Here is a 54,687-nt window from a genome sequence, read left to right as displayed (position 1 = left end):
TCGGCGGGCAAGGTCGTGGGGGACTCGACGCTGCCGGCCACGACGCAGGAACTGGTGAAGATCCGCGCCAGCCAGATCAACGGCTGCGGCGTCTGCCTGGACATGCACACCAAGGACGCCGCGCACGCCGGGGAGACCTCGCTGCGCCTCAACCTGATCGCGGCCTGGAGGGAGGCCAAGGTCTTCACCGAGGCCGAGCGCGCCGCCCTGGAACTGACCGAGCAGGGCACCCGCATCGCCGACGCGGCCGGTGGCGTCACCGACGAGGCCTGGGCGAACGCCGCCAAGCACTACGACGAGGAGCAGCTCACCGCCCTCGTGTCCCTGATCGCCCTGATCAACGCCTACAACCGCATGAACCTCATCACCCAGCAGCCCGCCGGCGACTACCAGCCCGGCCAGTGGGGATGACCGGCCGTCGGCCCGACCCGGCCTTCCCTCGCGGGGCCGGGCCGGGTCGACCCACGGCCGGCGCTTGACCTTCGAGTCGACTCGAATGTCTACCGTCGGTCCCGTGCTCCTGGCCGGTGCCGGGCGGGAGCCCATCGACGAGGGCGTACGGCTCACGCTGCCCGCCGGCCTCGCGGGCGAATTGGCCGCGCTCGCCGCCGAAGAACAGCGGTGCTGCCCGTTCTTCGACTTCCGTCTCGACCTGGACGGCCCCGTGGCACACCTGGAGGTCCGCGCCCCCGCCGACGGCGCTAGCCTGCTCGCTGACCTGTTCGGCCAGGCCACCTGACCGACGTCGTCCTGCGGTCCGAAGGCCGGGCCGCCGCGCAGAAAGATCCGTGCCGTCATGCTCGCCGCCCGCTCGGTCGCCCTGTTCCTCCTCGCCGCGCTGTTCGAGATCGGCGGTGCCTGGCTGGTCTGGCAGGGCGTACGCGAGCACCGTGGCTGGGTCTGGATCGGGGCCGGCATCGTCGCGCTGGGTGTCTACGGCTTCGTCGCCTGCGGTCAGCCCGACACGCACTTCGGCCGGATCCTGGCCGCCTACGGTGGCGTCTTCGTCGCCGGATCACTCGCCTGGGGCATGGCCTTCGACGGATTCCGCCCCGACCGCTGGGACGTGATCGGCGCACTGATCTGCCTCGCCGGGGTGGCCGTCATCATGTACGCCCCACGCACCCACTGAAGCGCACCGGATACGCGTGATCTCGTAAGCGCCCTGATCACTGGCGTATGCCGTCCCTAGAACGCAGTGATCGCCAGTGATCACCGTAAAGTCCCTCGTTTGCAGCGATTTGCTTGAGTGAGCTAGATTTTGCTTATGCGAGCAAGAACGTTCACCGAGTCGGGCCGGCGCGCCCAGATCGTGGCGGCGGCGATCGAGGTGATCGCCGAGGTCGGCTACGCCAAGGCGTCGTTCAGCCGGATCGCCAAGCAGGCGGGCCTGTCGAGCACCGGCATGATCAGCTACCACTTCGCCGGCAAGGATGACCTGCTCGCGGCGTGCGTCGCCGAGATCGAGCAGGTGACCGAGGCATTCATGCAGCCGCGCATCGACGCCGCCGAGGGCCATGTCGCGCAGCTGCGCGCCTACGTCGAGGCGAACGTCGCGATGGTCGGCGAGCACCCCGCCGCCGTCCGCGCGCTGATCGACATCGTGAAGAACTCCGCCGCACAGAGCGCCGGCGTCAACGGACGTCTCGCCCTGTTCGAGGAGCACTTCCGCACCGGGCAGGCCGCAGGCGTCTTCCACTCCTTCGACACCCGCACCGTGGCGATCGCCCTCACCGCCGGCCTGGACGCCGTCGTCGTCACCGCGGCCGCCGCCGTACCCGACCCCACCGAGCTCGCCCGCCTGGGCCGCGAGCTCGCCGACCTGTACGTGCGGGCGACCGCGGCCGATCCCGAAGGGCAGACCGCATGATGATCGACCAGAAGGCCGCGCCCGACGCGGGCCTGCGCCGGGTGATCCGCGCGAACGTGATGACCGTCGTGTTCGAGGTGGTCGTGCCGATGGTGCTGTTCTACGGTCTGCGCGCCGCAGGAGTGAGCCAGTGGTGGGCGCTGATGGCCGGCGTCCTGGTCGCCGCGCCGTACGCGGTGTGGACCATCGCACGCGACCGCCGGATCGACCTGCTCGCCCTGGTCACGTTGAGCATCCTGGTGCTGTCCGTCGTGCTCGGCCTGCTGTCGGACGACCCGCGCAGCCTCGCGATCCGGGAGGGCTGGACCGCGGCGCTGGGCGGCCTGTTCGGCGCGTGGATGCTGGTCTCGGTGTTCATCGGCAAGCCCGCCCAGCTGACGCTGGGCCGCGCGATCGCCGAGATCAAGCGCGGCGCCGAAGGCGCGGCCGCATGGGCGGCCCGCTGGGACACCGACGCCCGCTTCCGGCGCGGGATGCGCGTCGACACCGCCGTCTGGGGCGCCGTCCTGCTGGCCAACGCGGTGATCCACATCGTCCTCGTCTACACCCTGCCGATCGACCTGATCTCCCTGGTCACCACCGTGGCCTGGTTCGGTGTGATGGCCTGCCTGGTCGCCTGGCACGTCTGGTACCTCCGCAAGGAGAACCTCGAGGCCTGACGTCCTTGCCCCGGGCCGCCACCTGCCCGGCCCGCCGACGCTCCGGACAGGTGAGAAGCGGCTCCGCTGGAGCCGCTTCTCTGTTCGAGCACCCGCCCTGAGTGAGGGAGTGCCGGCTCTCCTGATCCGCCACGACCACGACGTAGCCGAGGGCCGCCAGGCCCTCGGCTACGAGCACGGCGTCGCAGAACACGGGCATGATGGCCACCATCAGGATCCCGCGCGGCGTACGGGTCACCGCGACCAACTGCGCCGGCGAGATCAGCGTCAGTGGCCCGCTGACCGACTCCCAACCGCACACCAGCGGCGGCGGCATCTGGCTCGACAAGGCGGAGGGAACCACCGTGGTCGCGGCCAGCAGCGGCGGTATCGCCGTCCGCAACAGCAGCGGGAGCCTCCACGCGACGACCTCGGGAGGCACCATCGCCGTCATAGGGATCTCCGGCATGGCCGTCCTCCACACCTCGGGCGGGTGCATCCTCGCTCGCGGCAACGGCCCGACGACGCTGAACGCCGTCGCCTTCGGCGGCGACATCCAGATCTCTGGCCGCTACGACCGAAAGGTCGTGACCGCCAGCGCGTTCGGCGGATGCGTCCGCTACCTGAAGTAGCGATCGACGATCGCCCGACCGCAGGGCCCGGCGTCACCGCCGAACCCTGTTGTGTTCGCGGGGACCCTAGCGTCTGGGTGCCAGCGGCCCGAGGGGCCGTCCCCTGGGCCGGCAGACTCGATGGCACTTACGGCGCAGAAACTCTGTCCGCCACCTCACGCAGCGTCCGTGCCTCTGCCGAATACAACGTCGACGGGGCGCGGGGCATACCGTGTGACACTCTTCGAGCGGCGCGTTCATGGCACTGGTGGTCACAGGGTCGCCATGACTGGATCCAGTCGATGACGAAGCGACGGCCACAGGCACCTCGACCACCGCGCCTTCCGCGAGGGCAGCGCCGAGCACGGCGGATACCAAGCAAAGTCTGATCTTCACGAGATCACCTCTCGGGCGGTCGGCTCCCGCGTAGATCCGCACACATGGGACCACGCCACTCGTCCGGCCCTACTTCGGGCCTCGTTGGTGGTGGCCGATACGCGGTTTAAGAGGCCGCCGCTTAGGTGGGCAAACGCGGTGACATGAGATCCGCACCCAGTGCGGGCAACGCTCACGAGGACGACATCTCGGGCGTATGGTGCGGCATACCTTCCGACACCCGTCGAACGGCACGTACAAAGCAGTGGTCGGCACGTGCTCTTGAAAGAAAAAGCTCGCTCGTGTGGCGGCGGCTACGGGAGCCTCGGATACCGCTCCTCCAACGACCGCCAGGCCGAGCGTGGCGGATATCAAGCAATGTTTGATCTTCGCCGGAATCACCCCCACAAGCATTCGGCGAACTCGCTCAGTCGGCTCGGTGGGTACCGCAACGCGCCATCGATCTTTCGATTCGAGCCTCTTGGCCATCATCGACGGTGGCCGGGACGCGTCTTAACGGGATGCGGCTTAATACCGCATCGCGTATGGCGGCAGACGCGGACCCGCTGGTATCTCCACCTCACGCACCGCGACTTCCCCGCGAGGAAACGACGCGACGCACAGGCTCGCTTGGTCTGGTAGCGGCAGACTGTACCGCATCTTTGAAACGGCACCTGAAGAGCGCCGACAATCGCAGGCTTACCATCCATTGAACTGGCGGGCGTCGTGGCGACTGCCACGGATATCTCGGGCAGTGCGCCTCCCATGACCGCCACACCGAGCGCGGCGGATATCAAGCAAAGTCTGATCTTCACACAGATTACCTCCCCCGGGGATGCGGCTTCCGTAGAGGTGGGACTACGCCACTTGTTCCGCCCATGCCCAGATCGGGCTCGATAAGAAACGACTTATCAGGCAAATTTCCTGCGAGTTGAGCGCAAGGTTACGGAATGTGGATTCAATCGCTGAGCCGCGCCGCGGCGCCACCTCCAGGCGACGGCGCGCTCCCGGGCCATCCCTCCCGTGTCCGCGCAGGGCCATCGGAGCGGGATCGCGTCCTCATACCAGCGGGACCATCGCTCGGCCTTGTCACCGACGACCAGGAAGATCGCTGCGCGATCCGGATCGAAGAGGAACGGAATTCGCATCTCCGACCGACAGAACCGGGCCGCATCTCTACGCATCTTGCTGTGCTCTGGCATTCCGGCGGGTTGCCGCCCCGGCTTCGGTTCGAAGATACCGAGCGATGTCTTCCACCAACGCGGCGGGGCGTCTGACCAAAGGAGAGAATCATGGAACCGGTGTTCGTCTGCCTGCTCCTCGTGGGATGCATGTCCTTCATCGCCGGCGTGGTGCTGGGTGTCGAGGAACTGATCAACTACGTCGACCCGGACGAGGACGTCCACTGGTACAGCGTCGCCGCGTCGATCCTGTTCGTCGGCTTCTCGATCGGCAACGTGATCGTGGTCGCCATGCACTGACCGGGATCGGCGATACTCACAGGTCCCCGACATGGCCCTGCAATTGCCCCTGGTCCGCCGAGGACCGGGGGTTTCGCCGTAAGCCAGGAGAGCCCTCGCCGTCACTGGTCTGCCGTCAGCCGCACCCGTGTTGTCCCGGCTCTAGTTGGGCGGTGCCAGGGTACGCAGAACGTCGAACTCATTGCCCTCCGGATCGGCCATCACCACCCAGCTCCGGCCAGGGCCCTGGCCCACGTCCACCCTGGCGGCGCCAAGGCCGAGCAGCCTGGCCACCTCGTCGTCGGTACTGCCGTCGATCGGGCTGACGTCCAGGTGGAGCCGGTTCTTCACGGCCTTGCCCTCCGGCACCCGTATGAACACCATGGTGGGCGGCATCTGGCGGGCCCGGACTTCCTCGACGGTCGGCTCCCAGGAGCCGATCTCGACCTTGCCCTCGCTCCGGTCGATCACCTCGAAGTCCAGGACCGCGCACCAGAAGGCCGCGAGGCGCTCCGGATCGTGGCAGTCGACGACCAACTCGGTGAACCTACTTGTCATGGACTCCCCCAGACAGCGCGGGCGGGGGCTCAGCCTAAGGGGTCCCGCCACCCGTCAGGCGACTCTCACGGAGTGCGGGCCGACACTGACGGTGATGTCGACGTGTCCCCCAAAAGCAGTCGCCCGCGACCAGGAAGATCGCTGCGCGATCCGGATCGAAGACGAACAGCAGGCCGATCGCACGACCGTCCGCTCGCGACTTCCACCGTTGCTGTCAGAGCAGCCCTGGCCGATCAGCCTCTCAACGGCTCTCACATGGGGGAACGAGAGCCTCCGGCCGGATTCGAACCGGCGACCTGTCGCTTACAAGGAATACGGACACCCCTGCTCGCGCGGCATCCGCCAAGGTAGATGGGGTCCGACGTACGGGCACGGGTGTCGGTGGTGGCTGTCGTTGCTGTCACCGTTGCTGTCACGGACGCCGGTGGCCTCAAGCGACCCTTACGGAGTGCGGGCCGACGCTGACGGTGATGTCAACGTGTCCGCCCAAGGCCGTCGCATAGGCACGGAGCGTCTCGAGTTCCATGGCTTCGATCTTGCCGTTCTCGATCTGCGAGATTCGGGACTGAGACACGCCTAGGGCCCGCGCCAACTCCACTTGAGTCTTGCCAACGGCCTTGCGCAACTCCTTGAGGTGGTGACCGGCCACATACGCGTCCAACTCGGCCCGCGCCCTGGCCTGACGCTCGGGATCGGCCAGCTCGGGATGCCGTCGATGGGCCTCAGCCTTGACGTCCCGCCAGTTACGTCCGGTGCTCATCGGCCGCCCTCCTCATCCTTCTCCGCCCGATATTCGGCGTACCTGGCCTCGGCGAGCGGAATCGCGTCCTCGTACCAGCGGGACCATCGCCCGCTCTTGTCGCCCGCAACCAGGAAGATCGCTGCGCGATCCGGATCGAAGACGAACAGCATGCGTATCTCCGACCGACCGCGAGAGCCCGGCCTCAGCTCCTTCAAGTTACGCAGCTTGCTGTGCTCCAGCGTGTCGACGAGCGGCCGGCCAAGGGTCGGCCCGACAGCGGCAAGCCGGTCGATGGCCTGCTCGATCAAGGCCGCCGAGTGCGGCTCAGACTCGCAGAGCTTCAGGAACCACGTCTCGACAGGCTCTAAGAGGATGACTTCCCATGTCACCCCACCAATATAACCTCTAGCTCATTTTTTCGGCTAGGGCAGACCTGTCACACGACCGTCCGCGCGCGACTCTCATCGTTGCTGTCAGGGCAGCCCTGGCCGATCAGCCTCTCAACGGCTCTCACCTTGGGGAACGAGAGCCTCCGGCCGGATTCGAACCGGCGACCTGCCGCTTACAAGGCGGACGCTCTGCCAGCTGAGCTACGGAGGCGCGCTGCTTTCGCAGCCTCACCACGATAGCGCGTATACGCCGCGAGTCAGACTCCGTTCCGGGCGCGTTCCCCTCGCCGTCGCACCGGCCGCAGGGCGCCTGGCATCAGTTAGTGAACCGTGGTTCAATAATCGGCGTGGCACGGCCGAGGAAGTTCACCGATGAGCGTCTGCTGACCGCCGCCGGGGTGGCGATCAGCCGGCTCGGGCCGGGGTTCACGCTGGCGGACGTCGCGCGGGAGGCGGGGGTCGCCGTCGGGACGGTGGCCCAGCGCTTCGGGTCCAGGCACGGGCTCTTGGCCGCGATGACCAGGGCGGCGGTGCGCACGACCCGGGAGGGCATGAGCGCGGCCGCGGCGGCGGGCGGCGATCCGGTGGCCGTGGTGGTCGAGGTGCTGGTGGCGGCGTTCGGACCGCTGGACGATCCCGCCCGGGCGGCGAACAACCTGGCTCAGCTGGCCGTCGACCTGGCCGACGAGGAGTTGCGCGGCCTGCTGGCCGAGCTGCACACCGCCTTGGAGGAGGGGCTGGTCCCCCTCCTCGACCGGGCGGTGCGGGAGGGCCGGCTGCCCGGGGCTCCGCCCGCGCCGGTGGCCGCGCGGATTCTGGCCGCGGTCACCGACGGTACGACGCTGCACTGGTCGGCGCGGCCCGCGGGTGGCCTCCGTGACCGGCTGCGCGCCGATCTGGGCGCCGTGCTGGCCGGCTGGAGCCACGGTTCAGACGCAGGAACGATCGAGGAGAGCATGTGACCGGTCCGTTGAAGGAACACGTCGCGCTGGTCACCGGGGGCACCCGGGGGGCCGGCCGCGGCATGGCGGTGGAGCTGGGCGCGGCCGGCGCGACGGTGTACGTCACCGGCCGCACGACGCGGGAGTCGCGCAGTCCGCTGGACCGCCCGGAGACGATCGAGGAGACCGCCGAGCTGGTCACTGAGGCGGGCGGCCGGGGCATTCCGGTGCGCTGCGACCACATGGTCCCCGCCGACGTACGGGCGCTGGTCCGGCGGATCGAGGACGAGCAGGTCGGCCGCCTGGACGTCCTCGTCGACGACACGTGGGGCGGCGACCAGTGGGTCGAGTGGAAACCCCTCTGGGAGCACGACCTGGAGAACGGCCTGCGGGCGCTCCGGAACGGCCTGGAGACCCACCTGATCACGCTGCACACCGTCCTTCCCCTGCTCGTACGGCGGGGACGCGGGCTGGTCGTCGAGATCACCGACGGGGACGACATGTTCAACGACCGCTACCGGGGGTCGATGTTCTTCGACATGGTGAAGGTGGCGATCACGCGGCTCGGCAAGATGCTGCACGACGAACTGTCCCCGCACGGGGTCACGTCGCTGTCGCTGACACCGGGGTTCCTGCGCTCGGAGGAGGTCCTGGAGCACTTCGGCGTCACCGAGGAGAGCTGGCGAGACGGGATCGCCAAGGACAAGTGGTTCGCGATCTCGGAGACGCCGCGCTACATCGGGCGGGCGGTCGCCGCGCTGGCCGCCGACCCGGAGGTGGCGCGCTGGTCCGGCAAGGCGCTGTCGGCCGGGGTGCTGGCGAAGCACTACGGCTTCACCGACCTCGACGGCTCGCAGCCGGAGGCGAGCCGGTTCTTCGAAGAGGTCTACTTCGGCGACAAGAAGGACGCCCCGGTCGAGGACTACCGCTGATCTGCGCCCCGTTTCTCCGTCGCCATGGCGACGGAGAAACGGGGCGTTCTTTCAGGAGCGACGGCGGCGGCTCGAGATCTCGTACATCGCGATGCCCGCCGCTACGCCGGCGTTCAGCGACTCGGCGTTCGGTCCCATCGGGATGTTGATGAGCAGGTCGCAGGTCTCGGCGACCAGCCGTGACAGACCCTTGCCCTCCGAGCCGACGACGAGCACGAGCGGGCCGCTCGCGGCCTCCAGGTCGCCGACGCCCACCGCACCCCGCGCGTCGAGCCCGGCGACGAACAGACCGGCGCTCTGGTACGCCTTCAGGGTCCGTACGAGGTTGGTGGCGCGGGCCACCGGGACCGAGGCGAGGGTCCCCGCGGAGGTCTTCCACGCCCCGGCGGTCACGCCCGCCGCCCGGCGCTCGGGGACGAGCACGCCGTTCGCGCCGAACGCGGCGGCCGAGCGGACGATCGCCCCCAGGTTGCGCGGGTCGGTCACGCCGTCGAGGGCCACGACGAGCTCCGGGGTGCCACGCTGCAGCAGGTCGTCGGGGTGCGCGTAGCGGTACTCGGGGACCTGCAGGACGATGCCCTGATGCACGGCCCGGTCGGTCATCCGGTCGAGCTCGGCCCGGCCCGCCTCGAGCAGCGGCACGCCGGCGTCCGTGGCCAGCTTGATGGACTCGCGGACACGGTCGTCGGAGGCGCCGGTCATGACGTACAGGGCGCTCGCCGGGATGCCCGCGCGCAGCGCCTCGACGACCGGGTTACGGCCGGTGACCAGCTCCGGGCCGTCGGGCGCGGACCGTCGGCCGGTGCGCTCCGCGGGCGCGGACGAGGAGGGCGTACGGCGGGTGCCGGCAGTGGTGGGTGTGCCGGTCCGCGTCGCCGACTTGGCGGCACGGGCGGTCTGCCGCTTGCCGTACCAGTGCCGGTCCTCCGCCTTCGGGGTGTGACTCGGCCCCTTCTTGCGACGCTTCGCCATGGTTGCCCTTCGCTGGTGCACAGGGCGCTGTCCCGCCCTCCGAAAACGAGGCGATCTCTCGCCCGCCAAAAGGCGATCTCTCGCCACTCACCAGACTCTACGCGGATCCGGGACCCGGCCCGTCCCGTAGGAGCCGCTCGATGCGCTCCAGCCGGCCTTCGACGGCGCTCAGCCGCCGCTCGATCGCCGACTCCGGGGTGGACGGGCCCTCCGCCGCCGGAGGCTCGGTCACCGGACGCCGCGGCGCCTCCGTCACCGGCTCCTCGGGAGGCGGTTCGGGGCTGCGCAGAGCGGAGATGACGTCGCGGCGGAGGTCGGAGGTGTCGACGCCGCACCGCTGGAGGACCCGGGCGCCGGCCCCTTCGGTCTCTCTGATCAGGCCGAGGAGGATGTGCTCGCTGCGGATGTAGTCGTGGCCGAAGTACAACGCCTCGCGCAGCGACAGTTCGAGGACCTTCTTGGCGCGGGCCGTGAACAGCACGTCGGTGTCGGGTGGCGTCGTTCCCCGCCCGACGAGCTCCTCGACGTCCCCGCGGGCGGTGTCGAGGGTGAGGCCGGCCGCGTCGAGGGCGCGCACCGCGCCGTCGGTGTCGCCGCGCAGCAGACCGAGGAGAAGATGCTCGGTGCCGATGTGCCCGTGCTCGAAGGCGCGGGCCTCTTCCTGGGCGTGGACGACGACTCGGCGGGCGGTGTCGGTGAACCGCTCCAACACGTGCACCACCTCGGTAGGGGAGGTACGGCCCGGCCGGGGCGGCCGGTGGGACCCAATCTCCTCGAACGGTACGTCCCCACCGGAACGGCCCGGTTAACCGGATCGGACGCCGCCGTGTCGCGGCGTCCGGTCCTGCGACGCGTCCGTGCCGGTCAGGAGCGCTTGAGCTCCCAGCGCGGGCCGCGCGGGGTGTCCTCGATGACGATGCCGGCGGCGGTCAGGCCGTCGCGGATGGCGTCCGCCGCGGCGTAGTCCTTGCGGGCGCGGGCCGCCTGCCGCTGCTCCAGGGCCACCGACACGAGCGCGTCGACGACGTCGCGAAGGTCGCCGGCCGCGCCCTCCCACTGTGCCGACAGCGGGTCGAGGCCGAGGGCGCCGAGCATCGCGCGCACCTCGCCGAGGACGCGGATCACGGTGTCCTTGTCGCCCGCGGCGAGCGCGGTGTTGCCCTCGCGCACCGCCTCGTGCACGACGGCCAGCGCCTGCGGCACGCCCAAGTCGTCGTTCATCGCGTCGACGAACGACGTCGGCAGCGCGCCGGGCTCGACCCGGCCGGCCAGCTCGACGGCGCGCGTCACGAACCCCTCGACGCGCTGGTACGCCACCGCGGCCTCGCGCAGCGCCTCGTCGGAGTAGTCGATGATCGACCGGTAGTGCGCGGCGGCGAGGTAGTAGCGGACCTCCACCGGCCGGGCCCGGTCCAGCAGGTCGGTCAGCAGCACGACGTTGCCGACGGACTTGCTCATCTTCTCGCCGTTCACCGTGAGCAGGCCGTTGTGCAGCCAGTAGCGGGCGAACCCGTCACCGGCCGCGGTCGACTGCGCCAGCTCGTTCTCGTGGTGCGGGAAGATCAGATCGACGCCGCCGCCGTGGATGTCGAACGTCGCGCCGAGGTACTTGGTCGACATCGCCGAGCACTCGAGGTGCCAGCCGGGACGGCCGGGACCCCACGGCGTCTCCCAGCTCGGCTCGCCCGGCTTGGCGCCCTTCCAGAGCGCGAAGTCGCGCGGGTCGCGCTTGGCCGCCTCGTTGGGCGTGTCGCCGGCGGGCCGCATGCTGTCGAGCCGCTGGTTGGACAGCGCGCCGTAGCGGTCGGCCCAGGACGCCACGTCGAAGTAGACGTCGCCCTCGACCGTGTAGGCGTGGCCGGCCTCGATGAGGCGGCGCATCAGCACGATCATCTCGGGGACGTGCCCGGTCGCCCGCGGCTCGATCGTCGGGGGCAGGCAGCCGAGCGCGTCGTAGCCGCGGCCGAAGACGCGCTGGTTGGCCTCGGCCACCGCGAACCACGGCACGCCCGTCTCCGCCGACACTCGGATGATCTTGTCGTCGATGTCGGTGATGTTCCGGACGAACGTCACGTCGTACCCGGAGGCGAGCAGCCAGCGGTAGACGAGGTCGTAGATGACGCCGGAGCGCATGTGCCCGATGTGCGGGGCGGCCTGCGGGGTGGCACCACACACGTAGATCCCCGCCCGGCCCGCCTGCAGCGGGACGAATTCGCGGATGCCACGGGTACCGGTGTCGTAAAGGCGCAGGCTCACGCGTAAGAGGCTATTCGATGCCGGTCCGGTCCCGTCACTGAAATCGCGCCCCTCACCCATTCATGACCTCACTGATCGGCCGGATTCGCCGTCCGCCCGCGCCCCGTCGTCCAGGCCGCGCAGCCGCCGGGTCAGCTCGCCGAACGCCACGACGTTCGGGACCTCCGCGGCGATCGCCGTCAGCCCGGCCGGGCGGTCGGCGCGGTCGACGTGGACCATGCCGCCCTCGATCTTCACCCGGTCCACGTTCTCCCACGGCACGTACTCACCGTCTTTGGCGATGCCCTGACGGGTGACGCCGAACGGTCCGAGCCGCACCTTGCCGCCGGTCTCGACACGGGACAGGTACTTGGGCAGCATCCGTTCGGTCACCGCGCGGGACACGGTCTCGACCAGTTCGCGGCCGCCGGGGACGCTCCCGTCGATCAGGGCCTCGGCCTCGATCCCCGCCCGGCCGGTCAGGATCAGCCGCCACGTGACCGTCCCGGTCGCGGCCAGGCGTACGCCGGAGACGCGCACTTCGGTGACGGCGTCCCAGGCGAGGGGCGTGACCGTGCGCCAGGAGGACAGCACGACGCCGTTCTCGAACAGGTGGGCCGTCGAACCCCGCGCCGGCAGGACCTCGCGTACGAGGACGCGGCCGGCCGCGCCGAGGTACGCGGCGGTGAGCAGCAGGGCGAGACCGGAGGCCCAGCCCAAGCCGTCGAACAGGAACGCGACGGTGAAGGGCAGCAGCACGAGCCCCGGCAGGCCCAGCAGCACCAGCCAGGCGCGGGACCGTCGGTCGACGGGCCGGGGATCGTGCCCGGCCCGGAACTCGCCGAGCCGCTCATCCTCGGCGACTCGGCGGACACGAGGCGGGAGATCGGCCGCGGTCCCCGCTTTCGCCGCAAAGAGGGGGAAATTGGACATCGACCGGCCGCATACCCACGAGCGGCCCCTTTGAAGCCCGGCCGCCGGATCCGGCCACCCCCCGCGCCCCGGCCCGCCCCGCGCCCCGCCTCCGGCGCGGCACGCATCGCACCCCGATCCCGGCGCGGCACACATCCGCCGCCCCACCGACGCCGCGCGGCGCACCCCGCGCCCGCCGGCGACACGCGGCGCGCGGTGAGAGCGGGAACACGTTGATCCGGTCAAGATAAGGGAACCCTCCGAGACGATGGTTGGCTTCCCTGCTATGAGTGACTCCCCCGCTCCGTACTCCCCGGCGCAGCGGCGACTGCTGACGGCGGCCGGCGGCCTCGGCGTCGCGGCGCTGGCCGGCGCGACGTTCGTGCTGTCCTACGACGACCTCCGGGCGCTCGCCCTCCGGGGCGGCGCCGCCCGCGACCGGGCGTTCCTGTACCCCGGCATGGTCGACGGCCTGGTCGTCGTCGTGATCCTTTCGATCCTGATCGCCCGCCGGGCGCCCTGGTGGGCACGCGCGGTCCGCTGGCTGCTGCTCCTGGCGCTGATCGTCGGCGCCGGCGCGGCCGGGGTCGAGCGCGCGGTCCGCGGCTACGGCGGCCTGTCGCACGCGTGGCTGTCCGGAGGGGTCGCGGCGGCCCCCTGGGTGATCCTCGCCGTCGCCGTCTGGCTGTGGCTTTCCATGATCAAGCAGCTCGTACGGACCCGGCGGCGGGACCCCGCGGCACCGGCGGCCCCGGAGCCCTCGCCGGACACACCGGACGACGACCGGGCGTTCATCCCCGGCCTTTCCGACGAGGCGTATGCCGAAACCCGGCCGCTCCCGCGCCCCGCCCCGCCCCGCGCCTTGGAGCCCGGCCCCGACGCCGTACGAGACCGGCCGCGTGACAGCGCCTCCCCCGCCGTGTCCGGCCGTCCGGCGGCCGAGCCCGTACCGGACCGGGAACGGTTGCCGGACCTGCCGCCGGCCGAGCATGTACGGGACCAGGGACCATCGCCGAGCCTCCCATCGGCCGAGCGCGTACGGGACCAGGGACCATCGCCGAGCCTCCCGTCGGCCGAGCGCGTACGGGACCGGGAGCTCTTGCCGGACCTCCCGCCGGCCGAGGTCGGCGACGACGACGCCCGTCCCAACTCGGGACGACCGCTCGAGGCCGCGCCCGACCGGACGCCGGAGACCGCGCCGGACCGGACCCGTGAGGACCGGCTCTCCCCACTCCTCCCGGCGGCCGACACCGATGCGGAGCCGGAACCGGCGCTCCCGCCCGAGTTGGAGCGGCAGGCGGATCGCGCGTGGCAGCCCGGCCCGGCGCTGCCCCCCGGCGTGGCGCCCATGGCCGATCACGACACCGACCAGGATTCCCGGCCCGTGGGACACGCGGAGCCGGACAGTGACCTCGTACCGGATACGGACCCGGAGGTGGTGGCGCCCATGCAGAACACGCCCGTGGACCCGGAAGAGGAAGAGCCTACGCCGCGCTGGGTGGCCCGGACCTCGCTGCCGACGGACGTGCGGCTGGTCGGGCCGCCGCAGACCAGGCAGCGGCTCGGCGACACGCAGCCCGACGGCATCAGGCTGCCCGACACCGACCCGGACGGCATCCCGATGCCCGGTGTGGCCGACGAGACGCCCGCCGGCGAGGAGGAGGACGCGTACGCCGACGACCGGGCCGCGGACCCGGAGGTCGGTGCCGAGGCCGATGACGCCCGTCCGTGGAGCCCGCCGGAGGGCGGGGGTCCGTGGGCCTCCGGCTCTGGAGGGTCCGGCGGCGGGGAGGAGCCGACGCCGCCGTCGAGCAAGTTCCGCAGCTCGCCCACTCCGCCGCGCGGCTGAAACGAGCGCGCGGACGTGGTCCGTATTGGATCCGAGAGCACGCCTGGGAAGGTAGGGATCGTGGAGACGTGGGTCGACGTGCCCGAGGGCAGCGGTTTCGGGGTGGAGAACCTGCCGTACGGCGTGTTCTCCCGGCGCGGCGAGCTGCCGCGGGTGGGGGTGGCGATCGGCGATCACGTGCTGGACCTGGCCGAGCTCGCGGCGGCGGGACTGCTGGCCGATCGGCGCTGGTTCGCCGCCGGAACGCTGAACTCCTTCATGGCCGCCGGACGCCCCGTCTGGCAGGCGACCCGGGACCGCCTGATCACGCTGCTCACCGACCCGGGGCATCGCGGATCGGTCGAGCCGCACCTGGTCCCGCTGGGCGAGATCGAGCTGCACCTGCCGTTCGACGTCGCCGACTACGTCGACTTCTACTCATCCCGCGACCACGCGGCGAACGTCGGTCAGATCTTCCGGCCGGGCGCGGGGGCGCTGCCGCCCAACTGGCTGCACCTGCCGATCGGCTACCACGGCCGGTCCGGCACCGTCGTGCCGTCCGGGACGCCGATCGTACGGCCCTGCGGCCAGCGCCGGAGCGATGACGGGCCGGTGTTCGGGCCCTCGGTCAAGCTGGACGTCGAGGCGGAGGTCGGCTTCGTCGTGGGCGTGCCCTCGGCGCTCGGCCGGCCGGTGCCGACGGCCGGGTTCCGGGATCACGTGTTCGGTTTCGTCCTGGTCAACGACTGGAGCGCGCGGGACATCCAGGCGTGGGAGTACCAGCCGCTCGGGCCGTTCCTCGGCAAGTCGTTCGCGACGTCGATCTCGCCGTGGGTGGTGCCCGTCGCGGCGCTCGAGAGCGCCCGTACGGCCCCGCCGGCCCAGGCGCCGGAGCCGCTGCCGTACCTGCGCTGCGACGAGCCCTGGGGGCTCGACCTGACGCTGCGGATCGAGCTCAACGGGCACGTGGTCAGCCGCCCGCCGTTCGCGACGATGTACTGGACCGCGCCGCAGCAGCTCGCGCACGCGACCGTGGGCGGCGCGGCGCTGCGCACCGGCGACCTGATGGCCTCCGGAACGGTGTCCGGGCCGGACCGGAACCAGCGCGGCAGTCTCATCGAGCTCACGTGGGACGGCCGGGATCCCCTGGTGCTGCCCGACGGGCGGCGCCGGGGCTACCTGGAGGACGGCGACACCGTACGGATCCAGGCGACCGCGGCCGGGCCCGGCGGCGCGCCGATCGGGTTCGGCGAGGTGACGGGGACCGTCATGCCGGCGCTCCGCTGACCCGCCGGAGACGCTTCAGACGAGCCCGGAGACGTTTCAGACGAGCACGGGCGTGCCGAACGCGATCAGACGTCAGACGAGCACGGGCGTGCCGAACGCGGTCGGACGTCAGACGAGGACGAGGGCCGTGGCGATCGCCGCCAGGCCCTCGCCGCGGCCCGTGAGGCCCAGCCCGTCCGTCGTGGTGCCGGCCACGCTGACCGGGACGCCGCCGAGCGCCTCGCTCAGCGTCTTCTCCGCCTCCGCCCGCCGCTTGCCGATCCGCGGGCGCACGCCGATGACCTGGATCGAGACGTTGCCGATCGCGTGGCCCGCCGCCGTGATGCGGCGCTCGACCTCGCGCAGGAGGTCGACGCCGGAGGCTCCCGCCCAGCGCGGGTCGGAGGTGCCGAAGACGGCGCCCAGGTCGCCGAGACCGGCGGCCGACAGGAGCGCGTCACAGGCCGCGTGCGCCGCGACGTCGCCGTCGGAGTGGCCCGCGAGGCCGTCGCCCTCGTCGGACCAGTCGAGGCCGGCCACCCGGAGCGGGCGGCCCGAAGCGAACGGGTGGACGTCGACTCCGACGCCCACCCGTGGAAACCGTGTCGCCAAGACGCTAGTTGGCCAGGACCTCGTCGAGGAGGGCCTCGGCCTTGTCCTCGTTGGTCTTCTCGGCCAGCGCCAGCTCGCTGACCAGTATCTGCCGCGCCTTGGCCAGCATCCGCTTCTCGCCGGCCGACAGGCCGCGCTCCTTGTCACGCCGCCACAGGTCTCGGACGACCTCGGCGACCTTGTTGACGTCGCCGGATGCGAGCTTCTCGAGGTTCGCCTTGTAACGCCTCGACCAGTTCGTGGGCTCTTCGGTGTAGGGTGCGCGGAGCACCTCGAACACCTTCTCAAGCCCCTCCTGGCCCACGACGTCACGAACACCGACCAGCTCGGCGTTCTCCGCCGGAACGCGAACGGTGAGATCGCCCTTATCGACCTTCAGGACCAGGTAGGTCTTGTCCTGACCTTTGATGGCACGAGTCTCGATGGCTTCGATCCGAGCAGCCCCATGGTGGGGGTAGACGACAGTGTCGCCGACCTTGAAAGTCATGTGACAAGTACCCCTTCCGCTATGGATAAGGGTAGCACGCTGCAGGGACCTGCTGAACCGACCATCCGGACATATACGCAGGTCAGCGCGGTAATTAGGGTATTGACAAAGCGCGAATTCGGTGTAACACCCGGCCATGGCGATTGGATTGGGCCACACCGCTCACACGGCGACGGAAGCGGCTCATACTGGAGATGGACGAGCCGACACGGGCCCGTGATCTCTCTGTGGACGAGGCATGGGACCGGGTGGGGCCGGCAGCGGTCCGAGAAGGTAGGTGTGGCGTGGGGCTTCACGGCGACCCTGACGACTACGGGCTTCCCAAGGTCGACATCGTCGTCCCGGACGACGCGCGGGAACTCGACCGCGACGTGCTCGCGTACCACCGTGAGCTGCGCCAGAAACGCCGCCGCGAGCGGTGGCAGCGGATCGCCCGCCCGTTCACGCGCTACGGTCTCGCCGCCCCCTTCATCGCCAGCGCCGTCCTCGTCGCCCTCATCAGCGGCGTGCTGATGACGGTCGTGTCGCCGCGCCCCACGACGCACACCGTCCAGGTGCCGCCCACGGGGATCGTCCACCACCAGCCGGGCGACATCGGCGGCGGGCTGCCCGCCGGGAACCTCTTCGTGAACGGCCGGCGGGTGCCGGTCGGCACGCTCATCAACATCGCCGGGGTCGTACTGATCGTGCCGCGCGGCTGCCGCTGCGACGCCGCGGTCACGCACGTCGCCCAGCAGGCCGTGGCGCAGGGGCTTCAGACCTGGCTGATCGCGGACGGGCGCGCGGGCAAGGACGCGGACGACGTACGGCGGCTCGCCGACACGGTGCCGCGTGGCGACGCCATCCCCGCCGAGGACCCCGACCGCGTGCTCTCCACCGCCTACCACGCGGCGCCGGTGGGGCTGACGGCGGTGCTCGTGGGGCCCGATAGGATCGTCCGCGACGTCGTCCGCGGCGTCCAGCCGGACCGGAACCTCACTGTTCGGGACCTGCAGGCCCTGCACACCCCGAGCTGAGCGCTCCGCGCCCGGCACGGACGTCCACCCGGCCCGCCAGACCCGTCCGCGTCCACCCGAGCGGCCCGGCCTCCGGGGTGAAACCACTGAAGCCCGCCCCCCGTCAGGGCCGGTGAGGATACCGTCGCTACGCTCTAGTTCGGGCGTTCCGTACGCCTCGGAAGACCCAAGCCCTGCCCAAGGAGAGAACGACGCCGTGAGCCGCAACCGTCGCCGGGCCGCCGCCATGGCCATCGCCGGTGCCTTCGCCGTCGCGCCGCTGGTGTCCGCCTGCGGTGCCGGCCAGCATCCGCAGTCGGTGCTGCCGACCCGCCTGACCGAAGGCGTCAACGCCTCCGTGGGCCACATCGACGTGCGCAACGCCTTCGTGCTCGGCCCGGAGCCCGGTCAGCGCCTTCCCGTGGGCGCCAACGCGCCGTTCTACGCCTACATCGTCAACAAGGGCACGTCGGACCGGCTCGTCGGCGTGGAGGCGCCGGGCGTGGCGCAGTCGGTCCAGATCGCGGGCGGCGGCATCGTCCTGCCGCCGAACCAGCTGATCTCGACCAACCCGCAGGCCTCCGAGCAGCCGTCCGGAGTGCCGACCCCCGGCACCTCGCCGAGCGGCACGCCGGGTACGGCCGCGACCCCGGGCGCGAGCGGCGCGCCGACCAAGGCCCCCGCGAAGAAGACCACGGCCGGCAAGCCGGCCAAGCCGGGTGGCCCGGCCACCCCGAGCAGCCCGGCCACGAGCGCCGCGCCGGGCGCCTCGAGCCCGACCGGCACCGCCGGCGGGGCGACCCCCCTGGTGATCCTCACGGGGCTCACGACGCAGCTGAACGGCGGGGAGAACATCCGGCTCACCCTGCACTTCGCACAGGCCGGCGCGCTCACCGTGACCGTCCCCGTCGTGCCGCGGGCGGACTACTACTCGACCTACCCGCCGGCGCCGAGCGGCGGCACGGCGACCACGCCGAGCCCCGGTGTCCCGGGCTCGGCCACGACTCCGGGCACGACCCCGTCGCCGGGCGCGAGCGGCAGCCCGACCACGGGCGCGGCCACGCCCACCAAGCACGCGAAGGCGAAGAAGGCCTCGGCGAAGCCGAGCGCCTGAGCGCCGCGCAGCGCGCACGCGAAAGCCCGCCGGACTCCGCATCGGAGCTTCGGCGGGCTTCCGCGTTCGGGAATGTTTTTCGCGCTTGAGGTCGTAGCCGAGCCCGCCGGAGTCCGCGTCGAAGCCGGCGGGCTTTCGCGTTCCGGGCGCTCGTTACTCGTCGGGCTCGAACTTGTAGCCGAGCCCGCGCACGGTGATGATGAAGCGCGGCGTCGAGGGAGCCGGCTCGATCTTGGCCCGGAGGCGCTTGATGTGCACGTCCAGGGTCTTGGTGTCACCGACGTAGTCGGCACCCCACACGCGGTCGATGAGCTGCATCCGGGTCAGCACCCGCCCGGCGTTGCGCAGCAGCACCTCCAGCAGCTCGAACTCCTTGAGCGGCAGCGGCACCTCGTTCCCGGAGACGGTCACGACGTGACGCTCGACGTCCATCCGCACCGGCCCGGCCTCCAGGGTCGCGGGCGCGAGTTCCTCACCGTCCCCGCGGCGCCGCAGCACCGCGCGGATGCGGGCGACGAGCTCCCGGGACGAGAACGGCTTGGTGACGTAGTCGTCCGCGCCGAGCTCGAGCCCGACGACCTTGTCGACCTCGCTGTCCTTGGCCGTCAGCATGATCACCGGGACGTTCGACTTGGTGCGCAGTTCCCGGCACACTTCGGTGCCCGGCAGCCCGGGCAGCATGAGGTCGAGCAGGACGAGGTCGGCGCCGGAGCGGTCGAAGGACTCCAGGGCGTCCGGCCCGGTCGCCGCGACGGCGACTTCGAAGCCCTCCTTGCGCAGCATGTACGACAGCGCGTCGCTGAACGACTCCTCGTCTTCCACGACGAGCACTCGGGTCACTAGGGGGCCTCCCGTACGGTGTCTTGCTCAGGTGATTCATCCGCGGGTGCGGAGGTGGAAAGCAGCGGAAGACGGATGGTGAAGGTCGAGCCGGATCCCTCCTTGCTCCAGACGTTCACATCGCCCCGATGCCGGGTCGTGACGTGTTTGACGATCGCGAGCCCCAGGCCGGTCCCACCGGTCTGCCGGGACCGCGCGGGGTCGACGCGGTAGAACCGCTCGAAGATGCGCTCGAGGTCGGCCTCGGGGATGCCGATGCCCTGGTCGGTCACGCTGATCTCGACGTGCTGCTCGTCGGCCAGCCGGGTGCAGACGACGACCCTCGTGCGTTCGGGGCTGTAGGCGATCGCGTTGTCGATGAGGTTGCGGACCGCGGTGATCAGCAGCTCCTCGTCGCCGTGCACCCGCAGGTCGTCGCGGCCGCCGATGGCGAGGGTGATGTCCTTGGGCTCCGCCTTGAGGCGGCACCGGTCGACGGCGTCGTGGACGACGTCGTCGAGCGTGACGGTCCGGGGCCGCTCGACGGCCTCGCCGCCCTGCAGCCGGGTGAGCGTGATCAGGTCCTGGATGACGTTGGTCAGGCGCGCGGACTCGTGCTGCATGCGCCCGGCGAAGCGGCGTACGGCCTCGGGGTCGTCGGCGGCCTCCTCGACCGTCTCCGACAGCAGGGACAGCGCGCCGACGGGCGTCTTGAGCTCGTGGCTGACGTTCGCCACGAAGTCGCGCCGGACCGCCTCGACGCGCCGGAACTCGGTCAGGTCCTCGGCGAGGACGAGCACGAGGCCGTGCGATCCCATGGGCGCGACCCGGACCGCGAACCAGCGGCCCTCCCGGCGGCCGTGGACGACCTCGATCTCCTCTTCGCGGATCTCACCGTCGCGGCGTACGAGCCGGGCCATGGCGATGAGCTCGTCGACGAGCAGGCGGTCCCCGCTGACCAGGCCGAAGGCCCGGGCGGCCGAGCTGGCGCGCAGCACGCGGTCATCGCCGTCGATGACCACCGCCGAGGACGGGAGGACGCTCAGCACGGACGCCACACCGCTCGGCAGGCCGGACACCGGCGAGGGGGCGTCGGCGGGCCGCTGGGCACGCTCGCTCACGCGCACGGCCAGCCCTGCCACCAGGCCGGTAAGGAGCCCGGCGGCACTCGCCAGTCCGGCGACAACCTCCACATTCACATCTTGGATGGTAGGCGGCGGTCTGCCTAGCTCCGCGCGCGGTTCAGGGGGGACGCAAGGACGTTCGTCAAAAGTTAACCTGCACCTACGCGACCGTTCATGCCACCCCACGATGCTGCCAACTGGATATCCACGCCTGAACTAAGGATCTTTATGCGAGACGCCTACCACGAGGAGCTCGACGGGCTCTCCGACAAGCTCGTGGAGATGACGCGGCTGGTGCGGTCGGCGATGACCCGCGCCTCCACGGCCCTGCTCGACGCCGACCTGCGGCTCGCCGAAGAGGTCATCAGCTGCGACGAGCAGGTCAACAAGATCAACACGGAGATCGAGGAGACGGTCTTCGACCTGATGGCGCGGCAGCAGCCGGTCGCCCGCGACCTGCGGATGCTGATCGCCGCGCTGCGGATGAGCGGCGACATCGAGCGTATGGGCGACCTCGCCGTCCATCTCGCCAAGACGGCCCGGCGGCGGCACCCCGAGTCGGCGATCCCGCCGGAGCTGCAGGCGACCGTCCTGGAGATGGGCCAGATCGCCGAGCGCATGATCGCCAAGGCGGGCAGCGTCATCGCCTCCCACGACGTCGAGATGGGCCTGGAGCTCGACGGCGACGACGACCAGATGGACCGGCTGCACCGGAAGCTGTTCGACGCGCTGCTGTCGCCGAAGTGGCGGCACGGCGTCGAGCCGGCCGTGGACATCTCCCTGGCCGGCCGCTACTTCGAGCGGTTCGCCGACCACGCCGTGCACGTCGCAGAAAACGTCGTGTACCTGGTCACCGGCGAGCACGCGGCGGACATCGACCTCGCCGAGTAACCCCGGCCCCGAAACGAGAGGATCCCGGCAGCGGACGCTGCCGGGATCTTCGACTGTCCGGGCGAAGTACTACTTCTTGCCCTGGTTCGCGACGGCCTCGATGGACGCCTTGGCGGCCTCCGGGTCGAGGTACTCGCCGCCCTTCTTCAGCGGCTCGAAGTCCTCGTCGAGCTCGTAGAGCAGCGGGATGCCGGTGGGGATGTTGAGCCCCGCGATGTCCTCGTCGGAGATGCCGTCGAGGTGCTTGACCAGGGCGCGCAGCGAGTTGCCGTGCGCGGCGATCAGGACCGTGCGGCCGGCCGCGAGGTCCGGGACGACGGCGTCGTACCAGTACGGCAGCAGGCGGTCGACGACATCGGCCAGGCACTCGGTGCGCGGGATGAGCTCCGAGGGCAGGAGGGCGTACCGCGGGTCGTTGATCTGGGAGAGCGGGTCGTCGTCGGCGATCGGCGGCGGCGGCGTGTCGTACGAGCGGCGCCAGGTCATGAACTGCTCGTCGCCGTACTCCTCCCGCGTCTGCGCCTTGTTCTTGCCCTGCAGGGCGCCGTAGTGCCGCTCGTTGAGCCGCCAGGAGCGGCGTACGGGGATCCAGAGCTGCTCGGCGGCGTCGAGCGCGATGTTGGCCGTGCGGATCGCCCGCTTGAGCACCGAGGTGTGCACGACGTCGAGCTTGAGGTCCGCGTCGAGCAGCAGGTCGCCGCCGGTGACCGCTTCCTCTTCCCCCTTCTCGGAAAGATCGACGTCCACCCAGCCCGTGAACAGGCCCTCGGCGTTCCAGACGCTCTCGCCATGCCGGAGAAGTACCAATGTCGCCATGACAAGCGAGCCTAGTGCCTCGGCTCGACCTCACGGTTTGCGGGCGACACCTGCCAGGAAGTAGCCCTGCGGATACCGCTCGGTGATCCGCTTGGACTCGACCGTGTCGGGGCGCCACGCCGAGACGTTGACGAGCCCCGGGTCGACCAGTTCCAGGTCGCCGAAGAAGCCGCGGATCCGCTCGGTGCCGCGGGTGATGATCGGCGTGGAGGAGCGCCGGTAGATCTCGGTGACGGGCGCGACGGCCTCCGGGAGCGCGTCTCCGCAGACGTGGCTCAGCACGAGGTGGCCGCCCGGCGGGAGGACGTCGCGGAACCTCGCCACGATCTTCTCGGGGTCGTCGGCGTCCTGGAGGAAGTGGACGATCGCCACGAGGAGGATCGCGAAGGGCCGGTCGAAGTCGATGCGCTCGCGGACCTCGGGATTTTCGAGGATCTCCTCGGGGCGGCGCAGGTCGGCCTGGACGATGTGGACGTTCTTGGACCCGGCGAGGATCGCGCGGCCGTGCGCGAGCACGACCGGGTCGTTGTCGACGTAGACGACCGGGGCGTCGGGGACGACGGCGTGCGCGACCTGGTGCACGTTGTTCTGGGTGGGCAGCCCGGTGCCGACGTCGAGGAACTGCCGGATGCCCGCCTCGGCGAGGTAGCGCACGGCCCGGCCGAGGAAGGCGCGGTTCTGCTGGGCGGCGATCCGGATCTGCGGGGCGATCTGCAGGACCATCTCGGCGGCGGCGCGGTCGGGCGCCAGGTTGTCCTTGCCGCCGAGGAAGAAGTCGTACATCCGGGCTGCGTTCGGCGTGCTCAGATCGACACTCTCAGGGGCCCTGTCGCGATCTGTCACTCCATACCCTCCGGTCTGGCCTGCTGTGACCAGAGGTAGTTTAGCTACTCAAAGCCACCAATGATGCGCAAAACGCACAACCGGCAGGACCAGTTATCGGCCTGATGGTCTGACCGATTCGTCATGAAGGACCGAGTTTGGGGCCGGACGCGGTCTGGTCCGCCGCGCCGTCCTCGGCGACTTCGGGCAGGATGCGGGCGAACGGCCGGAGGTTCGCGACGCTCTCCCCGCGGCTCACCCGCCACTCCCACTCGCGCCTGATCGACTCGGCGAACCCCAGTTCCAACGCGCGGTCGAAATTGTCGTCAGAGTAGGTGAGGACGCAGCCGAGAATGCGGTCGATCTCGTCCGGCGTCACCGCCGAGAGCGGCAGCCGCCCGACGAGGTACACGTCGCCGACCGGGTCCAGGCTGAAGGCGACGCCGTACATCCCGCCGTTCTTGCGCAGCAGCCAGCGGTAGAACTCCTCGTGGTTCTCGTCCGGCTGCCGGCAGAAGAAGGCCTCGACGTGCAGACTGTGGTCGCCCGCGATCAGCCAGGTCATGGTGGCGAGCTTGTGGCGTCCGGGCAGCTTCACGAGGTACGCGCCGGGGCGCGGCCGCTCGTACTCCAGCCCCTGCTCGTCCAGGATCGACTGCAGGCCCTTGTCCGCGTCCATGTGCCCTCCTTCGTCGGAGGAGTGGCCGGAGGCCATGCCCTCCCCCCTCTCGTCGGTCAGGCCGAGACGGCCATCGTCCGGGCCTCGACGGCCTCGGCGTAGACCTCCAGGAGGCGGTCGGCCGTCTCGTCCCAGCCGAACGCCCTCGCGTGGCGTACGGCGGCGTCCGACATCGCGCGCAGCCGCCCGGGCGCGCCGAGCAGGCCGCGTAGCACGCGAGCGTAGTCGGACGGGTCGTGGCCGTCGATCAACACCCCGGACCGGCCGTCCCGTACGGCGAGGCGCAGCCCGCCCACCGCCGCGGCGACCACCGGGGTGCCGCACGCCTGCGACTCGACGGCGACCAGGCCGAACGACTCGCTGTGCGAGGGGACGACGGTGATGTCGGCGGCGCGGTACCAGTCGGCCAGCTCGTCCTGCGGGCAGGGCGGTTCGAACCGTACGACGTCCGCGATGCCGAGCCGGTGCGCGAGGCGCCGCAACTCCTCCGGCTTGGCGCGGCCGGACCCGCTCGGCCCGCCGACGATCGCGACGATCAGGCGGTCACGGAGACTCGGGTCGTCCTCGAGCATGCGGGCGGCGGCGCGGACGAGGACGTCGGGCGCCTTCAGCGGCTGGATCCGGCCGACGAACAGCAGGACGGCCGCGTTCTCCGGCAGCCTCAGCCGGCGCCGCGCGCCGCCGCGCGGGGTGAAGCGGGACAGGTCCGCGCCCGGGGGGACGGTGGCGACCTGGCCGGGGTCCGCGTCGTACAGGGAGACGAGCTGCCGGGCCTCTTCGGCGGTGTTGGCCACGAGCCGGTCGGCGGACTCGACGACCTGCTGCTCGCCGAGCACCCGGCCGAGCGGCTCGGGTGAGTCACCGGCGGCCAGCGCGAGATTCTTGACCTTGGCGAGGGTGTGCATGGAGTGGACGAGCGGAACGCCCCAGCGCTGCCGCGCGGCCCAGCCCGCCTGGCCGGAGAGCCAGTAGTGGGAGTGGATCAGGTCGTAGTGGCCGGGCTCGTGCGCGGCCTCGGTGCGCAGCAGGTCGGAGGTGAACGCGCACAGATGACCGGGCAGTTCGGACTTGTCGAGCTCCTCGAACGGCCCGGCGGCGACGTGCCGGACCGACACGCCCGGTGCCAGCTCGGCGACGGGTGGCAGGGATCGCGTGGTGGCGCGGGTGAAGACGTCCACCTCGACGCCGCGCTCGGCCATGCGCTTGGCGACCTCGACGATGTAGACGTTCATCCCGCCGGCGTCGCCGGTCCCCGGTTGCTCCAACGGCGATGTGTGAACACTGATCGTCGCTACCCGGGCGAGACCGGACACGGACACCACCTCCGATAGAGCAACTTACCGGCCACGGCACCACATTCCCCCCGCGCGGGTCTCCCCGCGAAGACGCAGGACATGCGCCTGAGAAGATGATGATCGTGCGGAAAACAGCAGTAGTCACCGGTGCAAGCAGTGGAATCGGCGCGGCGACCGCCCGGCGGCTCGCGGCGGAGGGGTTCGACGTGGTGCTCACGGCGCGCCGTGTCGACCGCCTGGAGAAGCTGAAGGCCGAGATCGAGAGCGCCGACCCCGCCGGGCGGCGGAACGCCGTCGCGGTGGTCGCCCTGGACGTGACGTCCCAGGAGTCGGTCGACGCCCTCGCCGAGTCCCTGCGGCAGTGCCACGTCCTGGTGAACAACGCCGGCGGCGCGGCCGGGCTGGACCCGGTCGCGAGCACGGACCCGGCCGACTGGCAGTGGATGTTCGAGACGAACGTCCTCGGGCTGATGCGCGTCACCAAGGCGCTGCTGCCCAAGCTGATCGACAGCGGCGACGGCCACATCGTGAACGTCACCTCGCTGGCGGGGCACGTCGTCTACGAGGGCGGCGCCGGGTACACCGCGGCCAAGCACGGGGCCGCCGCGGTCAACGACACGCTCCGTCTCGAGCTGTACGACCAGCCGGTCCGCGTCACCGAGGTCGCTCCCGGGATGGTCAAGACCGAGGAGTTCTCCCTCGTCCGGTTCAAGGGCGACGAGGACAAGGCGAACAAGGCGTACGAGGGCGTGGCCGAACCGCTGCTCGCGGAGGACGTCGCCGACTGCATCGCCTGGGCCGTGACCCGCCCGTCGCACGTCAACATCGACCGGATCGACGTCAAGCCGCGCGCCCAGGCCGCCGCCCACAAGGTGCACCGCGTCTGATGCCTTCGGGGTCGTAGCGGTCCGCCGGTGGCCGCACACTTGGTGCGTGTCCCGTCCCCCACGGCCCGAAGGCGTCATCACCCGCGGCACGACCGCGCCCAACCGGCTCCGCCGCGCCGACCGCTGGATCGTCTCGGTGCACGGCCCGCTGCTCCGGCGGGCCGACCGGCCCCTCGTCGTGGACCTGGGGTTCGGGGCCTCGCCGGTCACGACGGCCGAACTGTTCGGGCGGCTGCGCGCCGCGCATCCCCGGGTCGAGGTGGTCGGCGTCGAGATCGATCCCGCCCGGGTGGCCGCCGCGAAGCCGCGCGAACGCGAGGGGCTGTCATTCCGCCTCGGCGGCTTCGAACTGCCCGTCGACCGCCCGCCCACGCTGGTCCGGGCGTTCAACGTGCTGCGCCAGTACGGAGAGGGCGAGGCGTGGGCGGCCTGGGAGCGGCTGTGCGCGGGCCTGGCCCCCGACGGCGTACTGGTGGAGGGCACCTGCGCGGAGACCGGCCGCCGCGCCGCGTGGGTCACCCTCGGCGCCCGAGGAGAGGGCCGGGCGCGGGACCGCCGCGCGGTACGGCCGGGCGCGTCCGACCCCCGGATGTCGACGGGAGTACGCCCGCCAGCGTCCGACCCGCGGACGCCGGCGGGAGTGCGCCCGGGCGTGTCCGACCCGCGGACGATCACGTTCGCCGCCCATCTCCCGTCGCTGTCCCGGCCGTCGGACCTGGCCGAGCGCCTGCCCAAGACGCTGATCCACCGCAACGTCCCCGGCGAACGGGTGCATGAGGTTCTGGCCGCCTTCGACCGGGCGTGGGCGACCGCCGCGCCGCAGTCGGTGTTCGGGCCGCGCCAGCGCTGGGTCACCGCGGTGGAACTGCTGGCGCGCGACCATCCGGTGCTCACCGTGCCGCCGTTCGGCGGCCGGGCCCGCTGGCGGCTCGGGGAGGTCACGCTCCCCTGGTCCGCCGTCGCCCCGGCCTAGATCTCCTTGATGCCGTCTTTGCGCGAATAACGACGTTTCGCCATAGATGCGGCATTTCGGGCGAACGACCGTTGGAGTACTGGTCGATTCCACCGGGGGGATGATTCACATGGGCGAACGCCACGAGATGCGCTGGGGTGGGCTGGCCGGTATCGCCGCCGTCGTCTTCGCGGCCGTCGGCCGGATCGTGCTGGGCCGCATGCCGCGGCTCACCGACCCCACCGGGGTGGTCACCATGTACCTGGCGACCCATCGGGCGCAGATCATGTGGGGAACGATCCTCTACGCCATCGGAATCGCCCTCTTCCTGTGGTTCGGCGCCGTGCTGTCGACGGCGTTCCGGCGCGCGGACGAGGACGGCGCCGCCCCCACCGTCGTCCTCGCCGGCTTCATCGTCGTCTCCGCGCTCGCGTTCATGGCCTTCTCGGCGTTCGCCGGGATGACGTACGCCATGACGGAGTACCGGGCGCTGCTGTTGTTCGCGCCCGCTCCGTACGCCACGATGACGGTCCTGGGGACGGTGGGGGGCGTGGCCACCGCCCTGACCTTCGCGGCCATCGCCGTGGCCATCGCCCGTACCCACGTCTTCCCCTGGTGGATGGCGTTGTTCGCCGGGATCGTCGCGGTGATCCGGCTGCTGGCCGCCTTCACCCTCGGAGTCACCGGAGGCGTCCTGGTGCCCGGCGGATGGCTGGAGACCTACGTCCCCGGCATCCTGGCGGCGCTCTGGATGCTGACCGCCAGCGGGCTCCTCGTCCAGGAGCATCTGCCCGCCCTCCGGATGCGCGCGCCCCGCGTCATGGGCCCCCACCGCGCCTGACCCGGACCGGCGCGGCCGGGACGGCGCCCGCACCCCGCCCCCACCATCGGAGCGGCGGCCGAACGCGGCCCGCGCCGCCGAGGGGCGCCCGCCCGGCCGGCCGCCACGGGAGAGCGCCCGCCCGGGGCGCACGCAGCCGAACGGCGCCCGCCCGGTCAGGCACCACCGAAGAGCCTCCGACCCGGGGCGCGCCCCACCGAAGAGCGCCCGACCGGCACACGCACCGCCGGGGAGCCGGCCGACCGGTCAGCCGCCGCCGAGGAGGACGCGGGCGGACGTCGCCGCGAGTCGCAGCGCCTCGTCCAGCCGCGCCGGGCGCCGGCCGCCGGCGTTCGCGACGGTCCCCTTGCCGCCCGCGCCGCCGCCGATCGCGGTCGCCGCGGCGGTCAGGACCGTACGCGCCGGCTCGCCGAGGTCCGGGCTGACCGTCGCGACCAGCAGCGCCCGGCCGCCGACCTGCGTGCCGAGGACGACGACTCCGCCCCGGCGTTCCAGCACCTCCGCGGCGAGGGGCCGCAGTTCGTCCGCGTCGACGCCGGACACCCGCTGGACGACCAGCCAGCCCTGGCCCACGCGCTTGGCGTGCCCGGCCAGGCGGACGGCCTCCGCGGTCAGCTCCTCCCTCCGGTGCCGCTCCAGCACCCGGCGCGCCTCCGCCAGCTCGGCCAGCCGCTGCCGCAGTCGTTCCGGCGCCTCGTCCGGGCGGACCCGCAGCAGGCCGGCGAGCTCGGTGAGCAGCGCCTGCTCGTGATCCTGGTGCCGCAGCGCGTCCGCGCCGGTCAGCGCCTCGATCCGGCGTACGCCCGAGCCGATCGAGGACTCGCCGAGCAGGTGGATCGGCCCCGCCTGGGAGCCGTGACCCACGTGCGTGCCGCCGCACAGCTCGCGGGAGAAGTCGCCGATGTCGACGATCCGGACGCGCTCGCCGTACGTCTCGCCGAACAGCGCCACCGCCCCGGCCGCCTCGGCCTCGGCCCGGTCGGCGTGCCACACGCGGACCTCCGGGTCGCCGAGCAGCCGCTCGTTGACCAGCGTCTGCACCGCGCGCAGCCGTTCGGGCGAGAGGGGTTCGAAGTGCGCGAAGTCGAACCGCAGCCGCCCCGCGTCGACCAGCGAACCCCGTTGCGTCGCGTGCTCGCCCAGCGTCCGGCGCAGCATCGCGTGCAGCACGTGCGTCGCGGTGTGGGACCGCGCGACCGCCGCCCGCCGCTCGGCGTCCACGACCGCCTCCGCGTCGCCTGGCACGACCTCGCCGGACTCGACCCGCGCGACGTGGACGTGTCCGGGGCGGGTGTCCGTGACGGTGAGGACCGCGCCGGACGCCGTACGGATCACGCCGCGGTCGCCGACCTGGCCGCCCGCCTCCGCGTAGAACGGCGTCCGGTCGAGCAGCACCTCGACCTCGTCGCCCTCGACCGCCGCCGGAACCTCCACCCCGTCCCGCAGGATCGTGCGCAGCCGCGCCTCCGCGCGCGTCGCGTCGTACCCGACGAACCGGGTCGTCCCGGTGCCCGGTCGCGTTCCCCGGCCCGGCTCCGTACGGCCGGACCGGCTGCGCCGCCGGCGCTCCTCCAGGAGGGCGGCGAACGCGTCCTCGTCGACGGTGAGACCCGCCGCGCGAGCCGCGTCCACGGTCAGGTCGAACGGGAAGCCGTACGTGTCGTGCAGGTCGAACGCGACCTTCGGCGACAGGCGCCGCTCCCGGATCGCGGTGTCGAGGATCCGCGACCCCTGCCGGAGCGTTCGCGCGAAGCCCTCCTCCTCGGCGGTCACGACCTTCTCGATCAGCGAGCGCGCCGTCTCCAGCTCCGGCCAGGTCGTCCCGTGCAGGTCCACCACCGCGCCGGTGAGCGTGGGCAGCACCGCCACGTCGACGCCGAGCAGCCGCGCGTGCCGGATCGCCCGGCGCAGGAGCCGCCGCAGGACGTACCCGCGCCCGTCGCCCGACGGCAGGACGCCGTCCGCGATCAGGAACGCCGCGGCCCGCGCGTGGTCCGCGACGATCTTCAGCGAGGTGTCGTCCCCGCCGCCCGCCAGCTCCCGTACGGTCTCCAGCACCGGGAGCAGCAGGTCGGTGTGGAAGATGTCGGGCACGTCCTGCAGCACGATCGCCAGGCGGTCGACGCCGAGGCCCGTGTCGATGCTCTTGGCCGGAAGCTCCCCCACGATGCGGAAGTCCTCGTCGCGGACGTCCTGCATGAAGACGAGGTTCCACAGCTCCAGGTAGCGCTCGCCGTCGGCCGCCGGGCCACCGCCGGGACCGTACGCCGGGCCACGGTCGTAGTGGATCTCCGAGCTCGGCCCGCACGGGCCCGCCATGCCCATCGACCAGTAGTTGTCCGCCCTGCCGAGCCGCTGGATCCGCTCGCCGGGCACGCCGAGCCGCCGCCACAGGCGCTCGGCCTCGTCGTCGTCCTCGTAGACGGTGATCCAGAGCCGGTCGCGCGGCAGGCCGAACCCCTCAGTGATCAGCTCCCACGCCCACGCGGTCGTCTCCTCCTTGAAGTAGTCGCCGAAGGAGAAGTTGCCGAGCATCTCGAAGAACGTGACGTGCCGGGCGGTACGGCCGACGTTGTCCAGGTCGCCGGTGCGCGCGCACTTCTGCAGCGTGGTCGCGCGGTGGAAGTCCGGGGTGACGCGGCCGAGGTAGTACGGCTTGAACTGGTTCATCCCCGCGTTGGTGAGGAGGAGCTCCGGGTCGGGTGAGACCAGGGAGCTCGCGGGCACCCGACGGTGCCCGCGCGCGGTGAAGAAGTCGAGAAAGGTGGAACGGATCTGCGTGGAACGCATGAACGAGCCTCACGAGGTCGGCGGGACGATGGCACGCACTCGCCGAGCCGGGCCGGGCCGGGACTACCCGTCCCCCGGCTCGGCGCGGCTAGCTCGCCGCCCCACCTCGTGCAGATCCATGGTCCGGGACCGTACCTACACGGCCCCGGACGGCACAATCGCTTTTCCGCCCGGCGGCGTGACTAGCCGCAGAGGACCTTCTTGCCGGTGACCTCGACCTTGGTCCAGCTGTTGGTGTTGATGGAGCCGTACACGTAGAGGCACCGGTGCGGGGCGTAAACGTAGACCGGCCCGGCGTACCAGCTGTACCTCTTGCCGTAGCCATCGGTCTTGCAGCTGCCGTACTTGGTCCGGGCCTTGTTGTAGACGCAGAGCTTGAGCTTGGCGCTGTAGAGCGGCATCGACCCCTTACGGACGACCAGCGCACAGTTATAGCCGTTCGAGGAGTTGTAGTAGACCTTGAGGTAGCCGCGGAGGGTGGAGTTGATGTACATCCGCTGGGTGCTGCGCAGGGCGTACCTGGACCCGCAGGACGGACCCGACGCGCTCGCGGGCGTGCTCGAGGCCAGCACGGTCGTCAGCGCGAGGGTGGGAAGCACGGCGGCTGCCAGGGCCAGCGAACGCCTTCCAGAAAGGATCATGAGCCGTACCGTCCAGCCGCCGGACCATTCGGCCATCGTCGTACGCCAAGGCCGGAAAGGCCGGATCCGGCCGCCGGGCGGCCGGTTTCCGGGGGGGTGGCGTCAGGCGCCGGCGTCTCCGGCCGAGCCGGGTTCCGGGCCGTACGTCCCCCAGCCGGAGACCACCAGGTCACCGTCGAAGACCAGCACCTCGTTGACGAGCTGCCCGGCCTGGTTGCGGTAGTTGATGACCACCGAGTCGATTCCGGCGTAGACCCCGACGACCTCGAAGCGCAGGTCCGGAAGGTGACGGAGGCCCTCGGCCCAGTACGCGCGCAGCGCCTCCTTGCCGCGCAGGCTCCCGTCCGATCCGGGCAGGAGGCGCGCGGCGACGGGCGAGTGGAACACCACGTCGTCCGCGTAGTGCTTCATGATCCGGTCCAGGTCGTGGGAGTTCCAGCCGGCCACCCATTCCTCGGCGAACCGCCGCGCTTCAGCAAGATCCATGCCGGTAGTGAACCCGGCCGCCGCGAGGAGCCACGCGGCGGCCGATTCACGCGTCGAATCTACATAGCGTAGTACTACGACCGGTAGTACTACGAGAGATAGGATGCATCCCGTGAAGGGTCTTGGAGAGCTTGAACGCACGGTCATGGAGGTCCTGTGGGACCGGGAGAACGGCGCGACCGCCCGTGAGGTCGGCCGTGTCCTCGCCGACGATCGCGACCTCGCGCACACCACGGTCATGACCGTTTTGGACAGGCTGGCAAAGAAAGGTTTCCTGGTTCGGGAGAGGGAAGGCCGCGCCTGGCGCTACCGTCCGGTAGCGACGAAAGAGGCGTACGTCGCCGAACTCATGCTGGGGGCGCTGAACATGACGGGCGACCGCGACGCCGCGCTGGCGCACTTCGCACGCTCCGTCTCCGGCGACGAGGCCGACCTGCTGCGCCGCGCACTCGACGAGGTTGAAGGGACATAACCCGGGATGACCGGCACGGCCCTACTCGCCCTGGTGGCGGCCGGTAGCGCATTCGGCGCGCACCGGCTGACGCGCGCCCGCTGGACCTGGCGGACGCCGCGCACCGCGATCCTTCTCTGGCAGGCCCTCGGCCTGGCCTGGGGCCTGGCCTCCATCGGCACCCTGCTCGGGTTCGGCGTCGCGCCGTACGGCCAAGGCGTCTTCGTCGGCGTCGCCCACTTCTTCACGGACCCGCACGCCCTGTCGCCGATCCGCATCGCCTCGGTCGCCGCCGGCCTCACCTTCATGCTGATGCTGATCGCCGTGCTGCTGGTCGCGATCGTCGGCGTCGTACGCGCGCGACGGCGGCACCGCGCCCTGCTCGCCCTGGTGGCGCACGGCAACCCGGAGATACCCGGCACGCTCGTCCTCGACCACCCGGCGGCCGCCGCCTACTGCGTCCCCGGCGTCCGTTCGCCCAAGGTCGTGGTCAGCGCCGGCACGCTGGAGATCCTCGGCCCGTACGAGCTGGCGGCCGTGCTCGACCACGAGCGCGCGCACGTCCGCGAACGCCACGACCTGGTCCTGCTGCCCTTCACCTCACTGCGCCGGATCTTCCCGCAGGCCCGCATCGTCGGCCGCACCCTCGACGCGGTCGAACTGCTCGTCGAGATGGCCGCCGACGACCGCGCCCGCCGCCACCGCCCCGACAAGGAGCTGGCCACCGCGCTGCTCCGCTTCGCCGCCGCCCGCCCGGCCCCGACCCCGGCCGGCACCCTGGCCGTCACCGGCGCCATCCCCGACGACGAGACCAGCCCGACCCTGGTCCGCGTCCGGCGGCTGCTCTCCCCGGCCCCGTTCCCCCGCCCGCTCCGCGGCGCGATGCTCGCCGCCGCGACCTTCGTCGCCGTCCTCCCCCTGATCCTCTACGCCATCCCGGCCTGACCCGGACACGTCCGCGCGCCAGCGCCGTCCCGGCCGGCCGCGGACGGTCGGCGCGCACAAGTCTCGGCGAACGCGGTCGGCCGGACGCGTTTTACGGCGATTCGCCGCCTTTCGCGGTCCCCGCCGAACGCTCTCACCGAGCATTTCGTCCGCGCCCCCCACGGTCATCGTCGGCCCCGCCGCCACCGCCCTGTGGCCTCCCAGCGATGCGGCAACCGTTTTCATCAGCGTCGAGGATTCCGGTCGCTCCTGCGACCGGAATCCTCGGCAGAGACCGAGGCCCCGCGACATTTCCCCGATTTGGAGCGCATCATAAATCGATGAACAGCGTTGAGCGGCGGCTCTTTATAAAGATTCGCTGTCGCCCAAAAATAGCGAGCCGCAACGGATGTATCTGTTCCGATACTGAAGCATCACTACCGAGGATGACTGCGGGCCCTTTAGGACAGTTCGTGGTGCAATTCGCCGATGGCACGATGAGCCGGATTGGTGATCAGGCCAATTGGCATACTGCCACCCCGCCGACACGCCGGAGGCACCACATGACCGTCAAGGATCTCCAACTCGCCGAGCAGACCGTCGAGCAGTGGCGGACCGTCGCGTGCGCCGACAACCCCGCCGGCCCGCTCTACGCGTCCGGGGCGTTCGCGGAGGCGGACCTCATCGAGGCGGAGACGAGCTACACGGGCGTCTGCAGCGCGTGCAGCGCCTCGCACACCCACCCCTGCTGCTGAGCCTCCTGGACGCGGGCGGTGAGCACCGATACGAGCGCCGTCGTCGGTGACCTCACCCGGTCGCTGAGCCGCCTGGTCGAGCCGGCCCTGGACGGACTGTGGAAAGAACTCGCAGCCGTCCCGGGCCTGGCCGAGTCCGAGCGGACGGCGATCCGGGAGGGAACGGCGGCCGCGCTCTATGAAACGGCCCATCGTAAAGTCGCCCGCGTCCTGATCCTGGAGCTGAACGCCGCGCGGATCACCGGCCGGTTGACGGCCGGTGATCCCGCCGCGCGCTGGGCCGAATTCGCCGAGATGTCGTCGTCTCCGCACTACTGGGAGTCATTGGCCCGGCATTACCCGCCACTGCTGTCCCGGCTGCGCACGGTGCTATCGGGGCGGAGCGCCGCGGCGCTGGCGCTGGCCCGCCGGCTGGCCGCGGACCGGGACGCGCCGGCGAGGCTGCTCGGCGCGGACCCCGGCCCCTTGTGCCGGGTCGCCTTCGGCGCCGGGGACAGCCACCGAGGCGGCCGGACGGTGGCCCTCCTGGAGTTCGGCGCCGGCACGGTCGTCTACAAGCCGCGGCCGGTGAGCGTGGACGCCGTGCTCGGCGAGCTGCTGGCCGAGGTCCTCCGCGACGTCCCGGAGGACGCACGGATCCGGGTCCCCCGGGTGGTGCCCGGTGACGGGTACGGCTGGGCCGAGTTCGTGACCCACCGGTACTGCGCGGACGCCGGGGAGCTGTCCGACTTCTACCGCGGCATCGGGCACTGGCTGGGCGTGATGCGGCTGCTCGGCGGCAGCGACCTGCACGCCGAGAACATGATCGCCTGCGGACCCGTGCCGGTCGTGGTGGACTGCGAGACGCTGTTCACGCCGGTGCACCCGATTCCGCCGTCCGGGCTCGGGCTCGCGCCCGACCGGGCCCGCGCGCTGGTCGGCGCGACCGTACTGCGGACCGGGATGCTGCCCAACCGGGGGACGGCCCTGGGCTGGCGAGGCGTGGACGCCTCCGCGGCGGGATCGCTGCCCGGCGAACAGCCGCTCACCGAGTTGCCGGTCATCGTCGACGCGGGCAGCGACCAGGCCCGGATCGGGACCCGGCCGGTCGAGCCGGCGATCGGCGCGAGCCATCCCAGCCCCGAACCGGCGCTGGCCGACCACTGGGAACGCGTTCTCGGCGGCTTCACCGAGGCGACGGAGGCGTTGCGGTCGCTCGACCGGACCGGCGCCCTGGAACCGCTGCTCGCCCGTTTCGCCGACTGCCCGATCCGCGTGGTCCTGCGTTCCACCGAGGCCTACACCGAACTCGCGCGGATGCTGTGGCATCCGGTGTCCCTGCACGACCCCGGCCCCGCCACGGACCGCGCCGCCGACCTGCTGACCGCGATGGCCGAGCACGTTCCCGGTGCGCCGGGCGATCCTGAGGTCGTCGCCGCGGAGGTCGCCGACCTGCTCGACGGGGACGTCCCGTTCTTCTCCACGACTCCCCGCCGCGGGCGGCTGGACGGCCCGCGCGGCACGTCGTACCTGCCCGAACAGGACCTCGTGGCGGCTGCGCTGCACCGGTGGCGTACGGCCGACCTCCGGCTGGACACTCAGGTCATCCGGGCGACGCTGGTCAGCGCTTACCTCAATGACGGCTGGCTGCCGGGCGATCGGCGGATGCGGGCGGACCGGCCGCGCCGCGACGAGCTGGACCGCAGGCGGCGCCGGATCGCCGCCGCGTTGATCCGCGAGCTGCGCGACGCCGCGCTCCGCGCCGAGGACGGCACCGTCACGTGGATCGCACCGGTGCTCGCCCCGGCCGGCTGGGCCGTGCAACCGCTGGGACCGGACACCTACGGTGGCCTGTCCGGAGTGGCCGTCCTGCTCGCCGCGTACCGCCGGGAGAGCGCGGCCGGGCGGGCGGACGACGTCGACGGCGTGGCCGGGCTGCTCGGCGACGTGCTACGGACCGTACGCGCGGCGGAGGACAAGGACGCCGCCGTACGCGCGGCGGAGGCCCGGCTGCGCCCGCCGCCGCCCGGCGGGTACATCGGGCTCGGGTCGCAGATCTGGGCATGGCTGACGCTGCACTCCTGGGAGGCGGCCGGCCCGGACGGTCTGGACCGCGCCCGCGCGCTCGCCGCGCTGCTGCCCGAGGCCGTCGCGGCCGACGACAGGTTCGACCTGCTGACCGGGATGGCCGGGGCGATCGTGCCGCTGCTCCGCCTCGCCGCTGTGACCGGCGAGGAGCGCTGGACACGCCAGGCCGTCGTCATCGGCGATCGGCTCGTCGCCGGCGCCCGGCGCGGGGCGGGGACCCTGTGCTGGCCCTCGCAGCGTTGGCCCGGCGGCATCGGCGGCTTCGCCCACGGCGTGACCGGCATCGGGTGGGCGCTGGCGCGGCTCGCCCTCGCGACCGGCGACACGCGCTTCACCGACGCCGCACGGGCGGCGTTCTCCTTCGAGGAGACGCTCTACGACCCGGCCGCCGGCGGCTGGGTCGACCTGCGCGACCCGGACGAGGACGTGTTCTCGGCCGCCTGGTGCCACGGCGCCGTCGGCATCGGGATCGCCGCCGCCGACCTGGCACGGCGAGGCTGGGACGGCGCGGACGTCATCGTGGGGCGGGCGGCCGACCTCTCCGCCCGGCGCGGGTTCGACTGGAACCACACCCTGTGCCACGGTGACCTGGGCTGCTGGGAACTGTTCGACGACGCCCTGGCACTCGACCGTGCCCCGGCCGAGGTGGACCGGCGCGGGCTCGACGCGCGGATCATCACCAGCCTGGAGGACAACGGGCCGGTCAGCGGACTGGCCCGGGACGCGTACTCCCCGGGCCTGCTCGCCGGGCTGGGCGGCATGGCCTACCAGTTGCTACGGCTGCACCCCGACAGCGACCTACCGTCGGTCTTGAAGCCGGACTGACCCTGAACCACCGGGCGCGTGGAGCCAGGCGACGAGGTCCGGCGCCGCCAGCGACGCCACGCGGGCGCGATAGGCGGCGAGCTCCTCTTCGGTGAGGATCTCCTCGGCGGCGCCTGGCCGTCCACGCCGGAAGAACGACGTGCCGCTCTTGATGATCCCGCCACCGGGGACGTACCGATCGGCGCCGCCCCGCATCCGCTCGAAGGTCGCCGCCCGCACCAGCGTCGGCCAAGCGGATTCGGGCACCGCGATCCCCAGCCGATCCGCGAGCCCGCGCATCTGACCTTCCAGGTCGCGGCACAGGTCCTCATAGCGGATCAGCAGCACGTTGCCGTCGCCGCGCCTGGCCCAGGCACCGCCCAGGTGCCGCATGACGCCGGGCAACGAATCCGGGTTCGTACGCGGGTCCGCGTCATGGGAGATCCAGTCGAGCAGCCAATCCCGGAGCGTCTTGCGCGCCGCCGACGGCTCGGTGGGCAGGTCGTTGCCGGTCAGTTCCCGCATCCGGCCGATGTCGATGTTCGTGGTGTGGTGGTACAGCGACACCGCCAGGTCGAGCGGCTGCCTGGCCGTCACGATGTACGTGACACGGCGATCGACCGGCAGAGCGTCCAGCGGCATATGCGTCTTGATGAACCGGCGGTGCCGCTGCCGCGCGAGCAGCGCGTACACCTCGTCGCGCGGCATCGTCAGGTGATCGAGCCACGGGGACAGCCGGCCCAGCGGGGCGGGCAGGTCCGGCGTCTGAAAGATCAGCAAGGCACAGATCATCTGCGTCCACGTCGTGCCGCTCCTGGGCCGCGTGCTGATCACAATGTCGCCGTCCCGAAACGGAAACCCGTCCCAGCGGCCGCTGTCGGCATCAAACGACCGATGCCGAAACGGCCCCGACGCCCCGCCCACAGATTCTCAGCCGCGCCGGTCGGCGACGGCCCCGAGGACAGTCACCTCGACGCAGTCGGACTGAGTGCTGGTGCCACCGCTGTAGCTGGACTTCCGCCAAATGGTCATGAGACTCGCTCCATCGCTTCGACGATCAGGCCCGACAAGGCACCTTGGGCAACGCGACATCGCCGATGAGATCGAACCACACGCGGTAGGAATCTGTCCCAGCCGCCGCCGGTGCGCAAGCCACGAAATGCGGGCGTGCAGGACGCTCGGCCAACGTGGCTCGCCAGGTCCGTTCTACGGCGACTCGCCGCCCTTGAAGATCCCCGCCTGGGCACCTTCACCGAGCATTCGGCCCGCACCACCCGGAAGCGCCCTGCGGCTGCGGCCGGTAACGCGTCTCCTACGAGCAGGTCCGACATAGGGTTCGTGGGCAACGCGACGCCACCGATCGGACCACCCGAGACGAGATCGTCCCGCCCGACCATCGGGTCAGGCCGGCGCGAGGAACTCGTCGATCAGCCGGTTGATCTGTTCTGGATTCTCGAGGGCGGCGAGGTGGGCGACCTCGTCCAAGGCCAGGAACGTGGATCCGGGGATCGCGTCGGCCATGGCGCGTGTCTCCGCGACGGGGAAGGTCCCGTCCTCTTTCCCGGCGATGACCAGGACCGGGGTCTCGATCGTGTTGAGCAGACCGAGTTGATCCGGGCGGGCGGGTACGACGCTCTTGACCGCCCAGGAGGCCGAACGAATGTCGACGCGCTCCAGCGACTCACGGACGGTCGCCACGACCTCGGGCCGTGTTCGGAGGGTGGTGGGGCCGAGGAATGCCTTGACGGCCGACCGGGTCACCGGCGGCCGGATGCCGCCCAGCGTCTTGGCCATGCGGAGCAGGAGGGCGAACTCCGCCTTCTGCCGTCGGCCGGCCGCCGAGCCGGTGCAGTTCATCAGGACGGCACTGCCGATCCGATCGGGGTGGCGCGCGGCGAAGGTGCCACCGATCATCCCGCCCCAGGAGTTACCGACGAAGTGCGTGGTGATGATCTGGAGATGGTCGAGGATCTGAGTGATACAGCGGACGTTGTCCTCGAAGCCGAACATCGAGGTGAGCGGCTCGCTGCGGCCGTGGCCCGGCGGATCGACCAGGATCACCCGGTACCGGTCGGCGAAGTGGGTCTCCTGGGCCGCCCACATGTCGCCCGTCATGAGCAGACTCGGCCAGAACAGCATCGCCGGGCCCTCACCGCCGACCCGCACATGGATCCGGCCGAGCACGGTCGGGACCTCATGATCGATCATGCCCAACGCCCACCTTCACGGAAGCAGCCCCACCAACGACACCATTGAACCGAATGCGGTTCAACTCCCGTCAGCCGCCACTGCCGCCAGACCGAGCTCATCCTCTCGAGCCGAAGCCCGCCCGCGGCGGAGTGGAGCGTTCCCGAACGCCCCGCCCGGCCATCTGCGGGTGGTCGGCGCGCACAAGTCTCGGCGAACACGGCCGAACGTGCCCGCTTCCACCCCATTCGCCGCCTTTGACGGGCCCGGTCGGACCCGTTCGCCGAGCGTTTCGTCCGCGCCAGGATGTTCAGAGGCGGGTCGAGCGTTCCAGAGCGCTCCAGCCAGCGGCGTAGCAGCCGATTCCATTACCGCCGAGGGTCCTGGTCGCTCCCACGACCAAAACCCTCGGCAGAAACCGAGAAGATCCAAGCCACCTCGACACAGTCTCCCTGGGTGGTGGTGCTCTCGCTGCGACTGGACTTCCGCCAGATGGTCATGAGAATCGCTCCATCGCTTCGACGATCAGGTCCAACGAGGCGTCTTTAGGCAACGCGACATCGCCGATGAGATCGAACCACACTCGGTAGGAATTTGTCTCGGTTGCGTCCTGTATGAGCCGCCCACCGCCGGGCGCGACTGTGTAGACCGAGTCCACTCCACCCATAGTCATGATTTTGAATGAGCCATCCCGGCCAGCATGAGCACCAACGGACTTCGGCACCACCCGGACACTGACATGCAGACGGTTCGCCAGCTCGATCAGATGGGCGAGTTGGTCGCGCATGATCTCGGCGCAGCCGACCGGCTGGGTGACGACCCGCTCATCGATGAGCGCCCACACACGAGGCGGAGGAGTGCGATATAGGCACTCCTGGCGCATAACACGGACCTTGGCTCCCGCCTCTGCTCCCTCGGTTCCCGCTGCGTCGAACATGGCACGGGCGTAGCTCTCGGTCTGGAAGAGACCGGGCATCCACCCGAGGTCCCAGACCCGGAGCTCGTCAGCATCGGCCTCCAAATCGAGGTGGGTCGCGGACCAGCTGGCGTCGTGCCCGAGCTTGGCGAACTTGACCAAGCGGGTGTAGAGGCCGCCAGTAAGCCACGCATCATCGATCTTGATGGCATGCTTTTCCTGGAGCTTCGTTTTGCCGGATTCAACATAGGCGACCAGAGATCGGTCTCGTCCTATGATATCGCCGACGACCGCGAGCGAAATGCCGCGTTCCTGCCGCTGTCTCCTGAGGTCGAAGGCGATTGCATCCCACAGGTTCCCGTCCGGATCGAACCCACTGCGGTAGCGCATCGCGCCCCCTAATGTTGAATTTCCTCAACTCGCCTAGTCAACGTAGGCACGCCAGGCGCATGCTGTCAGGCGATCACAGAAAGTGGTGAATGGAAAGCGATCGGTGACGATGATGACCTTCGACGAACCTCAGATCGCGGACCACTCGAGCCCCGGCCGCCACGCGGCGCCGGCCGTGGATCCGCTGGCCGCCCTCCCCGCGGCTCCGGCGGTCAGCCGGCCGTCGTGGATCGCGCTCAGCGTCAGCCGTACGTCGGTGGCGAAGGCCAGGCGGTTCGCCGCCGAGGTCATCCGGGACCACGTCAGCGACCCCGACCACGCGGATTCGATCGTGCTCGTCGTCTCCGAGCTCGTCACGAACGCCCGGCGGGCCGCCGCAGAGGTCCGGCGATGGGAGCCCCACGACCTTCCCCTGCGGTTCGGCCTCCTGGCCACCGACCGCTGGGTGCACCTCTACGTGACGGACCCCGATCCCCGGCCCCTCCAGCCCAACCCGGCTCCGGCCAACGGCTGGGGCCTCGGGATCGTCGACACGTACGCCGCCGTCCGCTGGGTCGGCTACACCCAGGTCGCCAAGACCGTCCACGCCCTCGTGCCCGCACCGGGCGTCACGCTGACCGCGGCAGAGCTGAAGGAGAGAACAAGGGACATGGGCAAGCACGAGCAGGAAGCGGACTGCTCAGCCTGCAACGGGAAAGGCGGTTCCTGGAAGACCCACGACGGAGACCGATTCTGGGCACCCTGTGTGCTGTGCAACGGAACGGGGAAGCAGTGAACGCTCATGAGGCCCTCGCGGCGATCCCCAGAGAGTCCTTCATCCCCGACGAGATCTTCGTTTCGGACGAGCAGGGCCGGCTGGTGCCGATCAGGCGCTCCGACGACCCCGAACGCTGGTCCCGGCACGTGGCAGCCGACGCTCCGGTCGTCACCCGTACCGCCTTCGATCCCGACGTGCCCGCCGAACTGTACGACGCGGCGACGGGCAGGGGCGTCGAGGCGACCAGTTCCAGCAGCGCGCCGTACATCATGGCCCGAATGATCGACGCGCTTGAGCTGCGACGCGGTATGCGGCTCCTCGAGGTCGGGACGGGTACCGGTTACAACGCCGCCGTCCTGGCCCACCTGCTCGGCGCCGAGAACATCGTCTCCATCGAGATCGATCCGGTGGCCGCCGCAAGGGCCGGCAGGGAGCTGGAGAAGATCGGCCATCCGGTCGAGGTGATCGTCGGGAACGGTGAGAAGGGTCATCCGGCTCGGGCGCCGTACGACAGGATCCTCGCCACCGCGTCCGCGCACACCGTCCCGTACGCGTGGGTGGAACAGGTTCGGCCGGGCGGAGTCATCGTTGTTCCCTGGGCGCCCACGTTCCACCCGGACTGGCCCCTGTGCCGTCTCGTCGTGCGGCCGGACGGAACCGCCGAGGGCCGCTTCGTCGGGCCGTCGATGTTCATGCCGCTGCGCGATCAGCGCGTACGGCCCCGTGTCATGCAGCAGGCCGAGGAGCGATGGATCGCAGCGGGAAGGCCCGACTGCAGCCGTTATCGGGTAACCGTCTCCCCCGAGGGCCAGCACGTCTGGCTCGACGCACCGGACAACCCGATCGACTGCTGATGCCAGGTGGACGTCGCGACGTGATTTCCTGGCGAATACCGCGTTCTATCGGCAGCATCTGCCCGTGATCACGGCGACGTCCATTGCGGTGTCGCCGACATGGGTCGGTTTTTCCCGCTATTCGGGATCGCGATAAGGGGGGCCGGGTGGAGAGCGTTCCATTGATGAGCACGCTCCGATCCCCTTGGTGACCATTACGTCACCGTGTGGAGGCTCCCCGGCGGCGCATGGTTCTCGTAGGTTCCGAGTGGTCTGGAGGGAGTGCCGCAATGGGAGAGCACGCCGAGCGAGTCGACCGTTCCATAGGCGCGAAGCGGAAGATCTTAATCGTTGGGGCCGGTCAGGCCGGGCTCCAGCTCGCGCTGAGTCTGCCTGCCGACCGCTACGACGTCACGGTCATGACCGCGCGGACCGCCGAGGAGATCCGCGACGGGCGGGTCATGTCGACGCAGATGATGTTCGGCCCGGCCCTGGACCGGGAACGCGAGAACGGCCTGAATCTCTGGGAGAGTCAGGCTCCGGCCGTCGCCGCGTTCAACGTGACCGTGGCCGGCCCGCCGGGAGCCGAGCCGCTCCGCTTCACCGCCGCGCTCGACGCCCACGCCCAGTCGGTCGACCAGCGGGTGAAGATGTCCGCGTGGCTGGAGAGGTTCCGCGCCCGCGGCGGCGAGGTCATCGTCCATCACGCGACCGCCGCGGAGCTGCCCGCTCTGACCGAGCGGTACGACCTGACGATCGTCGCCGCCGGCAGGGGCGACCTGGTCGAGCTGTTCGACCGCGACCCGGACCGCTCGCCGTACGACCGGCCGCAGCGCGCGCTATCCGTCATCTACGTCCACGGCATGGCGCCCAGGGGCGGATTCTCCGCCGAGCACGTCGGCATCACGGTGCTCCCGGGCGTCGGCGAGCTGTTCACCATGCCCGCCCTGACGCCCTCTGGTCGCTGCGACATCATCTTCTTCGAGGCGGTTCCCGGCGGTCCGCTGGACCGCTGGGACACACTGCTCGATCCGCCGCGGCACCTCGCGCTCGCCCTGGACCTGATGCGCCGGTACGCGCCGGCCGAGTACGAGCGCTGCCGTGACGTCCGGCCCACCGACGAGCGCTGCAATCTCGTCGGCGCCTACACCCCTACGGTCCGCCGACCCGTCGGGGAACCGGGCGGCGGCACACCGGTGCTGGGGATGGGTGACGTGGTCGTCGCCAACGACCCGATCGCCGGTCAGGGGGCCAACAACGCCGCGCACTGCGCGGCCGTCTACGCGCGGGCGATCCTCGACCACGGCGACCGGCCTTTCGATCGCGAGTGGATGCGGCGGACCTTCGAGGCGTACTGGGGCCACGCCCGCCACTCGACCGCCTTCAGCAATCTTCTGCTCGGCCCGCTTCCCCAGCACGTCCAGCAGGTGCTGGGAACGGCGGCCGGGGATCCGGCCGTCGCGCGCCGCTTCGTCAACGGGTACGCCGATCCCGGCGACTTCAACGGCTGGTTGACCGGCCCGGACGGCGGGAGCACCCATCCGGGGGCGCTGACCGATACGGCGGACCGACAGCGTGTCCCGTGAAAGACGGCCGCCGCGTCGGCCTTTCCCTCCGGGCTGCGTCTCGTCCGCGACGGTCGCATGACGCCCGCCGGAGCACGGCTCCGCCGGGCGTCACGTCGCTGATGCGAGCTGGCACAAGCGTCGCCGCGTCTCGCGGAGCTCGGCTTCTTTGGCGTCGAGGCGGTCGGCCAGGGCGTCCAGCTCAGCCCGCAGGTCCGGACACATCTCAAGGTGGATACCGTGATCGCCGGTGCGCACGCACTGGAGGTACCGCTGGATGGTCGAGGTTCCCAGGCCAGCGGAGATCATCATCTTGATCTGGGCTACGCGAGTGACATCGGACTCGGCGTAGTCCCGGTACCCGCTGCCGTCGAGTGCCGGCACCAGCAGTCCCCGGTCCTCGTAATGGCGTAGCGCTCGCGCGCTCACGCCGGTCAGCTCGGCCAGCTCGCTGATCAGCACCGCCGGCTCCTCCTCATCGGCTTGACCTTCACGCTGGTGTGAAGGCATAGCGTTCCGCGCCATGACGACTGGAACAACCCGGCGACGTGCCTCGATCATCCACGGCTACGGCGCGACCCCTCGAGATCACTGGTTCGGCTGGCTTGCGGAGCAGCTCGAAGCGGATGGCATACCGACCACGGTCCCGGCTCTGCCGAACCCACAAGCCCCAGACCCGGCGCAGTGGGCGGAGGCCGTACACGCCGACGTGGGAACCCCTGACGAGAACTCGGTGATCGTCGCGCACAGCCTGGGCGGTCTGACCGTGCTGCGCCATCTGCGTTCGCTACCCGATACCTGGCGCCTTGGCACCCTCGTGCTGGTCTCCGGATTCGTCGACCGGCTACCCGCGCTCCCGGAGCTGGACGCCTACATCGGAGACGGCTGTGACGTGGAGGGGCTCAGCAGGCAGATCGATCGGCTCACGGTCATCCGGTCGGACGCGGACCCGCTCGTTCCGCCTGGTCACACCGACCGTCTCGCCGGCCTGCTCGAGGTCTCCGCGCAGGTGGTTCCCGGGGCCGGTCACTTCCTCGCTTCTGACGGCGTCACCTCGCTCCCCGAAGTTCTCAAAGCGATCGTCTGAAGCCCCCGCAGTGCCATGACGCGACGTGGCTCTCTGGCGAATGCTGCCGTCCATCGGCAGCACCCGCCAGTGACCGGCGTTCAGCGGCGACGCGCGAGTGAGGCCGGGTCTGTGGTCGCGCTGACCTACGTCCAGGCGGCGGACCAGGCGCACGAGGTCGCCGAGCGGATCGAGGCCGATGGTGGCAGGGCCGCGGTCATCCAGGCCGACCTGACCCGTCCGCAGGCCGCGGCGGCGGAGCACACACGACCAAACCCTGGACAGAAACCGACACCGCCGTCTTACCGTCGGCGCCGATGCTCGCCCGGAGGAATGCCGTACGCGGCTTTGAACGCCCGGTTGAAGGACGCGCCGTCCTGGAAGCCCCACCGTGCTCCCACCTCCGCGACGGACATGTTGATCAGCCTCGGGTCGGCCAGGTCGGTGCGGCAGCGTTCCAGTCGGCGGCACCGGATGAATCCGCCGAGGTTCTGTCCATCCTCGTGAAAGAGGTGATGCAGGTATCGCACGGAGATGTGATGCGCCGCGGCGATCATTGCGGGCGACAAGCCTGGCTCGTGCAGGTGGTCGAGCACGAACGCCTTGATCTGAACTAGGAGTGCCTGCTGCCGTGTCTGCGCCGGTATCCGGTCTTCCGTGTCGGCCAGATCCGAGAGAAAGGCCGTCGCGAGGCCGACGGCTGCAGGCTCCAGCCGGCGGCCGATGCCGCCATGAATCGCTGCGGCCTGCTCGGCGCAGCCGGCCATGAAACGGGCCAGGAGGATTCCCGCTCCCGTCCGTGACGGCATCGGCCGCGCCACCAGATCCCGCAGTTCCTGCTCCGGGATCGGCAGCACGCGCCTGGGCAGATGCAGCACCACCAGGCTCGCCAGGGCGATGCCGAAGGATGCCTCCGCCACGAAGGGCCGGGACGTGTCGTACAAGACCAGGTCACCGGCTTCCAGAGCCGTCTGGTTGCGATTCTGCGTGAGCTGCAGGGAGCCGGCGCGAACGAGCGCGAGCTCCCACCAATCGGGATCTGAGCGCTCGACCATGCGGCGGGTACGGACCGAACGCAGCGCGGAGAATTCCAGTACAGAGGCCTGTAGCCCGCCTAGCTTCAGTTGACTCGCCGCCGCCCGGAAAACCGCCATCCGGTCGATGGTGATCCGCGTGGGGACCAGGTCGCGAGCCGTGAGCTCGCACCACCAATCGAACCGGTCCGCAGACGGTACGTCGGAGCTGCGCAGCTCCACCACCGCACCTCCCAATGGCCTATTGCTCTACGGATCAATGATCTGTGCGTTCAGCGTCAATGACACCCGGATGACCATCGCAAGATAATCGACGGGTTGCGCTGCGGACATCGTGGTAAACCCTGATCACCCCAGAAGAGGAAGGGTGCACCCCCATGTCCACAGGCGTCCTCGCCGAGACTGGAAGGTAGATAAGGTGTCCATTCGAAATTGCTCCGCATGGAGCCGGGTCCTCGGGGTTGTCGTCGCGACGGCTTCCCTCTCCGTCATCGCGGGTACGGCGGCGGAGGCGGCACCGTACCCCATCCCGCACATCAAAGCGAAGAGCTCCAAGAAGTGCGTCAGCGTACTGGGCTGGTCGAAGTCCAAGGGCGCTCACATCGTTCAGTGGAGCTGCTACAACGGGCGCGCGAACAATCAGCAGTTCCAGACGATATATTACAAGACCTGGAAAGGAGTTAAGGAGGTGCAGATCATGAACATGCACAGCCGCCTCTGCCTCAGCGTCAACGGCAAGAGCACAAAGAACGGCGCCTACGTTAATCAATGGTCATGCAATGGCGCCGACAACACTCTCTGGGCCATTTATAAGGCCAACTCGAGTTCCTACGTCCTCCAGAACATGTGGAGTGGAAAATGCCTCGATGTGGCCGGCAACAGCAACAAGAACGGCGCGTGGCTGACCCAGTACACCTGCGGCAGGTACAAGAACGAGGACTTCACCTTCCCGGTCAAGGTCTGACCGAAGCCTGACCACGCGACAGCGAAGATCCTGCCCGCTGGAGGTTCGATCGTCAGATCGAACCTCCAGCGGGGCGGAGTGGGGCGTGCGGAACGCTCGGAGAACGACGTCTCAGGGCTGTGTTTCACGGCGATTCGCCGCTTTCGTACGGGTGTTCACCGAGAATTCGGTTCGCTCGGGCGGAGCGGGGATCGACGTGTCTACAGTGGGGCCATGGATGTCGAGCGGGCACAGGAGGCCTCGCAGGTCCGTCCGCAGATGGACATGAGCCGGCTGCTCCCGTTGGTCGGCGTTCTCGCCGTGATCCTCGGTGTCGGCGGGGCCTCTATGCCGATCCGATGGGTCGTCCTGTGCGACGACGCTCCGGGCTTCCGCCACTTCGAGTCGTTGAATCGGACGATGTGGCACGGCATCGAGGCGGCCATCCTCGTCTCCGGAATCGCGTTCGTCACATTGTTCAGCGAACGGCGGCGCACCCCGTTGATCGTGCTGCGCTTCGCGTTCTTGGCCGCGGTGGTGACGCTGGTCCTCGTCCAGGTCTTCGTCGGCGCCGAGGTCACCCGCGCCGGGACCACGATCTTCCACACCCAGACCTGTGACGAGCCCGGCGCCGAATTCGAGTTGCCCAACGGCCCACTCCAGCCATAGGCGCCTTCGGGGCGTACGGAATGCTCGGAGAACGCGGCCGCAGCCCACCATTTCTGTGCCGATTCGCCGCTTTCGCGGCGGCGGTCGCCGAGCATCGCGTCCACTCGCCCGCCGGCGAGCCGTCGGCCGGGGATCAGACGTGTTCGAGGGTGCGTTCCTCGGGGCGCACCGGAGGTGCGGCGGGACGGCGGCGGCCGGGGAACCACCAGTTGGCGTGGCCCAGCAGGCTCATCAGGGCCGGGACCAGGACCAGGCGGACGATGGTGGCGTCGACGGCGACGGCGGCCGCCAGGCCGAGGCCCATCATCTTGACCGTCGTGTCCGGCTGCGGCAGGAACGACAGGAAGACACAAATCATAATCAAAGCGGCCGAGGTGATGAGGCGGGCCGTGGAGGCGATGCCGGTGACCACGCTGCCGTGCGGGTCGTTGGTGCGAAGGTACTCCTCGCGGATCCGGGACAGCAGGAACACCTCGTAGTCCATGGACAGCCCGAACAGCAGCGCGAACATGAAGAGCGGGACGAACGCCACGATCGGGACCGGTCCGTCGAGGCCCAGCAGGTCGATGCCCCAGCCCCACTGGAACACCGCCACCACCACGCCGTACGCCGCACCGATCGACAGCAGGTTCATCACGGCGGCCTTGATCGGCACGATGATCGACCGGAACGCGATGACGAGCAGCACGAGCGCGACCGTCACGACGGCGATGACGACGTACTGCATGCGCTGCTTCACGATGGTCGCGATGTCGATGATCGCCGGTGACTCCCCGCCGAGGTAGGCGCGCGCCCCCGGGAACCGGGCGACGGTCGGGGGGATCACCGACTTCCGCAGGTGCCGTACGAGGTCGGCGGTCGCGGCGGCCTGCGGCGGCGAGGCGGGCACGACCTTGACGGTCGCGCTGTCGCCGACGACCAGCGGCGCTTCGGCGGAGGCGACGCCGGGCACCTTCTGGAGACCACGCCGCAGCTCGTCGCCGAGCCGGCGGGCCTCCGGGTTGGGGGTGGGCCGGTCGTTCGGGCTGAGCGCCAGCCGGCCGCCCGGCTCCTGCCGCAGGGCGGTCCATCCCTTGGCGGTCTTCGTGCTCTCGGCGGACTGCGGCGGATCGGCGGGGCTCGGGACCGTGGCGACGACCACGAACGGGCTGTACCAGCCGGGACCGAACTGCTTCGCCGTCACGTCGTACGCCCGCCGCGCGCTGTTGGCGTGCGGCAGCGTGCTGTCGGCCATGATGCCCAGGCGCAGGGTGAGCACCGGCAGCGCGAGGAAGACCAGCAGGAGTGTGGCCGCGATGGCGTACGGCCAGGCGTGCCGGTCGACGTGCCGGCCCCAGCGCTCCCAGCGGTGCGTCGAGCGGTCGGGCCGCATCCGGGGCAGCCGGTACCGGTCGATGTTCGTGCCGAGGGCGCCGAGCACGGCGGGCAGCAGGGTCAGCGCGGCGGCGACCATGAAGGCCACGGTGATCGCCGTGGCGAGGCCGATGATGCCGATGAAGGTGATCCCGGAGAACCACAGCCCGCAGATCGCGAACACGACCGTGCCGCCGGCGAACACCACCGCGTGTCCCGAGGTGGCCAGGGCCTTGCCCACCGACTCCTCGACGCTCATGCGCCCTCCTCCGTCGGAGGAGTGACCAGAGCCGCTGTGCTCATCGAGTCGCTCGCTTCGCCCGCTCCTCCCCTCGGCGAGCTGCTGGCGGTGGCGGGTGACCACGAACAGGGCGTAGTCGATCCCCGCGCCGAGGCCGAGCATGGCCGCGACCATGGGCGCCGTCGGGTGCACCTGCCACATCGACGCGCCGAAGTGGATGAGCGAGTACGCCACCACCATCGCGCACAGGGACACGACGATCGGCACGCCGGCCGCGAGGAACGAGCCGAAGGCGAACAGCAGCACGCCGAGGGCGAGCACCACGCCGACGCCCTCCTTGGGACCCGCCTTGGGCTGGTTCAGGATGGTCGTCACGATGCCGCCGAACTCGACGTCGACGCCGGCCTGCCGGGCCGGTTCGGTCGCCTCCTCCAGGGCGTGCAGGTCGTCGATGGACAGGTCTCGGGCGGTGCCCTTGAAATGGGCGACCGCGACGACGGCGTTCGCGCCCTTGGCGCCGCCGGTGTTCCCGTAGGGGTTCTCCGCCATCGAGACGCGCGGCAGCGCGCCCACCTGCTGGATGGCCTTGCCGACCTGCAGCGCGACGCGCCAGTCGGACAGGGACACGCCCTGCTGCGGGTGGAACACGATCGTGGCCGTCGGCCCGGTGAGGTCGGCGAAGTTCTTGCGGAGCAGATCGATGGAGCGCTGGGTCTCGGTGCCGGGAAGCCGGTCCTGCTGGACGAAGGTGCCGCCCCTGGCCACGCCGAGGATTCCGGTGCCGACCGCGAGGGCGAGCCAGATGAGCATCACCCACCGCGCGTGCCGGGCACAGAACCGCCCAACCCTCTCCAGAATCCCCGACATGGTCCCAGAACAGCACGGGCCAGAAAAATTTGCAACGCCTGCAACTTCGCACTGAGTGTATATATTGGTGAGATGGATCACATGGGCCTGCGGGAGCGGAAGAAGCGCCAGACGCGCCACGCGATCGCGGAGGCCGCCCTCCGCCTGTTCGCCGAGCGGGGCTACGAGGAGACGACGATCGCGGACATCGCCCAGGCCGCCGACGTGTCACCGCGCACGTTCTTCAGCTACTTCCCGTCCAAGGAGGACGTCGTCTTCGCCGAGATCGACGAACGCCTGGCCGAGGTACGCGAGGGCATCGAGCGCCGACCCGCGGACGAGACGCCGCTGGAGTCCATGCGCCGCATCGTGCTGGAGATGATCGAGGCCATCGCCGCCGAGCACGGCGAGTACGGCGCGATCCAGGTGCAGCTCGTCCTGGAACGCCCGTCGCTGCAGGCGCGCGCCCTGAAACGGATGAACGACACCGAGCAGTACGTCGTCGAGCGGCTGACCGAGCTCTGCCCGGCCATCGACGAGATCGACGCGGTGGTGATCGCCGGCGCGCTCGTGGGCGGCATGAAGGCCGTCATCACCCACTGCCGCGCGCACGGATACACCCCGGAGGCGACCCGCGACGCGGTCGACCGCGCCCTGGCCATCGTCGAACACGGCCTCGGCTCCGTCCCCGCCCTCACTCACCGGGCGGCCGAATAGCCGGCCCGACCGATCCGCGCCCTGAGCAGCCCGAACAGATTCGAACAGGGTCGAACAGCCCAGGCCTTGCCCGCGTGTCCGGCCGCTTCCTTAGATCTAGGTGGAGGCCGACACCGAACCAGGTCGAATCGACCGGAGGGCTGCAATGCTGCGGATCCATTTCGACTCCGAGGATCTCGCCCGGACCACCGTCGCCCCATCGGCGGACGTGCTCTGGGAGATCCTCCTGAGCCTGCACGCGCTGCAGGAACACAACGAGGAGGTCGCCCTGGACGGCTGGCGGCGGCGCACTCGTCCCCGCGTCCCCGCGTCACTCCGGCCGCTCCTGGAGATCGCGCCCCCGCGCGGCTACTCGGCCGACTTCCTGACGCCGACGCGCGGCACGGCCGACCTCGGTGAGGGAGTGGACAGGATTCTCGCCACCACCCCGAACGAGCTGACGCGCGACTTCACCGAGTTGGCGCGCCAGGGCGGTACGCCGCTCATCGCACGGTCCCTCGACGGGCGTGAGGCCCTCCGCCGGGTGGCGCACGACGTGGACAGGTTCTTCAAGGTCGCGCTGGCGCCCTACTGGAAGCAGATCTCCCGCGACATCGAGGCCGAACGCGCCCGGCTCGTGCGGATACTCGCCGACCGCGGCGTAGAACGCCTGCTGGGGACGCTTCACCCGTACGCACGCTGGGAGCATCCCGTCCTGCACGTCGATCACTATGTCGACCAGGACGTCACGCTCGGCGGGCGCGGCCTGGTGCTCGTGCCGTCCTTCTTCTGCCGGCACCACCCGATCACGCTGCGGGATCCCGAGCTGCCGCCCCTGCTGGTCTTCCCCATCAGCCGGCGCACGTGGCTGGGGAAGCCGCCGGCCGAGGAGAAGGGCGGCTGCGAGCCGCTGGAAGGGCTGCTCGGCCGGACCCGTACGACGGTGCTCAAGACAGCCATGACCGGCTGCAGCACCACGGACATCGCCCGGGCCGCCGGCATCTCGCCCGCCTCGGTGAGCCACCACACGAAGGTGCTGCGCGAGGCCGGCCTCATCACGACCCGACGCGACGGCTACTCCGTCTGCCACGAGATCACCGACCTGGGACTCAGCCTGCTGGCCTCCGCCCACCGGCGGCCGATCAGGCAGCCCATTCTCGAGAGTGCGACCCGGCAGGCGATCTGACCGCTTTCGACGCCGCGCGAAACCATCTCCAAGAAGCCGAGGCCGCCCGGGCGGCCTCGGCGTTCTTCAGTCGGCGATCCTGATGCGGACGCGGCGGAAGCCGCGGCCCTTGTTCTCGATCTTGGCGACCTGGAGGCGGCCGATCTGGCGGGTGGAGGCGACGTGAGTGCCGCCGTCGGCCTGGGTGTCGAGCCCGACGATGTCGACGATGCGGACCTCCTCCACCTCCGGCGGCACCAGGTTGGTGGCCGTCCGGATGATGTCGGGGATCGCGAACGCCTCCGCGCGCGGCAGTGACTTGACGTCGATGCGCCGGTCCGCGGCGATCTCCGCGTTGCAGGCGGCCTCGACGGCCTCCTTGAAACCGGGCGGGACCTCGGGGAGGTTGAAGTCCATCCGCGCGACACCGGGCTCCATGTTGCCGCCCGTGACGAGGCAGCCGTAGTCGCGGAAGACGACGCCGCACAGCACGTGCAGGCCGGAGTGGGTCCGCATGAGGCTCGTACGGCGGTCGTCCTCGACGGCCCCGCGCACGGCCGTGCCGACCGGCGGCAGCGGGTCGTTCTCGTCGGGGAGCAGGTAGAGCTCGTCACCCTTGCGGACGCCGACGATCCGGGTCTGCACGCCCTGCCACAGCAGAACTCCGTGATCCGGCGGTTGTCCGCCGCCACCCGGATAAAATGCCGATCGGTCGAGGACGATCCCCCCGGGTCCCGAATCGAGCACGACCGCCTCCCACTCGCGCAGCGTCTGGTCGGTCAGCTCAAGCCGCCGCGTCCGGTGTGTCGTCATGAAGTGCAGCCTAGAACGCCCGCCCCAGGGCGCTGACCCCAAGGAGCGGGATGAGACGACGCGCCCTTCGTTGCCTCGCCGCGGCCGGCGTGCTGCTCGCGCTGACGGCGTGCGGCGGCTCGGAGCGCCGGGCGCGGGCGGAGAGCTCGGCCCGCACTCCGAAGCGGCAGGCGTCGCACACCCCCGTCGTCATGTTCCTCGGGGACAGCTACACGACCGGCAAGCTCGGGCAGCAGCCGGAGCAGACGTACGCCGCCGAGACCGCCCGGATGCTGGGCTGGCAGGTCATCCTCGGCGGGTACCGGCAGACCGGCTTCATCGCCAGGGGGCAGATCGGCAAGGACTTCGCGCAGTTGTTCACCGACCAGCTCGCCTGGCGGCCGGCTCCCGACCTGGTGATCATCTCGGGTGGTCACAACGACCGGCGGCATCCGGCGCGGGAGGTCGGCGCGGCGGCCCGGGGGCTGATGGACACCGTCCGGCAGCGCTGGAGCACGACACGGCTCCTGCTGGTCGGTCCGATGTGGGGCGGCGGCGACCCGCCGCAGGAGATCCTGGAGATCCGGGACGCCATGGCGGCGGCCGCCCAGGAGACGAAGGTGCCGTTCATCGACCCGCTGCGGGAAGAGTGGATCACCGGGGACCGCAAGAAGGGCACCGGCAACGCGCCGCAGTACATCCTGGCCGACGGCACCCACCCGACCGTGGCGGGTGCCCGGCACATCGCCGAGTGCCTCGTCGCCGACCTGAAGAAGCTCAAGCTCACCAAGCCGTGACGGCCCGGCGGCCGACGATCACCAGGGGCCGTACGGGCCGGAGGAGGAGCCACCCCGGCCGTACTGCCGCACGGCGGGCCGGACGTCGGCGAGGTAGACCGCGGCGGCGATGAAGCCGATCACCGGCAGCATCTGGATGATCGAGACGAAGCGGACCGCACCGGCCAGGCCGAACAGCAGTGCGACGCCGAGGATGATCAGCCAGAGCTGCTTCGTCAGCTTGCCGGCCGCCGAATAGGCCCCCGACGGCCGTCGTACGGCGTCGGCGAACGCCCAGATCTCAACTATGAAAGCGGCGATGGCCACGACCCACAACAAGATCCCGACGAAACTCTGGGCTGGTTCGAGCACGATCGACCCCCTGTAGCGGGGCGGCGTCGTACGAGCGCCGCGTCATCACTTGTCATCATGTACGGGCCCAGCGTATGTGCTCCGCCGGGATCCTGCCGATGGTGCGTGCGGACGGAAAGCACGGGAGCCCGGGCGGATGGTCCGCCCGGGCTCCCTGTGCGTCCTCGGACGCACTCCGAAGATCAGTTTCCGACCTTCTTGGAGGCGTCGGTCACGGCCTTGCCGGCCGTCTTCGCGGTGTCCCGAGCGGAGGCGGCGGTGTCCTTGGCGGTGCCGGCGGTCGACCGGGCCTTGCGGGCGGTCGCCTTGGCCCGCTGCTCGAGCTCCTGCGTGGACTTCTGCCGCTCCACGCGGCCCACGATCTTCTTGCCGCGCTCGGCCAGCTCGTCCATGACCTCGGCGGCGCGGCCGCCGACCTGGGTGACGTAGGACAGGGCGGCGCCGCCCAGGTCCTTGTCGATCTTCTTCGGCATCTCGCGGATCTTCTCGACCGCGAGGTCGCCGGCGCCGGCCGCGACGTAGAAGGCCTTTGACTCGCGCAGCTTCTCGGTGATGTACGGCATGTGTGGATTCACCCTTCAGTCGATGGGGTCGCTTCGGTGGCGGCTTCTCCGCCGGGCTCCCCTTCCCGGCGGAACGACTCGTAGATGTCGAGCAAGACCTGCTTCTGGCGCTCCGACAGGGTCACGTCCGCCCGGATGGCGGCCTGGACGTCCGTGTCGGACTCTCGCTCGTCGAGGATCCCTGCTTGCACGTACAGGGCTTCGGCGGAGATGCGCAGGCCCTTGGCGATCTGCTGCAGGATCTCCGCGCTCGGCTTGCGCAGCCCACGCTCGATCTGGCTGAGGTACGGGTTGGAAACGCCCGTGGCCTCGGCCAGCTGGCGCAGCGAGACCTTGGCCCGCTTGCGCTGCTCTCGGATGTACTCCCCAATGGAGCCGACTTTGGAAGCCGCCATGTCTCCACTGTGCGCCGCTCTGCTTGCTATTGCAAGCAGACTTGCAAGCACTTGGGCGTGCGGCCCCCATCCCGGGGGCCCAGGCGGCATCGGCGGACCGGGCGGAGGCCCGTACGCGGGCGGCTGACCGCCGTACGGCGGCTGCGG

59 protein-coding genes and 1 tRNA gene (1 of these 60 only partly in view) are annotated in these 54,687 nt (G+C 70.6%); 30 read left to right on the top strand and 30 right to left on the bottom strand.

The genetic code is table 11. The features are described 5' to 3' along the window. The 7 genes from AB0K82_RS24300 to AB0K82_RS24270 form a co-directional block, all read left to right on the top strand. Positions 1 to 411, top strand: the 3' portion of a protein-coding gene (locus AB0K82_RS24300) for a carboxymuconolactone decarboxylase family protein (RefSeq protein WP_364400636.1). Its footprint begins 63 nt before the window's first position; only the last 411 of its 474 coding nucleotides appear in the window; the start codon falls outside the window, past its left edge; the stop codon is at positions 409 to 411. A 103-nt stretch (positions 412 to 514) separates the two neighbouring features. After that, positions 515 to 739, top strand: a complete 225-nt coding sequence (locus AB0K82_RS24295; protein ID WP_364400634.1) for a hypothetical protein — start codon at positions 515 to 517, stop codon at positions 737 to 739. Between the two features lie 57 nt (positions 740 to 796). Next, a complete protein-coding gene (locus tag AB0K82_RS24290) occupies positions 797 to 1,132 on the top strand; it encodes a YnfA family protein (protein ID WP_364400631.1) in 336 nt (111 codons plus the stop codon). A 135-nt stretch (positions 1,133 to 1,267) separates the two neighbouring features. Beyond that, on the top strand, positions 1,268 to 1,870 hold the full coding sequence (locus AB0K82_RS24285; protein WP_364400628.1) for a TetR/AcrR family transcriptional regulator: 603 nt from the start codon (positions 1,268 to 1,270) through the stop codon (positions 1,868 to 1,870). Further along, complete coding sequence (locus AB0K82_RS24280) at positions 1,867 to 2,529, top strand: VC0807 family protein (protein ID WP_364400626.1); 663 nt, start codon at positions 1,867 to 1,869, stop codon at positions 2,527 to 2,529. Before AB0K82_RS24285 ends, AB0K82_RS24280 begins: the two co-directional genes overlap by 4 nt. Positions 2,530 to 2,726: 197 nt before the next feature. Next, positions 2,727 to 3,140, top strand: coding sequence for a hypothetical protein (locus AB0K82_RS24275; RefSeq protein ID WP_364400623.1), 414 nt, complete (start codon positions 2,727 to 2,729; stop codon positions 3,138 to 3,140). A gap of 1,646 nt (positions 3,141 to 4,786) precedes the next feature. After that, on the top strand, positions 4,787 to 4,975 hold the full coding sequence (locus tag AB0K82_RS24270; protein ID WP_364400621.1) for a hypothetical protein: 189 nt from the start codon (positions 4,787 to 4,789) through the stop codon (positions 4,973 to 4,975). Between the two features lie 141 nt (positions 4,976 to 5,116). Here AB0K82_RS24270 and AB0K82_RS24265 read toward each other — a convergent pair whose 3' ends face one another. The 4 genes from AB0K82_RS24265 to AB0K82_RS24250 all read right to left on the bottom strand — a co-directional run bounded on the left by AB0K82_RS24265 (position 5,117) and on the right by AB0K82_RS24250 (position 6,854). Continuing rightward, positions 5,117 to 5,512 (bottom strand): VOC family protein, encoded by a 396-nt coding sequence (locus AB0K82_RS24265; protein ID WP_364400619.1) that lies wholly within the window; start codon positions 5,510 to 5,512, stop codon positions 5,117 to 5,119. A gap of 430 nt (positions 5,513 to 5,942) precedes the next feature. After that, on the bottom strand, positions 5,943 to 6,272 hold the full coding sequence (locus AB0K82_RS24260; RefSeq protein WP_364400616.1) for a helix-turn-helix domain-containing protein: 330 nt from the start codon (positions 6,270 to 6,272) through the stop codon (positions 5,943 to 5,945). After that, complete coding sequence (locus AB0K82_RS24255) at positions 6,269 to 6,643, bottom strand: type II toxin-antitoxin system RelE/ParE family toxin (RefSeq protein WP_364400614.1); 375 nt, start codon at positions 6,641 to 6,643, stop codon at positions 6,269 to 6,271. Before AB0K82_RS24255 ends, AB0K82_RS24260 begins: the two co-directional genes overlap by 4 nt. A 138-nt stretch (positions 6,644 to 6,781) precedes the next feature. Further along, positions 6,782 to 6,854, bottom strand: a tRNA-Thr gene (locus AB0K82_RS24250). Between the two features lie 136 nt (positions 6,855 to 6,990). Here AB0K82_RS24250 and AB0K82_RS24245 point away from each other — a divergent pair. Beyond that, positions 6,991 to 7,605 (top strand): TetR/AcrR family transcriptional regulator, encoded by a 615-nt coding sequence (locus tag AB0K82_RS24245; RefSeq protein ID WP_364400612.1) that lies wholly within the window; start codon positions 6,991 to 6,993, stop codon positions 7,603 to 7,605. Then, on the top strand, positions 7,602 to 8,516 hold the full coding sequence (locus AB0K82_RS24240) for an SDR family oxidoreductase (RefSeq protein WP_364400609.1): 915 nt from the start codon (positions 7,602 to 7,604) through the stop codon (positions 8,514 to 8,516). The genes AB0K82_RS24245 and AB0K82_RS24240 overlap by 4 nt, the downstream gene beginning before the upstream one ends. A 51-nt stretch (positions 8,517 to 8,567) precedes the next feature. On the opposite strand, the gene rlmB is transcribed toward AB0K82_RS24240, so the two are convergent. The 4 genes from rlmB to AB0K82_RS24220 form a co-directional block, all read right to left on the bottom strand. Then, complete coding sequence (gene rlmB / locus AB0K82_RS24235; protein WP_364400607.1) at positions 8,568 to 9,488, bottom strand: 23S rRNA (guanosine(2251)-2'-O)-methyltransferase RlmB; 921 nt, start codon at positions 9,486 to 9,488, stop codon at positions 8,568 to 8,570. Between the two features lie 97 nt (positions 9,489 to 9,585). Continuing rightward, positions 9,586 to 10,209 carry a Clp protease N-terminal domain-containing protein gene (locus tag AB0K82_RS24230; protein ID WP_364400604.1) on the bottom strand — a complete coding sequence of 208 codons (624 nt, stop codon included), beginning with the start codon at positions 10,207 to 10,209 and terminating at the stop codon, positions 9,586 to 9,588. Between the two features lie 143 nt (positions 10,210 to 10,352). Then, positions 10,353 to 11,744: a cysteine--tRNA ligase gene (gene cysS / locus AB0K82_RS24225; RefSeq protein WP_364400601.1), complete on the bottom strand. Its 1,392-nt coding sequence runs from the start codon at positions 11,742 to 11,744 to the stop codon at positions 10,353 to 10,355. Between the two features lie 60 nt (positions 11,745 to 11,804). Beyond that, positions 11,805 to 12,656, bottom strand: coding sequence for a DUF6585 family protein (locus AB0K82_RS24220; RefSeq protein WP_364400598.1), 852 nt, complete (start codon positions 12,654 to 12,656; stop codon positions 11,805 to 11,807). Positions 12,657 to 12,921: 265 nt separating this feature from the next. Between AB0K82_RS24220 and AB0K82_RS24215 the strand changes: the two genes are divergently transcribed. Together AB0K82_RS24215 and fahA are read left to right on the top strand one after the other, a co-directional pair. After that, positions 12,922 to 14,484 carry a DUF2637 domain-containing protein gene (locus AB0K82_RS24215; RefSeq protein ID WP_364400595.1) on the top strand — a complete coding sequence of 521 codons (1,563 nt, stop codon included), beginning with the start codon at positions 12,922 to 12,924 and terminating at the stop codon, positions 14,482 to 14,484. A gap of 57 nt (positions 14,485 to 14,541) precedes the next feature. Continuing rightward, positions 14,542 to 15,750 carry a fumarylacetoacetase gene (fahA, locus tag AB0K82_RS24210; protein ID WP_364400765.1) on the top strand — a complete coding sequence of 403 codons (1,209 nt, stop codon included), beginning with the start codon at positions 14,542 to 14,544 and terminating at the stop codon, positions 15,748 to 15,750. Between the two features lie 108 nt (positions 15,751 to 15,858). Here the strand turns inward: fahA and ispF are convergent, their stop codons facing one another. Both ispF and AB0K82_RS24200 read right to left on the bottom strand, forming a co-directional pair. Continuing rightward, positions 15,859 to 16,320 carry a 2-C-methyl-D-erythritol 2,4-cyclodiphosphate synthase gene (gene ispF / locus AB0K82_RS24205; protein WP_364400592.1) on the bottom strand — a complete coding sequence of 154 codons (462 nt, stop codon included), beginning with the start codon at positions 16,318 to 16,320 and terminating at the stop codon, positions 15,859 to 15,861. A 25-nt stretch (positions 16,321 to 16,345) separates the two neighbouring features. Beyond that, the gene (locus AB0K82_RS24200; RefSeq protein WP_252778128.1) at positions 16,346 to 16,828 is read right to left on the bottom strand and encodes a CarD family transcriptional regulator; all 483 of its coding nucleotides are present in this window, start codon (positions 16,826 to 16,828) and stop codon (positions 16,346 to 16,348) included. A gap of 284 nt (positions 16,829 to 17,112) precedes the next feature. Here AB0K82_RS24200 and AB0K82_RS24195 point away from each other — a divergent pair, with 284 nt between their 5' ends. Beyond that, entirely contained in the window at positions 17,113 to 17,844 is a 732-nt protein-coding gene (locus tag AB0K82_RS24195; protein ID WP_364400590.1) for a hypothetical protein, read from the top strand. Positions 17,845 to 18,040: 196 nt separating this feature from the next. Then, positions 18,041 to 18,937 (top strand): hypothetical protein, encoded by an 897-nt coding sequence (locus AB0K82_RS24190; protein WP_364400587.1) that lies wholly within the window; start codon positions 18,041 to 18,043, stop codon positions 18,935 to 18,937. 153 nt (positions 18,938 to 19,090) lie between these two features. Here AB0K82_RS24190 and AB0K82_RS24185 read toward each other — a convergent pair whose 3' ends face one another. Continuing rightward, positions 19,091 to 19,777: a response regulator transcription factor gene (locus AB0K82_RS24185; protein WP_252778131.1), complete on the bottom strand. Its 687-nt coding sequence runs from the start codon at positions 19,775 to 19,777 to the stop codon at positions 19,091 to 19,093. Beyond that, positions 19,777 to 20,955, bottom strand: coding sequence for an ATP-binding protein (locus AB0K82_RS24180; protein ID WP_364400584.1), 1,179 nt, complete (start codon positions 20,953 to 20,955; stop codon positions 19,777 to 19,779). The genes AB0K82_RS24185 and AB0K82_RS24180 overlap by 1 nt, the downstream gene beginning before the upstream one ends. Positions 20,956 to 21,108: 153 nt before the next feature. Here AB0K82_RS24180 and phoU point away from each other — a divergent pair, with 153 nt between their 5' ends. After that, positions 21,109 to 21,771 (top strand): phosphate signaling complex protein PhoU, encoded by a 663-nt coding sequence (phoU, locus tag AB0K82_RS24175; RefSeq protein ID WP_345355437.1) that lies wholly within the window; start codon positions 21,109 to 21,111, stop codon positions 21,769 to 21,771. Between the two features lie 69 nt (positions 21,772 to 21,840). Here the strand turns inward: phoU and AB0K82_RS24170 are convergent, their stop codons facing one another. From AB0K82_RS24170 to mshA, 4 genes are all read right to left on the bottom strand, one after another. Then, on the bottom strand, positions 21,841 to 22,587 hold the full coding sequence (locus AB0K82_RS24170) for a phosphoglyceromutase (RefSeq protein WP_364400580.1): 747 nt from the start codon (positions 22,585 to 22,587) through the stop codon (positions 21,841 to 21,843). Positions 22,588 to 22,617: 30 nt separating this feature from the next. Beyond that, a complete protein-coding gene (locus AB0K82_RS24165) occupies positions 22,618 to 23,430 on the bottom strand; it encodes an SAM-dependent methyltransferase (protein WP_364400577.1) in 813 nt (270 codons plus the stop codon). Between the two features lie 121 nt (positions 23,431 to 23,551). Further along, the gene (locus AB0K82_RS24160) at positions 23,552 to 24,088 is read right to left on the bottom strand and encodes a YbjN domain-containing protein (protein WP_364400574.1); all 537 of its coding nucleotides are present in this window, start codon (positions 24,086 to 24,088) and stop codon (positions 23,552 to 23,554) included. A 56-nt stretch (positions 24,089 to 24,144) separates the two neighbouring features. Next, positions 24,145 to 25,407 carry a D-inositol-3-phosphate glycosyltransferase gene (gene mshA / locus AB0K82_RS24155; RefSeq protein WP_364400572.1) on the bottom strand — a complete coding sequence of 421 codons (1,263 nt, stop codon included), beginning with the start codon at positions 25,405 to 25,407 and terminating at the stop codon, positions 24,145 to 24,147. Between the two features lie 98 nt (positions 25,408 to 25,505). On the opposite strand from mshA, the gene AB0K82_RS24150 reads away from it, so the two are divergent. The 3 genes from AB0K82_RS24150 to AB0K82_RS24140 all read left to right on the top strand — a co-directional run bounded on the left by AB0K82_RS24150 (position 25,506) and on the right by AB0K82_RS24140 (position 28,063). Continuing rightward, positions 25,506 to 26,270, top strand: a complete 765-nt coding sequence (locus AB0K82_RS24150) for an SDR family NAD(P)-dependent oxidoreductase (protein ID WP_364400569.1) — start codon at positions 25,506 to 25,508, stop codon at positions 26,268 to 26,270. 46 nt (positions 26,271 to 26,316) lie between these two features. After that, positions 26,317 to 27,243: a class I SAM-dependent methyltransferase gene (locus AB0K82_RS24145; RefSeq protein WP_364400566.1), complete on the top strand. Its 927-nt coding sequence runs from the start codon at positions 26,317 to 26,319 to the stop codon at positions 27,241 to 27,243. A 109-nt stretch (positions 27,244 to 27,352) separates the two neighbouring features. Then, positions 27,353 to 28,063, top strand: a complete 711-nt coding sequence (locus AB0K82_RS24140; protein ID WP_364400563.1) for a hypothetical protein — start codon at positions 27,353 to 27,355, stop codon at positions 28,061 to 28,063. A 246-nt stretch (positions 28,064 to 28,309) separates the two neighbouring features. Here AB0K82_RS24140 and alaS read toward each other — a convergent pair whose 3' ends face one another. From alaS to AB0K82_RS24125, 3 genes are all read right to left on the bottom strand, one after another. Continuing rightward, positions 28,310 to 30,853 carry an alanine--tRNA ligase gene (gene alaS, locus AB0K82_RS24135; RefSeq protein ID WP_364400561.1) on the bottom strand — a complete coding sequence of 848 codons (2,544 nt, stop codon included), beginning with the start codon at positions 30,851 to 30,853 and terminating at the stop codon, positions 28,310 to 28,312. 182 nt (positions 30,854 to 31,035) lie between these two features. Continuing rightward, complete coding sequence (locus tag AB0K82_RS24130; protein ID WP_364400558.1) at positions 31,036 to 31,494, bottom strand: hypothetical protein; 459 nt, start codon at positions 31,492 to 31,494, stop codon at positions 31,036 to 31,038. A 102-nt stretch (positions 31,495 to 31,596) separates the two neighbouring features. Continuing rightward, positions 31,597 to 31,980 (bottom strand): nuclear transport factor 2 family protein, encoded by a 384-nt coding sequence (locus AB0K82_RS24125; RefSeq protein ID WP_364400555.1) that lies wholly within the window; start codon positions 31,978 to 31,980, stop codon positions 31,597 to 31,599. A gap of 112 nt (positions 31,981 to 32,092) precedes the next feature. On the opposite strand from AB0K82_RS24125, the gene AB0K82_RS24120 reads away from it, so the two are divergent. The 4 genes from AB0K82_RS24120 to AB0K82_RS24105 all read left to right on the top strand — a co-directional run bounded on the left by AB0K82_RS24120 (position 32,093) and on the right by AB0K82_RS24105 (position 37,002). Then, positions 32,093 to 32,452, top strand: coding sequence for a BlaI/MecI/CopY family transcriptional regulator (locus AB0K82_RS24120; protein WP_364400763.1), 360 nt, complete (start codon positions 32,093 to 32,095; stop codon positions 32,450 to 32,452). A gap of 6 nt (positions 32,453 to 32,458) precedes the next feature. Beyond that, positions 32,459 to 33,376, top strand: coding sequence for a M48 family metalloprotease (locus AB0K82_RS24115; RefSeq protein ID WP_364400552.1), 918 nt, complete (start codon positions 32,459 to 32,461; stop codon positions 33,374 to 33,376). Positions 33,377 to 33,918: 542 nt separating this feature from the next. After that, on the top strand, positions 33,919 to 34,110 hold the full coding sequence (locus AB0K82_RS24110) for a DUF6229 family protein (RefSeq protein ID WP_364400550.1): 192 nt from the start codon (positions 33,919 to 33,921) through the stop codon (positions 34,108 to 34,110). 18 nt (positions 34,111 to 34,128) lie between these two features. After that, the gene (locus AB0K82_RS24105; protein ID WP_364400547.1) at positions 34,129 to 37,002 is read left to right on the top strand and encodes a type 2 lanthipeptide synthetase LanM family protein; all 2,874 of its coding nucleotides are present in this window, start codon (positions 34,129 to 34,131) and stop codon (positions 37,000 to 37,002) included. On the opposite strand, the gene AB0K82_RS24100 is transcribed toward AB0K82_RS24105, so the two are convergent. From AB0K82_RS24100 to AB0K82_RS24085, 4 genes are all read right to left on the bottom strand, one after another. Beyond that, positions 36,976 to 37,815, bottom strand: a complete 840-nt coding sequence (locus AB0K82_RS24100; RefSeq protein ID WP_364400545.1) for a sulfotransferase domain-containing protein — start codon at positions 37,813 to 37,815, stop codon at positions 36,976 to 36,978. The two genes, AB0K82_RS24105 and AB0K82_RS24100, sit on opposite strands and share 27 nt — an antisense overlap. Positions 37,816 to 37,911: 96 nt before the next feature. Further along, positions 37,912 to 38,013, bottom strand: coding sequence for a DUF397 domain-containing protein (locus AB0K82_RS24095; RefSeq protein ID WP_364400542.1), 102 nt, complete (start codon positions 38,011 to 38,013; stop codon positions 37,912 to 37,914). Between the two features lie 369 nt (positions 38,014 to 38,382). Continuing rightward, complete coding sequence (locus AB0K82_RS24090; protein ID WP_364400539.1) at positions 38,383 to 39,189, bottom strand: alpha/beta fold hydrolase; 807 nt, start codon at positions 39,187 to 39,189, stop codon at positions 38,383 to 38,385. Between the two features lie 475 nt (positions 39,190 to 39,664). Beyond that, the gene (locus AB0K82_RS24085; RefSeq protein WP_364400537.1) at positions 39,665 to 40,474 is read right to left on the bottom strand and encodes a helix-turn-helix transcriptional regulator; all 810 of its coding nucleotides are present in this window, start codon (positions 40,472 to 40,474) and stop codon (positions 39,665 to 39,667) included. 109 nt (positions 40,475 to 40,583) lie between these two features. On the opposite strand from AB0K82_RS24085, the gene AB0K82_RS24080 reads away from it, so the two are divergent. The 3 genes from AB0K82_RS24080 to AB0K82_RS24070 all read left to right on the top strand — a co-directional run bounded on the left by AB0K82_RS24080 (position 40,584) and on the right by AB0K82_RS24070 (position 43,650). Next, on the top strand, positions 40,584 to 41,249 hold the full coding sequence (locus tag AB0K82_RS24080; RefSeq protein ID WP_364400760.1) for an ATP-binding protein: 666 nt from the start codon (positions 40,584 to 40,586) through the stop codon (positions 41,247 to 41,249). Beyond that, positions 41,246 to 42,085, top strand: coding sequence for a methyltransferase domain-containing protein (locus AB0K82_RS24075; protein ID WP_364400534.1), 840 nt, complete (start codon positions 41,246 to 41,248; stop codon positions 42,083 to 42,085). The genes AB0K82_RS24080 and AB0K82_RS24075 overlap by 4 nt, the downstream gene beginning before the upstream one ends. A gap of 269 nt (positions 42,086 to 42,354) precedes the next feature. After that, positions 42,355 to 43,650 (top strand): styrene monooxygenase/indole monooxygenase family protein, encoded by a 1,296-nt coding sequence (locus AB0K82_RS24070; RefSeq protein WP_364400531.1) that lies wholly within the window; start codon positions 42,355 to 42,357, stop codon positions 43,648 to 43,650. Between the two features lie 90 nt (positions 43,651 to 43,740). Here AB0K82_RS24070 and AB0K82_RS24065 read toward each other — a convergent pair whose 3' ends face one another. Further along, positions 43,741 to 44,091: a MerR family transcriptional regulator gene (locus AB0K82_RS24065; RefSeq protein WP_364400528.1), complete on the bottom strand. Its 351-nt coding sequence runs from the start codon at positions 44,089 to 44,091 to the stop codon at positions 43,741 to 43,743. A gap of 61 nt (positions 44,092 to 44,152) precedes the next feature. On the opposite strand from AB0K82_RS24065, the gene AB0K82_RS24060 reads away from it, so the two are divergent. After that, complete coding sequence (locus AB0K82_RS24060) at positions 44,153 to 44,716, top strand: alpha/beta hydrolase (protein ID WP_364400525.1); 564 nt, start codon at positions 44,153 to 44,155, stop codon at positions 44,714 to 44,716. Between the two features lie 281 nt (positions 44,717 to 44,997). Here AB0K82_RS24060 and AB0K82_RS24055 read toward each other — a convergent pair whose 3' ends face one another. After that, positions 44,998 to 45,951: a helix-turn-helix domain-containing protein gene (locus tag AB0K82_RS24055; RefSeq protein WP_364400522.1), complete on the bottom strand. Its 954-nt coding sequence runs from the start codon at positions 45,949 to 45,951 to the stop codon at positions 44,998 to 45,000. A gap of 196 nt (positions 45,952 to 46,147) precedes the next feature. On the opposite strand from AB0K82_RS24055, the gene AB0K82_RS24050 reads away from it, so the two are divergent. Beyond that, entirely contained in the window at positions 46,148 to 46,693 is a 546-nt protein-coding gene (locus AB0K82_RS24050) for an RICIN domain-containing protein (protein ID WP_364400520.1), read from the top strand. Between the two features lie 213 nt (positions 46,694 to 46,906). Further along, positions 46,907 to 47,341, top strand: coding sequence for a hypothetical protein (locus AB0K82_RS24045; RefSeq protein WP_364400517.1), 435 nt, complete (start codon positions 46,907 to 46,909; stop codon positions 47,339 to 47,341). A 133-nt stretch (positions 47,342 to 47,474) separates the two neighbouring features. Here the strand turns inward: AB0K82_RS24045 and AB0K82_RS24040 are convergent, their stop codons facing one another. Then, positions 47,475 to 49,745, bottom strand: a complete 2,271-nt coding sequence (locus AB0K82_RS24040; protein WP_364400514.1) for an MMPL family transporter — start codon at positions 49,743 to 49,745, stop codon at positions 47,475 to 47,477. 129 nt (positions 49,746 to 49,874) lie between these two features. Here AB0K82_RS24040 and AB0K82_RS24035 point away from each other — a divergent pair, with 129 nt between their 5' ends. Both AB0K82_RS24035 and AB0K82_RS24030 read left to right on the top strand, forming a co-directional pair. Further along, the gene (locus tag AB0K82_RS24035; RefSeq protein WP_364400511.1) at positions 49,875 to 50,498 is read left to right on the top strand and encodes a TetR family transcriptional regulator; all 624 of its coding nucleotides are present in this window, start codon (positions 49,875 to 49,877) and stop codon (positions 50,496 to 50,498) included. A gap of 145 nt (positions 50,499 to 50,643) precedes the next feature. Further along, a complete protein-coding gene (locus AB0K82_RS24030; protein ID WP_364400508.1) occupies positions 50,644 to 51,663 on the top strand; it encodes a DUF5937 family protein in 1,020 nt (339 codons plus the stop codon). 66 nt (positions 51,664 to 51,729) lie between these two features. Here AB0K82_RS24030 and AB0K82_RS24025 read toward each other — a convergent pair whose 3' ends face one another. Next, complete coding sequence (locus AB0K82_RS24025; protein WP_364400505.1) at positions 51,730 to 52,455, bottom strand: alanyl-tRNA editing protein; 726 nt, start codon at positions 52,453 to 52,455, stop codon at positions 51,730 to 51,732. 50 nt (positions 52,456 to 52,505) lie between these two features. On the opposite strand from AB0K82_RS24025, the gene AB0K82_RS24020 reads away from it, so the two are divergent. Next, positions 52,506 to 53,231 (top strand): SGNH/GDSL hydrolase family protein, encoded by a 726-nt coding sequence (locus AB0K82_RS24020; RefSeq protein ID WP_364400503.1) that lies wholly within the window; start codon positions 52,506 to 52,508, stop codon positions 53,229 to 53,231. An 18-nt stretch (positions 53,232 to 53,249) separates the two neighbouring features. Here the strand turns inward: AB0K82_RS24020 and AB0K82_RS24015 are convergent, their stop codons facing one another. From AB0K82_RS24015 to AB0K82_RS24005, 3 genes are all read right to left on the bottom strand, one after another. Beyond that, positions 53,250 to 53,582, bottom strand: a complete 333-nt coding sequence (locus AB0K82_RS24015) for a DUF2516 family protein (RefSeq protein ID WP_364400500.1) — start codon at positions 53,580 to 53,582, stop codon at positions 53,250 to 53,252. Between the two features lie 182 nt (positions 53,583 to 53,764). Continuing rightward, positions 53,765 to 54,145: a hypothetical protein gene (locus AB0K82_RS24010; protein ID WP_364400497.1), complete on the bottom strand. Its 381-nt coding sequence runs from the start codon at positions 54,143 to 54,145 to the stop codon at positions 53,765 to 53,767. Positions 54,146 to 54,153: 8 nt separating this feature from the next. Then, the gene (locus AB0K82_RS24005; RefSeq protein WP_364400495.1) at positions 54,154 to 54,540 is read right to left on the bottom strand and encodes a helix-turn-helix transcriptional regulator; all 387 of its coding nucleotides are present in this window, start codon (positions 54,538 to 54,540) and stop codon (positions 54,154 to 54,156) included. Positions 54,541 to 54,687: the final 147 nt, after the last annotated feature.

Source organism: Actinoallomurus sp. NPDC052274, from assembly GCF_040679475.1.
Taxonomy (GTDB): Bacteria; Actinomycetota; Actinomycetes; order Streptosporangiales; family Streptosporangiaceae; genus Actinoallomurus; species Actinoallomurus liliacearum.
The sequence above is the reverse complement of the archived record's forward strand: the minus strand, read 5'-3'. Positions and strand labels throughout refer to the sequence as shown.

Coding starts and splice junctions, on each gene's coding strand:
- AB0K82_RS24290 (WP_364400631.1), top strand. CDS start 797: ATGCTCGCCGCCCGCTCGGTCGCCCTGTTCCTCCTCGCCGCGCTGTTC.
- AB0K82_RS24285 (WP_364400628.1), top strand. CDS start 1,268: ATGCGAGCAAGAACGTTCACCGAGTCGGGCCGGCGCGCCCAGATCGTG.
- AB0K82_RS24280 (WP_364400626.1), top strand. CDS start 1,867: ATGATGATCGACCAGAAGGCCGCGCCCGACGCGGGCCTGCGCCGGGTG.
- AB0K82_RS24275 (WP_364400623.1), top strand. CDS start 2,727: ATGATGGCCACCATCAGGATCCCGCGCGGCGTACGGGTCACCGCGACC.
- AB0K82_RS24270 (WP_364400621.1), top strand. CDS start 4,787: ATGGAACCGGTGTTCGTCTGCCTGCTCCTCGTGGGATGCATGTCCTTC.
- AB0K82_RS24265 (WP_364400619.1), bottom strand. CDS start 5,512: ATGACAAGTAGGTTCACCGAGTTGGTCGTCGACTGCCACGATCCGGAG.
- AB0K82_RS24260 (WP_364400616.1), bottom strand. CDS start 6,272: ATGAGCACCGGACGTAACTGGCGGGACGTCAAGGCTGAGGCCCATCGA.
- rlmB (WP_364400607.1), bottom strand. CDS start 9,488: ATGGCGAAGCGTCGCAAGAAGGGGCCGAGTCACACCCCGAAGGCGGAG.
- AB0K82_RS24220 (WP_364400598.1), bottom strand. CDS start 12,656: ATGTCCAATTTCCCCCTCTTTGCGGCGAAAGCGGGGACCGCGGCCGAT.
- AB0K82_RS24215 (WP_364400595.1), top strand. CDS start 12,922: ATGAGTGACTCCCCCGCTCCGTACTCCCCGGCGCAGCGGCGACTGCTG.
- AB0K82_RS24200 (WP_252778128.1), bottom strand. CDS start 16,828: ATGACTTTCAAGGTCGGCGACACTGTCGTCTACCCCCACCATGGGGCT.
- phoU (WP_345355437.1), top strand. CDS start 21,109: ATGCGAGACGCCTACCACGAGGAGCTCGACGGGCTCTCCGACAAGCTC.
- AB0K82_RS24170 (WP_364400580.1), bottom strand. CDS start 22,587: ATGGCGACATTGGTACTTCTCCGGCATGGCGAGAGCGTCTGGAACGCC.
- AB0K82_RS24160 (WP_364400574.1), bottom strand. CDS start 24,088: ATGGACGCGGACAAGGGCCTGCAGTCGATCCTGGACGAGCAGGGGCTG.
- AB0K82_RS24140 (WP_364400563.1), top strand. CDS start 27,353: ATGGGCGAACGCCACGAGATGCGCTGGGGTGGGCTGGCCGGTATCGCC.
- alaS (WP_364400561.1), bottom strand. CDS start 30,853: ATGCGTTCCACGCAGATCCGTTCCACCTTTCTCGACTTCTTCACCGCG.
- AB0K82_RS24130 (WP_364400558.1), bottom strand. CDS start 31,494: ATGATCCTTTCTGGAAGGCGTTCGCTGGCCCTGGCAGCCGCCGTGCTT.
- AB0K82_RS24125 (WP_364400555.1), bottom strand. CDS start 31,980: ATGGATCTTGCTGAAGCGCGGCGGTTCGCCGAGGAATGGGTGGCCGGC.
- AB0K82_RS24115 (WP_364400552.1), top strand. CDS start 32,459: ATGACCGGCACGGCCCTACTCGCCCTGGTGGCGGCCGGTAGCGCATTC.
- AB0K82_RS24110 (WP_364400550.1), top strand. CDS start 33,919: ATGACCGTCAAGGATCTCCAACTCGCCGAGCAGACCGTCGAGCAGTGG.
- AB0K82_RS24095 (WP_364400542.1), bottom strand. CDS start 38,013: ATGACCATTTGGCGGAAGTCCAGCTACAGCGGTGGCACCAGCACTCAG.
- AB0K82_RS24090 (WP_364400539.1), bottom strand. CDS start 39,189: ATGATCGATCATGAGGTCCCGACCGTGCTCGGCCGGATCCATGTGCGG.
- AB0K82_RS24085 (WP_364400537.1), bottom strand. CDS start 40,474: ATGCGCTACCGCAGTGGGTTCGATCCGGACGGGAACCTGTGGGATGCA.
- AB0K82_RS24080 (WP_364400760.1), top strand. CDS start 40,584: ATGATGACCTTCGACGAACCTCAGATCGCGGACCACTCGAGCCCCGGC.
- AB0K82_RS24070 (WP_364400531.1), top strand. CDS start 42,355: ATGGGAGAGCACGCCGAGCGAGTCGACCGTTCCATAGGCGCGAAGCGG.
- AB0K82_RS24060 (WP_364400525.1), top strand. CDS start 44,153: ATGACGACTGGAACAACCCGGCGACGTGCCTCGATCATCCACGGCTAC.
- AB0K82_RS24045 (WP_364400517.1), top strand. CDS start 46,907: ATGGATGTCGAGCGGGCACAGGAGGCCTCGCAGGTCCGTCCGCAGATG.
- AB0K82_RS24040 (WP_364400514.1), bottom strand. CDS start 49,745: ATGCTCATCTGGCTCGCCCTCGCGGTCGGCACCGGAATCCTCGGCGTG.
- AB0K82_RS24035 (WP_364400511.1), top strand. CDS start 49,875: ATGGATCACATGGGCCTGCGGGAGCGGAAGAAGCGCCAGACGCGCCAC.
- AB0K82_RS24030 (WP_364400508.1), top strand. CDS start 50,644: ATGCTGCGGATCCATTTCGACTCCGAGGATCTCGCCCGGACCACCGTC.
- AB0K82_RS24025 (WP_364400505.1), bottom strand. CDS start 52,455: ATGACGACACACCGGACGCGGCGGCTTGAGCTGACCGACCAGACGCTG.
- AB0K82_RS24020 (WP_364400503.1), top strand. CDS start 52,506: ATGAGACGACGCGCCCTTCGTTGCCTCGCCGCGGCCGGCGTGCTGCTC.
- AB0K82_RS24010 (WP_364400497.1), bottom strand. CDS start 54,145: ATGCCGTACATCACCGAGAAGCTGCGCGAGTCAAAGGCCTTCTACGTC.
- AB0K82_RS24005 (WP_364400495.1), bottom strand. CDS start 54,540: ATGGCGGCTTCCAAAGTCGGCTCCATTGGGGAGTACATCCGAGAGCAG.